We start from the raw sequence: 57671 nt of genomic DNA on the forward strand, positions 1-57671 counted from the left end.
GAGGCCAACTCCGCCGCCATAGTTGCGCACGTCCACTCCGGAGGGCGAGGTGAAGTTCTCGCCCGGCAGGCTCAGCAGATCTACCGAGAAATCCAGCTGCTCTGCCGAAGGCTTGCCGCGAGTGAGGTCCAGGTTGAGCCCCTTGGAGTGCAGCTCTTCATAGGCCTGGCGGACGTCCTCCTTCATGCTGAGGAGGAGCTCTGCGTTTACGTTTTCGATCTTCATGTAAATTCTCTCCCGCTTATGGCGTGCTGGGGGGTTACCCTCGGTGTGACTTACCTTTGCCAGTCTAACGGACTTGCCGGACACCGCCCCCGCCAGAGCGCACCCGGGCAGCTTGTCGCACGCTGACAGGCTATGGTGCATAGAGTTTGCATAGAGTTACCGTGTGTCATATCTCGCCGGATGTAGCTGAAATAGGCGGAAAGGATCCACTATGGCTAAAACCGAATCCAACCGAGTCCGGGTTCCCGTCGAACGCGCCATCCGGGAGTGCCGCCTTTACGTCGAGGGCAAGCAAACCCCCGGGCAGGCGAACTACGCCACGGCGCTGAAGGAAATCGGGGAGCTGGCGACTCCAGCCAGGAACAACTTTGTACTGGTCACCTTGGAGGAACCCTCGGAAGAGCAGATGATGAAGGTGGCGCAGCGCTACGACGTCGACGAGCTCATCGTCGAGGATGCTGTGACCGCCCATCAGCGAGCCAAGCTGGAGCGCTACGAAAACCAGCTATTCACGGTTGTCCGCTCCGTGCAGTACGCGGGAAACAAAGACCTCATTGACCGGCGCGACCTCATCCAAACCGGCGAGGTGCAGATGGTCATCAGCCAGAAGTTCATCATCGTTATTGCCCACGATACGGATCTTCCTGATCCGGAAGCTCACCTACACCAGGCACCAGAGCTGCGCAGCGCCGGCCCGCTGGCCATCGCGTGGGCCATCACGGACTACCTGGTCGACGAGTACACCCGCATCGCTGAAGCTCTGGAAGACCGCGTGGACAACCTGGAGGAAGAGGTCTTCACCCTCCGCGCCGAGACGAACATCGAGAACATCTACACCCTCAAGCGCGAGATCCTGGAGATGCGCCACGCCATCGGCCCGCTGATCCCGGCACTGCGCGCGCTGATCGAAAACCACAAGGATCTGACGACTAAGCAGATCAGGGCGTTTTTCCGTGATGTCTTGGACCACGCCATGCTGGCCAAGGACAAGATCGACTCTTTCGATGAGCGCCTGAGTTCCCTTATTCAGGCCAGCTCGGCGATCATTTCGCTGCGTCAGAACCAGGACATGCGCACGATCTCGTCCATCATCGGCATGGCCGCGCCTCCGACGATGATCGCGGGTTTGTACGGTATGAACTTCGACAACATACCGGAGCTGCACTGGGAGTACGGCTACTACTACTGCCTGCTGTTGAACCTGGCGGTGATTCTGCTGATGTGGTGGTGGTTTAAGCGTAAGAACTGGCTGTAGCCCCGCACACCCCTACCCCGGCCCCGCGTGTTTGGGCATAAAAAAGGGGACCCCGCGCACCCGTCAGAGCTCGTTGACCCTTGCTGCATTCCTGCCCTGGGGGAGTTCACAAGATACACGCCGCGCGGAATCCGTTGCCCATACTAGCCCACGCGCGCTCGTTGTTCCAAAGGCTCGTTCTTTCTTTCTTATTGACGCCCGCTTTCCAACCCCTAGCACCGGATTTGGAATCTAAAGGCGGCGTTGTGTACCCTTTCATGAGTACGTCGAAGCCACGGTTTTCCGTGTGTTTTGCCGTTCGACATGGAGGATTCGACTAGCGGCCTATGTCACACGCCTGGAACGCGTGCGGGAGTCACATCCCTCGTGGGTTCAAATCCCACATCCTCCGCCAAATCTCACATAGTGAGCAACCGGCGCTCGGTGATCTGAAAAGATCCCGGCGCCGGTTTTGCGTTTCCCTAATCTCACCCCACACAGTCCGCCGTGCCTTAGGTTGAAAGGCATGACTGAAAGCAGCACCCCCACCGCGCCCAGCACCTCTACCGCGCCCAGCACCTCCAGTACTCCCGGCACCGACCAGCTCGTCACCACGGAATACTCCGAGTCCATCCCCGGCCTCGTCCACGTCCGTTTGAACCGCCCCCGCAAGCTGAACTCGCTGACGATCGACCTGCTCCAACAGCTGATCTCCACCGCACACACGCTCCGCCGGGACCGCTCCGTCCGCGTGGTCATCCTCTCCGGCGCGGAGGGCAATTTCTCCGCCGGCCTCGACTTCGCAGATACCCTTAAAAGCCCGCCGCGCATGCTTTCGCATTTCATCCCGCGTCCCCTGCGCGGCACAAACACATTCCAAGAGGCGCCGTGGGCGTGGCGTCGCCTCCCCTTCCCGGTGATTGCCGCGGTGGAAGGCTATTGCTTTGGCGGTGGTGTGCAGATCGCTCTGGGTGCGGATTTTAGGTTTACGAGCAATGACGCCCACTGGTCAGTGTTGGAAGCGAAATGGGGACTGGTACCGGACATGTCGGGGATCATGTCCCTGAAGCAGTTGCTGCCGATTGACGAGGTGAAGAGGCTGGCCATGACCGGGGAGATCTTCTCCGGAGAGCGCGCCGCGGAGCTAGGCCTGGCCAGGGCTGCGGAGGATCCGCTGGCTGCGGCAGAAGAGCTGGCGTGGCAGATCATTGAGCGCTCGCCGGATTCGGTGGCGCTGGCAAAGAAGCTGGTGGACGAGACGTGGGAGTCCGGCGAGCGGCGGACTTTCGCCCGCGAGCGCCTGCGCCAGGCTCGCCTGCTGGTGAGCAAGAACGCCGAGATCGCGCGGAAAGCCGCGCAGAAGAAAATCCCGCCGAAGTTCCGCCCGCGCACGGTGCGCTAACGCGCGCTGCTAGTCCGCGAGCGTTCCCGCCTACTTCACGCTTCAGCTTTCCGCGCCGCCTACTTGCCGCGCGAGCTAGTCCGCGGGCGTTCCCGTGGGGCGCCAGATGACGGGCTCGCGGGGCAGTAGTTCGGGCCGGAAGGTTGGCAGCAGCGCGGCGGGCGTGATGCCTCTGGCGCCCGCAGCCTCCGCCGCCGAAGCGTCGACTGCCTCGCCGAGTGATCCCGCGATCCACCGCAGCATCCCTTCCGCCCCGCCGGGGAAGTCCCGCAGCGTGACGGCCCCGTCCCGCTTCGCCAGGCGCTTCCCGTCGGGCCCCAACACCAGAGGAACGTGGACGTACTCCACCGGCGGCAATCCCAGCAGGTGCGCCAGATACGCCTGTCTCGGAGCGGAACTCAGCAGGTCGTCCCCGCGCACAACCTGCCCCACCCCAGCCAGCGCATCGTCGACCACGACGGCCAGGTTATAGGCGTAGTCCCGGTTCACCGGCTCACCCGCCACGTCCGGCGCACCGGTGCCCGCATCTCCGCCTGCGCCCGCCGACGCCTTCGGCGCGTTCCCGCCACGCCGCAGCACCATGTCGTCCACGACCCCGCGGTACACCCCGCCGACACTTCCATCGCTCACGTTTCCGCCGTTCGCTCCCGTTCCATTCGCTCCCACGGCGAACCGCTCGCGCACTTCCCACTCGTCCACCTCCGCGCGCAGCCGCAGCGCCGGCACTCGCCCTCGCGCCGTCAACTCCGCGCGCTTGGCCGCTCGCTCCGTTTCGCCCAGGTCGCGGCATGTTCCCGGATACGCGCCCGGCGCGGCGTGCGGCGCGCGGACTGCCTCGGCGATGTCCTTTCGCGAGCAGTAGCACTCATACACGAGCCCCTTTTCTCGCAGGGCCTCTAGCGCTTTTTCATACTCTGACCAGCACTCTTGTTGACGCCACAGCCTCCCCTCGTACCCTATCCCCATAGTTGCAAGATCCAGTAGTTGCTGTTTTGCACTTTCTTCCGACGAGCGCTGAGCATCAATGTCGTCGATCCGCATCCGGAACTCGCGCCCTTCGTGCTTGGCGAAAAGCCATGCCAGCACGGCGGTCCGGAAGTTCCCCAGGTGCAGGTCTCCCGAGGGGCTGGGCGCGTACCGCCCCGCCCCTCGCTGTCCCCCGCTCGCAGCCTCCACCTCCGCTGCCTCCGCTGCTCGCGCTTCCGACCCCCGCTGTTCCCCGCCCGCGGTCTCCATCTGCCCTGCTGCTCGCACCATGCCGTCGCCTCCTACTTCCGGTCTTCCGCTCTTCCGGTTTCCCTGGCAAGGCTACCCGTGGATCTGCACTACTTTTCTGCAATACTCTTCTGCGATACTTTGAAGCCAAGGGGAAAAGCTCAACGTGTGGGGGAAATGTGAATTCGTTGGCGTGGGGGCGTCAGAAAGAAAAGACAACAACAATGCTGCTCATCGAGGCGAAAGAGCTTCCGAGCGGTGCGCGGCGAGGGCTGGCGCGCGGGCGGCGTCACTATAAGGTTGCGCCGGGGATCTACGCCGAGCGGGTGCACTGGGATGCGCTGCCGCGTGACGAAAAGGTGCGTCTCCATGCGATCGCACACGGCCTGAACTGCACAAACGGCGTGCTGTGCGGGCGTTCTGCGGCGCTGCTGCACGGGCTGCCGATCGCGGGGCGGGCGGACCCGAACGCGGAAATCGGGTACTACCCGCCGGGTGGTACTAACGTGCCGCTCCCCCTCCGAACGTCGAGACCGTTGCATGCGACTGCCGCGCGCCGCCTAGAAATCCTACGAATAGCAACCGGGAATGGGGTGCGCGAAGTACGACTCACCTGCGTAACGGACACAATCATCGACCTTGCCCGGTGGCACAGTGTTGCTGATGCCGTCGTAGCCGCGGAGTTCGCAGCACGAGCCGGTATCGACGACATGGAGATTTCGGAATTCATTACAACTCTGCGCGCTGATGCGGCCAAACTGCGGAGGCTCCGAGGCATCGCGAAAGCGAGGGAGGCTTTGCGATTGATCAACGGCGCCTCCGAGAGCCCGCGGGAATCCGAGTTGAAAGTGAAACTGTGGGAAACTGGGCTGCCTTCTCCCCTGCAGCAGGTGGAGCTGCACTACGAAGGCTACTTCGCAGGTCGCGTGGACTTTTTCTATCCCTGCGGGCTGGTAATCGAGTACGACGGTCAAGGCAAGTACCAGCCCAGCCTGACTGACGCGGGCGCCAGCTTTACACTGGGCACGAGCAGCGTGATCAACGAAGACGTTTTCGCCGCTCGGCAGATCCTTAGCGAGCGCGAACGCGAGCGGAAACTGCAGAACCTGGGCCTGCGCATTTACCGAGTGGATCGCGATAACTTCCGTGACGGAAGCGCCGTGGCGGACATCTGCAGGATCCATCAGCAAATGACACGACAAGGTCTCGAATTCCCCGCCACCAACTACCGGGGAGGTGTTCCGGCGTGGGAATAGCAGCTCTCGGCTGGCGGTAATTGCTTTCCTATGGGGGAAGAATAGCGTCGGCGCGGGAGTAAGTTCGCCGGTAAGGAATACATCGAGTCGGCTTGGAAGATGCCAAACCCGGCAGGGCGATTCTAAGCCCGTTTAAGCGGTTTTCTTCGCGCCGAGAGGGTTCAGGGTGCGCCGATCAGCCTGACGAGCGATTGCCGTTTTGCAAGATTTCCGACACTTCGGGGGCCAAATGTCCCAAATTCCACGTCTTAAAACATAACTATTCTGTTTGCGCAGGTCAGAGTGTTGCAGATTTGCACTTCAGATGTGCTACTTTCGTTAACTCGAAGATTTGGGACATTTGCGTTTTAGCCCACCCCCGAGACCTGGCAACTGCGGGGCTGACGGGACCAGTGGGGCCCATGTGACGGCGCGGCATCCGGGAGTGCGGGAATCGGCGGTGTGGGATGGGGAATCGGCGGCGCGGAAAGGGGCGCCGGCGGAAGAGGAAGATAAAATAGGGCGCCATGGCCGACAATCAGGAAAACACCAGCGCGGACGCGGGCGCGGGCGCCGCAGACCTGTCCTTCGAGGTGCGCACCCGGCTGCGCGATAGCGAAAGTGCAAGCGCGGGAGCAGGCGCGGAAGGAAGCGCAGGCGCAGCTGGAAGCGCGGGAGCAGGCGCGGCCGCGGCTGCAAGCGGGCAAGCGAACGGAGGCGCGGGCGCGCTGGGGCGTACGGGCGTCATAAAGACTCCGCATGGGAACATCCACACCCCAGCTTTCATCCCGGTGGCGACGAAAGCAACGGTCAAGACCCTCACGCCCGAGCAGGTGCGATCGACGGGCGCGCAAGCGATGCTTTCCAACGCGTACCACCTGTACCTTCAGCCGGGCCCGGACATCGTGGACGAGGGCGGCGGACTCGCAGCCTTCGAGAACTGGCACGGGCCGACGTACACGGATTCCGGCGGTTTCCAAGTCATGAGCCTCGGCGTGGGCTACAAGAAAGTCCTGGCCATGGACACGAAAGGCCGCAGCGAGGCGGACATCATCCAGCAGCAGAAGAAGCGCATGGCTGTAGTGGACGAGGACGGCGTGGATTTCCGCAGCGTCATCGACGGCAGCAAGCACCGCTTCACCCCGGAGGTGTCGATGCAGATCCAGCACCAGCTGGGCGCGGACATTATGTTCGCGTTCGACGAGCTCACCACGCTGGTGAACACCCGCTCCTACCAGGAGCAATCCGTCGCGCGCACGCACCGCTGGGCCCGCCGTTGCCTGGCGGAACACCAGCGGCTGACGGACTTGCGCACGCACCGCCCGCTGCAGTCTCTGTGGGGCGTGGTGCAGGGCGCGCAGTACGAGGATCTGCGCAGGCAGGCGGCCCGCGGGTTGGTGCAGCTGTCCGAGGAGGCGGAGGCCCAGGGCAACCGCGGTTTCGGCGGCTTCGGCATCGGCGGCGCGCTGGAGAAGGAGAACCTCGGCACGATCGTCCGCTGGGTCGCCGAAGAACTACCGGAGGATAAGCCCCGCCACCTGCTCGGCATTTCCGAGCCGGATGACCTGTTCACGGCGATTGAGGCTGGCGCGGACACGTTCGATTGCGTCGCGCCGACTCGCCTGGGCCGCCGCGGTGGCGTGTACACGCTGGACGGTCGGCTGAATCTTATGGGTGCGCGGTTTAAGAGGGATTTTTCTCCTATTGACGCCGCTGTAGGCGGTTATGTCTCGGAGAATTATTCGCGCGCTTATATTCACCACTTGTTGAAGGCGAAGGAGTACCTGGCCGGGACGTTGTGCACCCTGCATAATCTGCATTTCATGGTGGGGTTGGTGGACCGGATTCGCGAGTCCATGGAGCAGGGGCGTTTCTATGAGTTCCGGGAGGAGTTCATGGGGCGCTACTACGGCCCGGCATGGCGGGAGCGGCTGGGCTAGCGCTTGCGGGGTTCCGGGGGCTGACGAGGTGGCGGGTGCACAGCTGCGCAGCGTGCGCCAGCTGCCGCCGCTAGTGCGCCGGCTCCGGCTCCAGCGCACGCCCTTCATCGTCGAGGCGCTGGATGGCGCCGGAGCGGAAGTCGCGCTCCAACTGCGAGCCTTCGACGTCGAAGGTCGGCAGTATGCGGTCCAGCCACTTGGGCATGTACCAGGTGGCCTTGCCAAGTAGCACCATCATGGCGGGGATGAAGGTCATGCGCACGAGGAAGGCGTCGAACAGCACGGCGGCGCCCAGCGCGAAGCCGAAGATCTGCACGAACGGCAGCGGCTGGAAGATGAAGCTGGCGAACACGCCAATCATGATCAGCGCCGCCACGGTCACGACCTTCGCACCCATGCCGAAGCCGAAGATCACGGAGTCTTCAACGGGCGTGTACTTGGAGGTCTTCGCGGCCTCGAAGGATTCGTGCTTGAAGCGTTCTCGCATGCGCGACACGATGAACATTTGGTAGTCCATCGCCAGTCCGAAGGTCACGCCGATGAGGAAGATCGGCATGAAGCTGATCAGCGGCCCCGGCGAGTTCCACAGCCCGGCCCAGCCTTCCTGCCAGACCAACACTGTCAGTCCGAAGGCACCGCCGACGGAGAGCAGGAATCCGAGTGCCGCCATGATCGGCACGGTGATGCTGCGGAAGATCATCAGCAGCAGCACGAGCGCCAGCCCGACGACTAGCGCAAGGTATACCGGCATGGCGTTCGATAGTCGGTCGGTGACGTCCTGTTGGATGGGGATCAGGCCGGTGATGCCCATGTCCACGCCGGTTTCCTTCTCGATCACGTTTTGCTGCCCGCGCAGCGCGTGGATGAGCGTGGCGGTTCCCTCTTCGGTCGGCCCGCCTTCGGGCGTGATCAGCAGCTGCGCGGCAAGCCCGTCCTCGCTCTGACCGATGAGCTGCGCGTGCTTGACATGAATGTTGCTGCCAAGGTTTTCCATCGTGTAAATAAATGACGCCTGCGCCGCGGCCTTGGCCTTGTCGCCAGCGCCCTGCGCATCTCCACCCTGAGCAGCCTGCGCGCCGTCAGCTGCCTGAGAGTCTCCCGCGCCCTGGGCGTCCGCCTGGCCCTCAGCGCCCTGCGCATTTCCGCCCTGGTCCGGCGCCGGCTGCTCGCCGTCGCGAGGTGTGTCCGCCTGGCCTTGAATATAGGTAGCAAGCGCCGGGGAGTCGGGGTTTGCGTTCTCTCCGTTGACGACCACCAGGAACGGAGCATTGCGGCCTGGGCCGAAGCCCGCCTCGATCATCTCGGCGGCCTTCCGCTGCGTGGAATCTACGTTCGACGTCTTGTCGTTCGGCAGCGAAAGCTGCAGGTTCAGAGCCGGGAGAGTCAGTGCGGCCAGCACCAACATCACCACTGCGATGGAGATTCCAGGGAAGCTGTAAACCAGCCTGATCCAGCGGCTCGCTAGGCCGTGCTTGCGCTGACGGTCGTCCACGCGCTGATGCTCCCCGCGCGCTACCGCGCGCGCAGCGCTCGCATCGCCGCCGGTTTCCGCACCAGCCCCAACGCCAGCTGCGCCGGCCTCATCCCTGCCAGCCCCGTCATCCCTGCCAACGCGGACCGCACGCCCGCGACCCGCCGGACCGCCCGTGAAATACCCGTGCGCCGCGCCCTCGCCCACGAGGGCGGAGGCGTACTGTGCGCCAAACGTGGCGTCCTTACGAAAGACCCGCGAGCCACACGCCCCCAGCAGCGCGGGCAAGAACGTCAGCGCCACAGCCACCGCGACCATCACGCTGATCGCCGCGAAGTAACCCATGTACGACAGGAACGGGATGTTCGCCAGGCGCAGGCCGACCAGCGCGATCGTCACCGTCAGGCCCGCGAAAACCACCGCGGAACCCGCAGTTCCCGTGGCCAGGCCAATAGCATCGGGGCGCGACCGCCCCTGCCGCAGCTCATCGCGGTAGCGCGACATGATGAACAGCGCGTAGTCGATGCCGACGGCCAGGCCGATCATCAGACCCAGCGTCGGCGTGATGGAGTTCAGCGGCAGCACCGCCGTCGCACCCACCGTCACCAGCGCGCCAATACCCACGCCCACGATCGCTGTGGCCAGCGGCAAACCAGCCGCCAGCAGCGAACCGAACGTGAACGCAAGGATGACCAGCGCAACCACCACGCCGGCGATCTCCGAGATCGGCTCGACCTCAATCGGGTCGCCGAAGCCGGGGCCGCCGACCTCCACGTCCATGCCCGCGTCGCGTGAGATCTGGATCGCGTCGTACACCGCCTGCCGATCCTCGTCGGTGACATCGGCGGGCAGCGGCACGTCGTAGCTGAAGGTCATGGTGCCGTAGCGCCCGTCGGCGGAGTACATCCGCAGGTTCTCCGCGTCGGATTTCGCGGTGGCTTCGGGCATGCCTTGCTTCGTCATCTGATCGACGAGCATCTTGCCCAGCTTGTCGTTGAGCTCTACGGGGTTGCCGAACTGCATGCCCTCTTTGAAGTCGGGCACGTTATTTCTTAATGACGCCACCGTCTCATCCATTGCCGCCATCAGCTCTGGGTCTTCGAGTTTCTTCCCCTCGGGGGCTCCGAAGACGATGTTGACGTCGGTGGATTCGGCGGGGTTTTTGGTGCCTGGGAATTTCTCTTGGAGCATTTCCGTGGCATGTGTGGAGGGCACATCTTTGATTTCGAAGATGTCGTTGAAACCCTTTTGGAACCCCAGCGCGGCGGCCGCAATGCCGACGAGCAGCAGCAGCCAGGCGGCGATCACCCGCTTCTTGTGCAGGTAGGACCATCGTCCGAGGTTAAACAGGATTTTCGCCACTGGTTGACCTTCCGCCGGATTTTTGAGTGTGTGTAGGACCTTATGCTTGCGTTCGCGCAGTCTTGCGTTTGTGCAGTCTTGCGTTCGCGCAGTCTTGCGTTTGTGTTCGTGGTTGCGCTCTGGCAACTCCTGCTGGGTGGGTGCTTCCCGAGAGATGCTTCCACGAGGCGCTTCCCGAGAGATGCTTTCCACAGCGCAGACAGTTCTCGAAATATATATCCTACAGTAGCCAAAAGCCCAGGTGGGTTGTGACAGGTGTGACGTGTGTTGCTAAAGCTTCCGGGCAGACCCTAGCTCCCCGGGTTGAATCTTGCCCCCCGGACAGGCCTTACCTTCCCGGGCACGCTTTCCGGGCAGACTCCAGGTCAACCACAGGCCAACTGCGGGCGACAGCGCGCCCAATCCCAGGGCAAATGTCCCAAATCTTCCACTTTCGGCGAGTAGCAGGTTTGCGGTAAATTTTTGCAACCTTCTGACCTGCAGAAACAGATAGTTGTAAAAACAGAGTGGAAGATTTGGGACATTCCTCGCCATGTCCACAACCGCCCACCACACCTCCCGAGCATCCTTTTCGGAGCATTTCCGAAATACGGAGCGCAATTTCGCACCCTCACTCAGGTATCCCCCAGCTGCTTTCAGGCCGTCTACGGCTCTTACAGCGATGCGCTCCTTTTGTACCCCCTCAAAGAGGCGATTCAATCCCACCAAGAACGCGCTTCAGTTCCACTGAAAACACACTTCGACGGCACCGAAGGTGAATTCCCACCTGCTGCAGCCAGCTCTCAACCGCTGCAGGCAGCTCGCCATCCACCGCAGGCCCCCACCCAGATCCCCAATGTCCCAAATCTTCGAGTTATTGAAAGTAGTACATCTGAAGCCAAAACTTGCGAACCTCTGACCTGCACAAACAGAATAGTTATATTCTAATACGTGGAATTTGGGACATCCCCGCCTCGGCGGCCCTCATTCCCAGCTCTACACGCCCGGCCGACCACCACGCTCACGCGAAACTGAAGCCCCGCGGATGCACTCCCAGCTCCCGCGGACCCGGTCGCCCACCCCGCGCGCCAGAATCCGAGCCCCGTGCACGCAAAAACCGCGCCCCCTCTCCGGTCTTCACCCGGAAACAGTGCGCGGTAAAAAAATTTTGGCGGTGGCGGAGGGATTTGAACCCTCGGTTGCTTTTACACAACACTCGCTTTCGAGGCGAGTACCTTCGGCCGCTCGGACACGCCACCATAGTCAGCGATTGCAGACTCGTACTAGCGTAACACCCCCACTTTTTCGCACCAAAACCCCACCCTGCGCATGCGAGAACCCTCGCACACACACCCCCGCACACATCCCCCGCACGCGCATCCATACACGCCCCGCACACGTCCCACGCACGCACATCCGCACGCATATCCCCGCACGCCCCGCACACGCGAAAGCCCGCCGCGAACCTCAACCAGTTCGCAGCGGGCTTGCAATTCAGCGCATCAGCGCGCCGGAAGTCTCAGAGGACTTAGTTGTCGCCGAAGACCTTGTCCATGCCCTTGTTCAGGCCGTCCTTAGCCTTGTCAGCCTTGTCGCCATCCAGCTTGCTGTCGATGGCCTTCTCGGCGCCGTCCTGAATCTTGTCGCGGTGCTCGCCTGCCATGTCCTTTGCCTTGTTCAGGTCCATTGATATCTCCTTGCTGTCTCTGTCGTCTCTGTTGCTTCTATTGCAGCTAACTTTGCTCTAACTTGTGCGCCCCAGCCGCAGCATTCGCACGACCAGGACGCTCGTTTCCCAACGTAGGTTTGTTCTGGCATCCTCGCCACCGCCGAACCGCCTCCCCAGCATTCAAGCCCCGAATCCGATCGTAAAAGCACTGTTCAGAAGCACTCATTACTTTTCCATAACACTTATTGACGCCCCCTCATCCTCCGCGTCCTCACTCCTTGTTTGGGCCTCGCAACCTGATCCGCCGACAATGCTCGGAGGCCCCAGCAGCGCAGCATTCCAGCTTTCGAGCACCACCGGCCGGCGAAGGCGTGAGCGCGCGAGCGGGCGGGACGGCTAGCGCAGGCGCAAATGGGCTCACGCTCGCGCCCGCCTAGCACAAACGCGCGCGAGCGGGCGGGGCGGCTAGCGCAGACGTGCGAAGAACTGCCGCAGCAGTTCTTCGCACTCCCCGGCCAGCACACCCCCGCGGACTTCCACCCAGTGCAGTGGAGACTCCCGTGGCACGTCCCAGACACTGCCGCACGCTCCGGTGCGGGGCTCGTAGGCTCCGAAAATGATGCTGCCAATTCGCGCTCCGACCAGCGCTCCCGCGCACATGGCGCAAGGTTCCAGAGTGACCACCAACGTGCAGTCTTCCAGCCGCCAGGCATCCCCGAGTTCCTGCACGGCTTCCCGGATGGCGAGGATCTCCGCGTGCGCGGTGGGGTCATTGTCAGCTTCGCGCCGGTTCACACCCCGCCCGAGTTCCCGCCCGTCCGGGCCGAGAATCACCGCTCCGACGGGAACGTCCCCGGCGGGAGTCTCCGCGGCGACATCCAAGGCTCGGCGCATCAGCGCTTCCGCCCGCGCATCCCCGGCGACCTGCGGCAGCCCGCTGCCCACGGACGCCTCAACCTCACCGCGCGCCTCAACCTCACCGGACACCTCAGCCCTGTCGCACGCCTCAGCCTCGCCACGCGCACCCGGCGCGCCCTCCACCCCCACCGGCTAGAACTCCAGCTCCACGCCCACCAGGTCCGCCAGCTCGTCGGCGAATCCCAGCTCGTCCGCCACACGCAGAACCTGCTCCGCCCCGTACAGGTCATCGTCGTAGAAGATGATGGACATTATCTGCTCGCTGGCGCCTAGATCCTCCAGCAGGTCGAAGTCGCCCTCGGGCCACGGATCGTCGGAGGCATCGGCCTCCTCTTCCGAAGGCGCATCAATGTCCAAAGTGTCCAGTACCTCGCTGGCGATGTCGTAGTCCAACGCGGCGGTGGCGTCACTAAGTAAGATCCGCACGCCGCTCGGCACCGGGCGGAGCACAACGGACCAGTCGTCCTCGACGCACAGCAGCCCCACCACTGGGCCTTCCGCGCGCGAGGCCCGCAACTCCGCGATGAGGTCGGGCAGGCTTTCCGTCGCGCGGGTGGGGAGTTCGCGCAGGTGCCACTGGCCGTCGGCGCGGATGGCGGACACGGCGAAGGTCAGGTCGCCGCCGTCGCTGGCGCCAGCGCCATTGCTGCCGCCCCCGTTATCGAAGCTGTCGGTGCTCATGCCTTCCAACGCTAGTCGGCTTTGTGGAACACTGGGTAGCGTGAGCTACGAAATTTCTTCCGACTACCGCCTGAGCACCCTCCCCGAGGACCGCCGTCCCCTGTGCATCCTGGGTCTGGGGCTGATCGGCGGCTCGCTGATGCGCGATGCGCAAGCCGCCGGCTGGCCCGTGTTCGGCTGGAATCGGTCGGAGAAAACCGTCACCCGCGCGCGCCGCGATGGCTACGACGTTTCGGCCGACCTCGAGGCAACGCTCCGCCGCGCCGAGGAGGCCGATGCGCTTTTGGTCCTTGGCGTGCCAATGCCCGCGCTATCTTTTCTTCTTGACGCCATATCTCAGCACGCCCCGACCTGCGGCTTTACGGACGTGACCAGCGTGAAGCAGGAGGTGCACGACCTCGTGGAGGCGAAGGGCATGTCCGATCGCTTCGTGGGTGGGCATCCGATGGCGGGCACCGCGAACTCGGGATGGCAGGCGACAATGCACGGGCTGTTCCGGGGTGCCGTCTGGGTCGTGACGTATGACAACGCTCGGGAGCTCGCGGGGGCTAGCGGCGCGGGCGCGGCCGCAAGCACGGGTTCCAGCGCGGCAGGCGGCGGCGCGACTTCGGGCGCGGCGGGCGCGGCTCCCGGCGCCGACGCCGACGCGATCAGCAAGCGCTGGCTGGATACGTGGGTGCGCGTGGTCGGGCTGGCCGAGGAAGTCGGTGCGTCGGTAATCCCCGCCATCGCGCGCCGGCATGACAGCGCCGTGGGGCGTGTCAGCCACCTGCCACACATCCTCGCCGAGGCACTGGCAGTTGCCGGCGATAGTGGAGGGCCGCTGGCACTGAGCCTGGCGGCGTCCAGTTTCCGCGACGGCACGCGCGTGGCTGGCACGGATCCGGATCTGGTGCGCGCCATGGTGGAGAACAACCGTCCTGCCGTGCTGGAGGCCTTGGACCAGACCATCGAACTGCTGCAGGGCGCGCGGGAGGATATCGCCCACCCGGATCGCTCCCTGAAGACCCTTGCCGAGGATGGCCACGCCGCGCGCGGGCGTTTCGAGGCCCGCGCCGGCCGCAACAAGGGCGATGCTTCCAACCGGCCGATTATCCGCGTGCGGCCGGGGGCGCCGGGCTGGCTGGATCAGCTCCGCTCGGCGGAGTCCATGGGCGCGCAGATCGGCATTTTCTAGCAGTCGTCCTTCGTTTTGGCCGGCGTGGCGCCTTCCAGCACGTCGGGCAGCTTCTTAGCCAGGGCATCCACACCCTTCCACGCAGTCGGTTCAAACCCATCGTTGGGAATCGCCATAATTGCCACGGGCGTCATTTCCCCGTTCGGGCCAGGCACCAACCCCAGCTGCCGGTAGATGAACCGCCCGTCCGGCTCCGGCCCCCAGCCGCCCTTAAACTGCGCGCCGTTGATCTTCGCCAGTCCGTACTTGTGCTCCGGGATGATGTGCTCCATGCGCGTCAGCACCTTGTCGGAGCCATTCATGCACCGGAACCCGTTCATGAACTTCACCTGGTCCGTCAGCTTCCACTTAATCGCGCCGAACCCGATGTAGACCCCATCTTCAAACTGCTTCGCCGCGTTCGTCGGATCGCCTACGCGGTGCATGTAATCGCGCACTTTGTAGGCGGCGGTACGGTCCGAGCCGTCGCCGACATACATCCAGAGCCGAAACGCGGCGTCATTATCCGAATAGTGGATCGCCGCATCCATGTCGGCTTCCATGGCGGCGCGAGGGGCGGGCTGGCCGTGAGCTTCCGCGTGGCGCAGCTTCTCCTCGACCGCGCCTGCGATCGGCACCTTGATCGTCGACCAGGCGCCTTCCTCATTGAGCTTGCCCGCGTGCAGCGGGCCTCCCTGCCCGAGGATTGCCACTCCGACCTGCACGTTGTTCTGCTTTGAGACTTCCGCCGCCAGCTTGTCCAGTTTCGCCTGCTGTTCCTCGTCGGTCGGCTGGGTGGCATTCGCGCCGTCGGTGCCGTCGTTGTTGGCGGCGGCGGTGTTCGTGGCGGGTGCGTGTTCTTCGCCATTCTTATCGACGCCCCCTTCCCCGCCGTTTAGCCCCATCACCAGACCGACCGTGATGGCGAGGACGGCGGCTCCCACTGCGAGGCCCGCGACAAGTCCGCCGCGGGCACCACGGGTGGCGGCACCTTCGCTCCGTGGCTTCCCTTCGGGCTTGTCGTACTGACCGGCGGGCAAGTCGAACTTCCCGGCAGCTTGCGCCCCGGCGGTAACTCCCTGCTGCGCGCCTGCCTGCGATTCCGGCTCGCCCGTGTACATCCCACGCCAGCCCTGAGAGCGGCGTGAGGCACCTTCGGGGCGCTCATTGCTCGCCATTTTCCCTCCTTGACCAGCTGTTTCCTTGAGCTCTTCCGTCTCGGCGGCATTTTCCGCCGCTTGACGATTCCGCCGCGCAGCAGTTCCGCCAAACAGCAGCTCAGGCGCACGGCACTTCCGCCACGCAGCAGCTCCGCCGCGCAGCGTGGCGACTGTGCGACAAATCACCGCCGAGAGCGATCGCGTTCAGTCTAGCCAGGAATCCCCAGGCTCGCGCCCCGCACACTCCCATTACTGAGACTCTTAATCCCCTCCGGCAATACTCTTAACCTCCAGCGACGACACGCTTGCTTCTCCAGTGGCAAAACTCGCCATAGACCTCCCCAGCTTCGCCCCAAGGCCGCCCACACCCTGTCATTTGAGCCCGCATGGGCCTCCTTCAGCCCCGGCGGGAGCACTTGCGAAGGCCCGGATGTCCCAAATCTTCCACTTTCGACGAAAAGCAAACTTGCAGCAAAATTTCGCAAGCCTCTGACCTGCGCAAACAGATAGTTATAAAAACAGAGTGGAAGATTTGGGACATCCCCCCTTCGCGCCAGGCCACCGCAAGACCTGATTTTGGGCAATTCCCGAATAAGGGGCGCAATTTCGCACCCTTACTCAGGTATCCCCTGCCCTCGTTTCGGCCGTCGATGGCGCTTACAGAGCTTCGGCCTGAAACCGTCCCCACCGCATCTGCCTGCAGACCTGCCACCGACGCGCCCACGGACTTGCTACAGGCGCACTGCAGCCACAGCCTCGGGGGAGAAATGTCCCAAATCTTCGAGTTATTGGAAGTAGCGGGTTTGCGACCAAATTTCGCAGACCTCTGACCTGCATAAACAGAATAGTTATATTTTAAGACGTGGAATTTGGGACATCCTGCCCGCAGGGTCAGGCTCGGCACGGCGTCAGGCGCCGGTCAGGCCCGGCGCGAACGCCTCCTACCCGCCAGCTAGGCCGGTCCGCCAGCTAGGCCGGGCACCCCCTGCCCGGCAGCTGGCCCTACTTCGACAACTTCCGTCGGCCAAACCAGCCCAGCGCGAGCGCCAGCACCAACCCGGCAGCAGCCACCGCAAGGTACCGCCCGACGTAATCTCCGCTGGTCTGCGGCGTCTTCGGCGGCGCGGGAGTGGTGTCCGCTGTCAACACGCTGGACGTGTCGCGCCCGCTGGTGACGTCCTCTATCCAGGCTGAGGCGTCCGAAAGCGTGGTGATGGCCGCCGTCGGCGAGGGCAGGTCCGGGTCTCCGTTGGCCGTGCCCGCAGTCGCGAGGCCTGCGAGTTTGCCGCCGACGAAGAACGGCGCTCCCGAGTCGCCGCCCTGCATCGCAGCGCGCGAGAGGGACTCTGCCTCGAGGATGCCGCCGACGATCTTTGGCATGACGCCACCCGCCCCATCCGCAGAAACCTCTCCGCCACCCATGGCGATCTCGGCGGGGACAGACTCCACGCCATCGGGGCTGGGGGCTTCCACGGAAGCGGAAGACTTCGGCGCGCCGGAGTTTCCGGAGGTCTCCGAGGTCGGCGTGTCTGGCTTACCTGACCTGCTCGACTGGCCTGGCGCGGGGGATCCGGGCTTCGGCATGGCGCCATCGCCTCGGAGGATCTGCGGAGCGCCCGCTCCGCCGGAACCGCCGGTTCCGCCGGGCGCGGGGATAGACTCCACGCCGCCCTCAACATGCGGCGCGCCCGGCGCCTGCGAGTCGCTGGGCGCCTCTGAGTGTCCAGGAGTCTGCGCTCCGCCGGCGCCCGGGACCTCACCGCCGTCACTCGGCGCGGCCGGCGCTGGTGAACCGCCCGCGCCCGGCCCAGCGAGAACCTCCCGCACTCGCATCCGCGCCACCGGCAGGTCACCCTTGCGCGCCATCAGCGAGCTGCTGCTCCAGCCGTAGAGATTCCCCTCGTCGCCCACGCCCGGCATGCTATCCGCCAGCTCCGCCGGAGTAACTCCCTCGACGGGCTTGGTGAGGTGCAAGAGCCCGGCGTCCATAACAGGCGACAGCGACCACGAATCCGCGTCGTAGACAGCACCCGCGATGCGCGCCTGCGTGCCCTCGTTGGAGACGGATTCCAGGCAGTGGCGTGCCGTCAGCACCCACTGTGGGGCGACGAGCGTGCCCGTGCAGTCGCCGAAGTTGCCGACGCGCCCGATGCGCAGGGATGCGACCGTCCGCGATTCGGCGTTGTCCGGCGCGTATTCGCCGTATTCCAGTGCGCTGGCCGGGGCCACGCACGCGCCGGACAGGGCTGCTGCGGCCGCGATGGCTGCCGTTCGTAGTGTCAGTTCTTTCATGCTCGTGCTCCTCGTTCTCCCGCGATCAGCCGGACCACCTGCGCGACGCATCGCTCCGCCGGCCCCTGCCCTGCAAACAACTTCCGCGCCGGCCCGGCGGCCAGCTTCTTCCACGCCCACGCGAACACCAGGAACGCCGCGATAAACGCCGCCGCCCACAGGTCCGAGTGCAGCGACACGTGCGTCTGCCACCACAAGGCCGAAAGCACGTGCAGGATGTACACCGTCAGCGCCATCGAACCCAGCGCGACCAGCGGATTCGTAGCCTTTACGCGCCGTCCGACAATCAGGCTCAGGTGCAGCACGATGGCGGCGACGGCGATGGAAAGCACGATCTCACCCAGCACGCCCGTGTGCCCGGTCGCGCGCACCCAACCGGGAAGGTCGGTCTGAAAGCGCAGGTAGATGCCTATTGCTGCGGCGAGGCAGGCGATTGCGGTTGTTATCTTTGTGACGCCACCAGCCCCCGTGCCGTCCTTTCCCACGTACACGTCGAAGAGGATCATCCCGGCTAGGATGTACGCGACCCACGCGAGGTGGGGATACGGGAGCGGAAGTTCCAGCGGGGCGTAGCGCCACGTGGCGGCGGCTGTGGCGATCAGCAGAAGCGCGACTTTCGCGGCTGTTGGCAGTGGAGGCACCCAGGCGGTGGCGAGCATCGTCGCGCCGAGGACGACCAGCACGACCTGGATCTCCCCTCCAGCGGGCAAAAGCGCCAAGCCGATGAGGGTAATTAGCGCCCCGCGGGCTGCAAGCTTCGCGATGGTCTGCGTGGTGTGTGCTTGCGTGGTGGCCTGCGCTTGTGAAGTGGCGCGTGCGCTGGCGTTGGTCCAGATGAGCATCATGGTCACGCCCGCGATCACCGCGAACAGTGCGGCTGGGAGGCCCGACAAGATCACCTTCGTTTGCCATAGCGGATGGCCGAGGTGCAGGTAGATCATCCCGAGAATTGCGAGTCCGCGGGCGATGTCGAGCCCAAGGATGCGCGGGCGCTTGCTTGTGCCGTCGCCTGCCGCTGACATCTCCGCGCGCTCTGCGCCAGCGTTCTGGCTCGCGCCGTCCGCGCGCTCTGCGCTGGCTGGCCCGTCGGCTGCCGTTTCAGCACTGTTTGCGCTGGTGGGGGCTTGGTCTCCGCGGGTTGTCGCGGAGCTCCTAGAGGTAGGTGTTCTTACCACCCGGCTGTCTCCTTTTCAGTTCTCATTCTTAGTGTTCGCGCTCTGTGTTCAAACTCAGTGTTCAAACTCCATGCTCGAACCCAGTGTTCAAGCTCTGTGCTCGAGCTCAGTGCTCGAGCCCAAAGCACGCCCGCTATGCGGAACGATTGTCTTTTTTAATCTCTGTTTCTTGAGATTCCCTGCTGCCCGTTTGCAAGCCCCCTGTAAGTTTCTTCTAAGTTCCCCGCCCCGCCGAGCTGTATTCCGTCCCGGGTTGCGTCCCTTAGTGTGGTGTAACGCTTGCTGATGGTGGATCCCGGAAAGTAGTGGGCGGCCACCGCCAGTTAGCCTTTCAACTCAACTACCACATCTCACCGAAAGGCCTATGACGATGACCGCTGCACCGTATTCTATCGACCCGACAACCTATCTGGATGATTTGCTGGCCCAAGCGTCTCCGGATTTGATGCGCCAGATGCTGCAAGGGTTTATCAACCAGATCCTCTCCGCCCAGGCTGACACCGTCTGCGGCGCCGAATACGGGGTTGTATCCACCGAGCGGGTCAACCACCGCAACGGGTATCGCCACCGCGACCTTGACACCCGTGTCGGCACGATCGACGTGGCGGTGCCGAAACTGCGCCACGGCGCGTTCTTCCCAGACTGGCTGTTAGAGCGCCGCTCACGAGCAGAACGAGCCTTATCGACTGTGATCGCCACGTGCTACCTTAAGGGGGTTTCCACCCGCAGGATGAATGATCTGGTGGCTACACTTGGGATTTCCAGCATGTCGAAATCGCAAGTCTCACGCATGTCAGAAGAACTCGACGACATGGTCGCAGACTTCAAAAACCGCCCACTAGACCCCGGCGGGTACGCCTTTTTATCGTGCGATGCGCTCACGATCAAAGTCCGTGAAGGCGGCCGGGTGGTCAAATGCTCAGTGCTGCTTGCCACCGGAGTCAACGCCGACGGGTATCGCGAAATGCTCGGCATGCACGTCGCCACCGCGGAATCCAACGCGTCGTGGAAAGGCTTCTTCCAGGACTTAAAAGCCCGCGGACTTACTGGGGTATTCCTTATCACCAGTGATGCCCACGAAGGCATCCAGCACGCCATTTCCGAAGTGCTGCCCAATGCGTCGTGGCAGCGGTGCCGCACCCATTTCGCGAAGAACCTCTACGAAAAGGTCCCGAAAACACAATGGCCGATGGTCTCTGCGATGTTCCAGACAATCTTCCAGCAACCTGACGCCACATCCACTTGGGCTCAAGCCCGCGAAGTTGTCGACCTACTGGAGCCGAAATTCCCTCACGTCGCGGCGTATTTGGAGGAATCACTCGATGAAGTACTGGCGTTTACCGCAGTGCCGAAACCAGTCTGGACGAAGGTGTGGTCAAACAACCCCACAGAACGGTTAAACCGAGAGATCCGCCGGCGCACCGACGTCGTCGGCATTTTCCCAAACCGTGAATCCATCATCCGGCTTGTCGGTGCGGTCCTAGCCGAGCAACACGACGATTGGATCCAACAAAAACGCTACATGTCACTGACCGCACTCGAACACACCAAGCACCTCATGCACCACCCAGGAGAACATCGTGACGACCACCACCAGCTAACCGCCTAACCAAGCCCCGAACTTCATATCGAGCCGAAAGCACAAACGGCTACACCACTACACCGGACTTGACCCCGTCCCGCCGAGCCGTGCTCCCACCCTTTCCGGACTAGCCCTCCCGCCATCAAAGCGTCTGCGGAAGCCTAGATGTCCCAAATCTTCGAGTTATTGAAAATAGAGGGTTTGCAGCAGAAAATTGCAACGCTCTGACCTGGGTAAACAGAATAGTTATATTTTAAGACGTGGAATTTGGGACATTCGCCTCCTCGCCAGGCAGCCAAATAGCCAATTTCTAGGCACCTCCCGAATGAGGGGCGCAATTTCGCACCCCTTATCCAGGTATCCCCCGCCCCCGTTTCGGCCGCCTATCGCGCCTACAGAACCTCGACCTTTCGAGCTCGCGCACACAAATTCTCCGGACGCAAGAGCCTGCGAACGCAAAAGCCCCCGTGGCCGGCGGATAACCGCTAGCCACGGGGAAATTTGTGCGCCCGGAGGGATTCGAACCCCCAACCTTCTGATCCGTAGTCAGATGCTCTATCCGTTGAGCTACGGGCGCATCACCGCTACCCCAAAGGGCATCGATTAGGTCTGCAAGGTTGCCCTTGCAACGCAGATTAACTTTACACACCGGGGGCGCAAAACAACAAATCCCCACTTCACCAGCAGAAATGAGACCTCGCCCGCCACGGGAAATAGGTAGTGCCCCAGGACCGTCACGGGAATGAAGTAGCTCGCGTGACCGCCACGGGAACGGGGCAGTTCGCCGCGGGCGAAACGGACAAGATCTGCAGACCTGGCGCGCGAAGCGCGCCAGAGGCCTCTGCGGCCAAAGTGTGCACTGTGCGGTGGCGCTCGCTAACGCGACCGCCACTGTCGCCCCACATCGACTGCGGCGCCCATGCTCCCGCATGCGCGCTGCAGTCGGGGAGCACGGCGCGCCAACCGCGCGCCGTGCAAGCGCCCCGCGTGCACACGCACGCGCGGCACACGTTCCAACTGCATGGCATTCCAGCACAAAGCTACTCCCCCGCAGCCAACCGGGGACTACCGCTGATCATGGGGCAAGGGTCCCGCAAGCAGCGCAAAGCAAAACCCCCGCAGCCGACGGAGTTACCGCCGGCCACAGGGGCAAACCGCCTGGAACCAAAGCCCCAAGCGGGAAAATGGTGCGCCCGGAGGGATTCGAACCCCCAACCTTCTGATCCGTAGTCAGATGCTCTATCCGTTGAGCTACGGGCGCTTGGAAACTTCGACAAAGTGCTTCACGCCGGCACAATCCCAGCGGACCACCACAGGCGCACCACACGCCCCACAACACTGTCCGCAGCTGTTAGCCCCGGAACCTCACCACAAGTAACCGGGCAGCTTTTGTGGGCAGCTCTGGCGCTGACGCACTCTGTCGAAGTTGCGGAGGCGACAGGATTTGAACCTGCGGTCCCCTAAGGGACAACTCCTTAGCAGGGAGCCCCATTCGGCCGCTCTGGCACGCCTCCGAACGTCGTATCGCAGCACTGTTTCCAGATACCACAATCTCGACCGAACTTAGCCTACACAACCTGCCCACCTTCCCCAAATTCCCGCCCACCCTTCCGCCCGCTCCCCAGCCCGCACCTTCTGGACACGTCTCCGCCTGCGCCAGCCACGCCTCCTCGAAGCCCTGTCCCCGGCCCCAACTACACTGTGCAGTATGATTCGCCCCGATCTTTCCTCCCTGCCCGCATACGTCCCCGGCTCCACCCAGCCGGGCGCGCTGAAGTTGGCTTCCAACGAGTCTTCGCTCTCCCCGTTGCCTTCTGTAAGTGCTGTTATTAATGACGCCACCTCGAACCTCAACCGCTACCCCGACATGGCTTCGGGCGCGCTGCGTGGGAAACTCGCGCAGTGGTTGGGCGTGGACCTCGACAACGTCGCCGTAGGTAATGGCAGTTCCGCCCTGTGCCAGCAGCTGGTGCAGGCTACATGCAAGGACGGCGATGAGGTTGTGTACGCCTGGCGGTCGTTCGAGGCATATCCGATCCTGTGCAAGATCGCCGGTGCGGTTGGGGTGGGTGTGCCGCTGAAGAGGGGGCGTCATGACCTTAAGGCAATGAGTGAGGCGATCGGCGAGCGTACACGCTTAGTTTTTGTGTGCAACCCGAATAATCCGACGGGCACGACGGTGAGCCGCGACGAATTCCGCGAGTTCATGGGGCGCGTACCTGCGGATGTGACGGTTGTGCTGGATGAGGCATACGTGGAGTACAACCGGGATGCGGAGTCTCCGGTGGCGTTGGAGGAGCTGCAGCGCTACCCGAACCTGGCGGTCTGCCGGACGTTCTCGAAGGCGTACGGGCTGGCGGGGCTGCGGCTGGGGTACCTGGTCGGGCCGGCGGAGCTGGTGGAGGCCGTGAATAAGGTAGGGATTCCTTTCGGCGTGAACGCGCTGGCGCAGGCGGCGGGTATTGCGAGCGTGGAGGCTCAGGACGAGCTGGCCGCGCGCGTGGATGCGACGGTGGCGGAGCGCGAGCGGGTGGAGGCGTACCTGGCGGGGGTTGCTCCGGCTGGCGCTGGTAGTGCCGGCGCGGCGGGCGGGGCTGCGGACGGTGCGGAGGGCGCCGAGCCGCTGACGTACCCATCGCAGGCGAACTTTGTGTGGCTAAACGTGGGCGAGCGCGCAGAGGCGCTGGACGAGGCGCTGAAGCGCGAGGGTGTCATCGCGCGGTGCTTCGCGGGCGAGGGCGTGCGCGTGACGGTGACGACGGCGGAGGAGACGGATGTGCTGCTCCGCGCGCTGGATCGTGCGCTGCCTGCCGCCGGGCTTGCTAACAACTCGGAAGCCGACCCGGCCTCCGGCAGCGACGCGGCGAATGGCACCGCGCACACGCAGGCCTCCACGCAAGCCGACTAGCACCGTGCATCCGGAGGATCCGACGCGCATCCCTGCCGTGGTAGAGCGTCTGCGCGCGGTGTGGGAGGCTCAGCCTTCGGTGCCGTTTGCGCAGTTGTGGGCTCAGTTGGAGTCGGTGGGCGTGGGTTTCAACGCCACCGATGCGGAGCTGGTGGAGGCGTGTGATGAGTTGTTGCGCCGTCACCCTTATTCTTTCGCCCCGGTCCTACCGGGAGCGCTTTCTGCCGTGCCTAGTGACGCCCCTTCGGCCTCTCCTGCCCCGCGCACTGTGGTGGTGGAGACGGCCGACCCTGGGCCGGTGGTGACGCTTTCCGTGGCCCCGGGGGAGCCTCTGGGGTGGGCGGTTGTGCGTGGCCGGCGAGCGGGGGTTCAGCCGGTGGTGTGGCGTTTTCGAGGGGTGCGGGCGTGCCGGGCGGGTGCTCCTTTGGTGGTGGAGGATGCGGAGGGGTTTGTGCATCGCTTGGGCGTGGTGGAGCGTTTGACGGCTGCGGGGTTTGCGGTGGCGCCGGGGGAGAATGCGGCTGCGTTGGAGGGGTTGCGGCGCGCGGAGTTGGGGGATCGGGTGTTTGTGGTGCGTTTCGCGGATGATTCGTGGGCGTTGGTGGGGCACGCTTTGTGGTGGTTTCGGGTGGGGCGCCGCGCGGTGGATGCGCAGAGGTTGAAATGGGTGGGGTTTGATTCTGGAATGCCAGGAGCCCCGCTCCTGGTGCGTACACCGGGAGCGGGGCTCGAGGAGTTGCCGCTGGTCGCGGAGGTTTTCCGCGCCAGCTAGGCGGGGGAAGCTAGCCCGGGCGGGCTAGCTTTGGGGGCTAACACTGTGGGGTTAGCTCGGTGGGGGTTAGCTCTGGCGGCGGCGCAGTGCCATCAGGGCACCACCCAGAGCCAGGGCGATCACAGACGCACCCAGCGTGATGGCCAGGCCGGACACACCGGTCACGGCCAGGCTGCCACCGCGGGAACCAGCCTGAGTGCTCTGGGAGGCAGCACCAGTGCTGCCCTTACCTGCACCCTGGTTTGCACCCTGGTCACCAGCGTTACCCTTGCCCGGCTTCTCAGCACCCGGCTTGGACTCGCCCGGCTTACCCGGAGTGGAGGAGCCAGCAGGACCGTCGTGGTTACCCAGCAGGGCACCAATCAGGCCGGAGCCAACAATCGTGCCACCGATGATGGCGCCGATCTTGTTCGGATCATCCAACGAACCGAGCGGGCCACGCGGCTTCTCAACCTCAACGACTACGCGGTCGATCTCGTTGCCGTCCTTGTCCTTGACAACCACGACGACTTTCTTACCAGGCTCAGCGTCCTTATCGATGTCGACAACCAGGTTGCCGTTCTCATCGATCTCAGCCTTACCCGGACCCTCGGTCTCAACCGTGGTGCCGTCCGGCACATCGCCACCGGTGTTCGGGATCTTAACCTTGTCGCCCGGCTTACCGGAATCGTCCTTCCAGTCAGGCTGATCAGCCGGAGCATCCGGCTGCTCAACCGTGACGGTCACATCGACAGTGTCGGTGGAACCATCCGGGTAGGTCACAACAACCGGAACAGTGATCTTGTCACCAGGGGTTGCATCCTCAGGAACCTTAACGGTGATCTCACCAGTGTTCGGATCAACCGTCACACCATCCGGAGCGTTGTCACCCGGCTTGAAGGTCGTGTCATCCGGAGCAGTGGTCGGGTTGCCGTCCTTGTCCTTGAACTCAGGAGCAGGAACCTGCACATCCTCGCCCGGCTTACCGGAACCATCCTCGTAACCAGGCGTGAACTCATCAGCCTGCTTGGTGTCCGGAGCCTCACACACTTCGTTCTGCTTGGTCGTGTAGGTCCAAGTCGACTGAGCACCCTCAGGGAAGGTGTAGCCCTTTGCTGGGGTTGCTTCAACCTTGACCGTCTGGCCGTACTCGTAGAAGTACTTGCCGTCTGCGTCCGGGGTCAGCTCCTTACCGTCAACGGTCACCTTGTACTCGACGCCTTCGGTCTTCTTGACGGTGACGTACGGCGGGAGCTCACAGGATGCCGGATCGTCGGCAGATGCGCCCGCAGACGGGTTGTTCTCGGTTGGGGCAACTGGCGTAACCGGGGTGGCATCCTTCTCGGTCACCGTGACGGTGACGTCGACATTGTCCTGAGACCCATCGGGATAGGTTACAACAACCGGGACAGTGATCTTGTCACCAGGCTTCGCATCCTCCGGGATGGTCACAGTGATCTCACCAGTGTTCGGATCAACAGTCACACCATCAGGGGTACCTTCACCCGGAGTGAACGTGGTGCGCTCAGGAGGCGTGGTGACCTTGCCGTCCTTGTCCTTGAACTCAGGAGCAGGGACCGTGACATCGTCGCCCGGCTGGCCGGTGCCGTTGTTGTACTCCGGCTCGAAGGTTGCGGCATCGGTGGGGTTACCCGGCTCGATCGGCGTCAGCGGACGCTCGTTCTTATCCTTCGGGTTGGTGCCCTTCTCGATCTCCTCGGTATCCGGAACACCGTCACCATCATCATCCTCGTCCTCGGTGTCAGGCTTACCGTCACCATCGGTATCCAGCTCAAACTTCGCCGTAGCGTCATCCTTGCTGCCATCCGGGTACTCAACCGTCACCGGAACCTCGAACTCCTCAACAGTGTCCTTGTTCAGCTTCTCCGGATCCGCAGTCACAGTCACAACACCAGTCGACTCATCAATCGTGACGGTGTACCCCTCAGGAGCCTTGAAATCCTCACCAATGGTGAACTTCGAACCCTCAGGCGCGTCGACCTTCTCCTCAGTCGGGTTACCGTCCTCGTCCTCCTTCACAAAGGAAGGAGTCGACTTCGCATCCTGACCCGGAACAACCACCGTGTCCTCGTACTTCGGCTCAACGAGCGTTTTCTGCTTGTCTGCCTCAACGTTGAAGGTAGCGTCGGCGCGGGCAACGATGCGCCCCTGGGTCTGGCCAGGTACCGGATCGCCGTTTTCGTCGAGAACCGGGACCTGCAGAGCCTCATCGCGCATCACGACTGGGAACTTGAAAGTCTTTCCAGCCTGTTCAGCGTTCGGGGTGAAGGTCACGACACCGGTCGCAGGGTCAACCGCGACCTGGTCCTCAGTGACGCCCTCAGGCAGCTTGCCGAGCTCGAACTTTGCCTTTTCCGGCTTCTTTTCCTCAGGCTCGGTTGCCGGGTTGTCGAACTTCGGCTCAGAGGTGGCCTCCTCGCCGCGCTTCGCGTCGACCGGGTCGTACGCGAGGTAGTCGCGAGCGACAGCGAAGGCATCCATCACCAGAACCAGGTCGTTCTTCGGGTCCGGGTTGTTCGGGGTGACCTTCAGGCGAGCGGTGAACGTGTCACCGGTCTGAGCGTCCGCTGGAACCTCGAGCTCACAGCTCGGGATCTTGGTTGCGGAGTCTGGCTTAGCGGTTTCACAGGTCTTGACGACCTTGCCGTCCTTGTCGACCCACTCGATGTAGTAGTTCAGGTTGTCCGCAATCGGCAGACCGGCAGTATCAGTCTGAACCTTGTCACCGAGCGCGGCCCAGTTGTCAGTGGTGTTCTTATCGACAACATCGAATTTCAGGGCCTGCGGAGCAAGCGCGATGTTCCAACCAGTGTAGCCATCAATCTCGTTGCCGATGAGCGCACCGTCACCACCGAAGAGCTGCGCGTTAGCGCCAGCATTCAAGTAAGCACCGAAGCCCGGGCCTGCCCACTGGCCAAGAGCCCACGGGTACAGTGCACCGATGTTGTCAGGCAGCGGCTTGCCATCCTTGCCAAGAATGCTGACGTAGCTCCAGTGCATGTTGACGTGCTTGGAGTTGGCGTTGCCGTTAAGCCATGAACCCTCACCGTGGGAACCTGCGAGCTTGCCGAACTTGTCATCAGACATCGTCAGAGGCTTGGACTTGTGGGAGTTGCCGTAGATACCCTTCCAGCGCAGCTCGAACTTACCGTCAGCGCCGGTGGTGGTGGTCAGGGTTTCTGCGATCCAGGCTTCTGGATCCGCTGCTACCTGCTCGTTAATCCAGCGTTGCAGGCCCTGCTCATCCTCAACAGTCCAGCCCTTGCCACGCAGGGTCTTGCCCGCGAAGTTGGACTTCGCGTACGCCTCAATCTTCTTCACCGCGTCATCGGTGAGATAGGAGCCAACAACCTTCAGACCCGAGGCAGGGATGTCCTTAGGATCAAATTTGCTGACCTGGTTATGGTTCTTAGCACCCTGCAGAACATCGAGGTTCCAGAAAGCCTGACCCGCGTAGGTACCCCCGTTACCACCAGTTCCGGTGCTTTCTGCCCAGTTCTCCTCAGGCAGGTGCTGCGGCAGTTTATCCTTCTGCGCGTACTGGATGGTCATACCGGTGATCTTGTTGCCGCCCCAGACGCCATCACCCTGGGTGGTCGGGGTGGTAGTCGTCAGCGGGAAGATACCAGCTGCCGGCTGGTGCACCAGACGGTACTTATCCGTCATGTCTTCCGGAAGCTCCGTCCAGACGCGGATCTTCTCGCGGTTCTCATCCCGGCTCCAGTCACCACCGTTGGGGGTACCAACGGAGGCGTCTGCACGGAACTCACGGGTCACACCAAGTGCATCGGTGTACGGCGCCATGTTAATGGTGAAGTTACCGTTTTCATCGCTCTCGGTGTAGTACACCGGGGACGAGTGCTGAGTGTTTTCACCCTCATACCACTGGGCGTAGACCTTAACACCCTTCAGCGGCTTACCGGAAGCCTGAACGTCACCAAAACCAACCAGGGCCTCTACGATTTCCTTCACGGAACCGGAGATGGTGCCCTTCTGGCTCGCCTTACCCGGGGAGTAGATGGCCTTGTCAGAACCAGCTGTCGTCCCCTCATTACCCGACTCATCCTGCTGCGCAAGCGCCGCCGGAGCAGTCTGGGTCTGTACTACCACGGTGCCGGTGGTTGCCAGCGCCAGCACAGCACCAGCGGCTGCAATGGACTTCATGCTGTTGTTCTTAAATGCGAGAGCCCTCGCCCCGAAACCAGTACGGATGATACGTCCGCGCAAGTTTGCCATGAGTTAAGTCCTTTCTAAAGACTTCTCTAAGTTTCTTGATGACCCACCCGCACCGGGAAGGTCACACGCCATGACCCGCACCCGTCGCGATCTGCATTTACGCAAGAATTGCATGCGCGCGCAAGTCTCTTTGAAGAACCTTATTCCCCATTCCCCCAGAAGGCGACTGCAACTTTCTTAGATTAAATAAAGGTTCAGTACATACGATCCATGAACCTTATCAATATACCCCTCCAGCAATGAGTAAAAGTAATGCTCTTTGAGCTTCTTTCAGCGCTCTCCCTGCGCATTCGGAAATATAATGGGCGCGAAGATAGGGCTATTTATAACGTGAATCCATGTATGCTTTCTTTATGATTTCTGTCGCATACCCCTCCCCTTTACCCCCCAAGCCCTTAAGTTAACCTTCAGACTTTGCTGAGATCTGTTGCCAACTCCTTCCCGCCTAAACCGGGGTGGCTCCAGCCTCCCCGTCGCAAAAACTACGCCCCCGGGCCAGTTCATGGAAAAACCGACCAGGGGGACGAAACCTGCGGAAGTAGAGGGATTTGAACCCCCGGATGGTTTCCCATCGCTGGTTTTCAAGACCAGTGCATTCGGCCGCTCTGCCATACTTCCAACGCGGCTCAATACCGCTCAGAACATCTTACACCCCACACCACAACACACCCATTCCCAGCCGCACAATGATTCATTAGGGTGGAGACCATGAGCATCACCACAAACGCAATCATCCTGACCGATACCGAAAACCCCAGCTCCCTGGCCTGGCAAACCACCAGCATCGCCGACCCCCAACCCGGCGAAGCCCTGGTGCGCATCCACTACGCGGGCGTCAATAGAGCAGACACCCTACAAGCCCAAGGCCACTATCCCCCTCCCCGCGGCACCACCGACATCATCGGACTCGAAGCCGCAGGCGTAATCGAAGACCCCAACGGAGCCACCCGCCCCGACGGCTCCCCCTGGCACCCGGGCGACGAAGTCGCCGTCCTACTCTCCGGGGGCGGGTACAGCGACTACGCCACCGTGCCCGAAGGCCAACTGCTACCCATCCCCGCCGGGTACAGCCTCGCCGAAGCCGCCAGCGTGGTGGAAGTCGCCTGCACCGTCTGGTCCAACATCATGATGACCGCCCGCCTACGCGAAGGCGATACCATCCTCTTCCACGGCGGAGGCGGAGGCATCGGCATCTTCGGCATCCAACTAGCCAAAGCCCTCGGCGCTACCGTGGCCGTCACCGCCGGCTCCGAGGAAAAGCTGCACGTATGCCGCCGCTACGGCGCGGACATCCTTATTAACTATAGGGAAGAAGACTTCGCCGACGTTCTCGCCGAACACGGCGGGGCAGACGTGATCCTGGACATCATCGGCGCCAAATACCTCGACCGCAATATCAAGGCCCTGGCCCCCGACGGGCACATCGTCATCATCGGCATGCAAGGCGGCGTGAAGGGCGAACTGAACATCGCCAAGCTACTCAGCAAACGCGGAAGCATCAGCGCTACCGGCCTGCGCTACCGCGACAAGCAAGACAAGGCACGCATCGTCGCCGAAACCCTGCGCAACGTCTGGCCGCTGCTGGAAAGTGGGAAGATCACCCACCACATCGACCGGATCATGCCCATCACCGAAGCCGCCGCCGCGCATAAGGCGCTGCTGGCCGGGGAGGTCACCGGCAAGATCGTGCTCGAGCTGCCGCAGAGCTAGGCGCGGCGGGCCGAGCTCGCGGCCCGGCGCCATGCAAGCGATCGCGGCGGCTTAGGCGCGTGGCTTGGTGAGCCGCCTGCTCCCGCGGGCCCCGCGCCGCCGCGGCCACCCGCCCGTCTGCACCAACACCAGCGCCGCCAGCACCAGCAGCAGGCCAACCCACTGCACCAGCGAAAGCCGCTCGCCGACGAACACCACGCCCAGGAACGTCGCCGTCACCGGGCTCAGCACGCCCAGGATCGCCACCTGCACCACGTCCAACTTGGCCAAACCGTGGAACCAAATGCCATACGCAATCAGGGCGCCGAAGATCGTCAGATACGCATAACCCAACACATTCTGGCCGGTCAAGTGGCCCGGCAGCCCCTCCATTACCAGCAGCAGCGGAACCAGGAACAACCCGCCGAAAGTCAGCTGCCAGCCCGTCACCGCCAACTGCGGCACATCGTCCGGCTTACCCCACTTCTTCGCCAGAATCGCACCCAGCCCCATGCAGACACTGGCGCCTAGGCCCGCGAGGATGCCGCCGGCATTCAGGGCTGCGGCGGGCGTCAATACCAAACAAGCCACACCCACCACAGCGACGAGCGCGCCGATCACCTGGTACGGCTGAATGCGCGTGCCCAATAGCGCAGGGCTCAGGGCGATCACCCACAGGGGCGCGGTGTTTGTCACAATCGCCGCCACGCCGCCCGGCAGCAGGTACGCCGCCGCGAACAACAGAGCAAAGAAGCCGCCGATGTTCACAACCCCCAGCACCGCGGACTTCCACCACCACTGCCCGCGCGGTAGCCTGCGGAACCACAGCAGCAGCATCAAACCCGCAGGTAGCGCACGCAGCACACCCGCCAGCAGCGGCCGCCCAGGCGGCAGCAGGTTCGTGGTGACGATGTACGTCGTTCCCCAAATGATCGGTGTAAGCGCAGTAATCAGTCGAAGCACACGGCCACGCTATCTTACGGACGCCACCACCCGCACCAACTGGTCCACATCATGCACGGTGTTGTGCGGGGCGAACCCGACGGAAACTGCACCGGCCTGATCCAGTGCCGAGCCCGTGTTCGAACCCACGCCAGAGTCCGCGCCCTTGCGAACGTGACGGCCACGGGAGTTCGCGCCCGGCTGCTCCTCGAAGACCCCCATGCGCTCCAGCAGCTGCGACTGGCCCGGCGCGACCACTCCCGCGACCACTCCATTGGCCAGCAGGCGCTGCACCACCACGCCCGCGGGCACACCATCCACCAGGAAGCTCACGCGCGGAATACGATCCACGGCGGCGAACTCCTCCAGCACAGGGCCGTCCCCATCCACGCCAATCACGTGGACGGTGCCGAGGCTCTGCAGGCCCTCCACCAGGTGCGTTGCCAGGGAATTTAGGTAGTCCGCGGCGTGCGGCAGGCCGGTCTTCAACCGGTTGCGTCGGGTGCCGCGGGCGGAATCATCCAGGCGGGCCAGGTGGTCCACGGCCTCCGCAACACCACCCAGCAGGCCTTCAGACACACCGCCCACGCCCACGCCATGGCCAGAGCGGAACACGGCCTGACGGGTGGCATCGTCCTTAAACACCAGCGCGCCCACGTTCGGCCCGCCCAGGCTGGCAACATCCAAGGCCAGCACATCCGCGCCCATCTGCTCCACATCCACCACGCGGTACGGGGCGAAGGAATCCACATCCACCACCAGCAACGCCCGGGACTTCGCCCGCACACAATCCGCGATGGCACGCACATCCGTCACCGTGCCCACATAACGATTAGCAGCGGAAACGGCCACCACCGTGGTCTCCGGCTCCACCAAGTTCGTAAACTGCCAGGCCGGCAGCACACCGCTGGAAAGATCCGGCTCCGCCCAGCGCACCCGCGCGCCATACAGATCCGCCGCGTGCTTCCACGGCGCCACGTTCGCCGGATCGTCAATGCGGGAAAGCACGACCTCCTGGCCCAGGCGCAGGCGCCGGTACAGAGCGTGCGCCAGATCATCCAGCAGCGCCTCGCGGGAAGCGCCCAGCACCACATTCTCCGGCCGCGCACCCGTCAGATCCGCGATCGCAGTGCGGGCGGAATCTCCGAAAGACTCACCAATGCGGCGGCCCAGACGCTGCGCGCGGGAATGCGAACCCGTCGCGGACTCCGGCGGCTCCAGCAAAGAAGCCACCCTGAAACTCCGCGCCACCGCCGAAGACACCCTCTCCGGCACCTGCGGGAAATCCTGCGCGTTTAAGTACGTCCAGCCATCCGACAGCGATGCATACAACCCCCGGACCCGTGGTACATCGAACACTGGACTACTCCTTACATTCCTTATATATGAACTGCTTCGGACGATACTTTCCGCACCTCGCACCACCTTTTGGCGGCTCGCGGCGGCGCCCCTCAAAGGGCGATGACCATTCCCCGACCCGGCTGCGAAACGGACCACTGCGCTAGGCAGGGACTCGCTGCGAGGAGCCGGACACGACCCACCGCAAGCGAGCTGGGGGACTAACCTCAACCGATACTAGCGCCCAATCCGGACAGGCAACACCACGCCCGGTCGCAGCAGCTAAAGCGAAAGCGGGACTCGCCGGAAATAGGAGGTGTGGGCGTCACAAAGTAAAATAGACTGCCTCAAAGCAACAGCAACGAAAACGCGAAGCAGTAACAAGAAGCAGGACCACATGTCACAAAAAATGCCAGAGGCCGCGGATCTACAGCGGATCACCGCCGCGGCAGACGGCGACATCCCAGCTAGCAACTCCCAAACCTTCGGCGCCGCGTGGGCGGACCTGAAGAAGGGGCTTGCGCAGCGCGAACTTTGGCTCGCGCTCGGCTGGCAAGACATCAAGCAACGCTACCGGCGCAGTACCCTCGGGCCCCTCTGGATCACCATCGCCACCGGCGTAATGGCCCTGGCCCTCGGCCTGCTGTACAGCCTGCTGTTCCAGCAAGACCTGGCGAGCTTCCTGCCGCACGTCGCCGTCGGCCTGATCCTGTGGGGCTTCATTTCCGGCTGCATCAAGGACGGCTCCGAGGTGTTCATCGCCAACGAAGGGCTGATCAAGCAACTGCCTTCCGCCCTGTCCGTGCACGTATACCGACTGGTGTGGAAACAATTCCTCTTCCTACTGCACAACCTCGTGATCTGGCTCGTGCTGCTGGCCGTGTTCCGCCCATCGCTCGGCTGGGAAGTGCTGCTCGTCGTGCCCGCCATGGCCCTCATGATCGCCAACGGCATCTGGGTGACCATGTTCTTCGGCATCATCGCCACCCGGTTCCGCGACGTAGCCCCGCTGCTGGATTCGCTCGTCCAACTGGCCTTTTATATGACGCCCATCGTCTGGACCACCAAAACCCTGCGCGACCAAGGCGGGGCAGTGGCCGAGCGAGCTCGCATTGCGGAAATTAACCCGCTGTACCACTACCTGGAGATCGTCCGCGGGCCGATGATCGGCGAGCCAGTCCCCGCCTACCACTGGGGCATCGTGGGCGTGCTGACGGTGATCGGGCTTGCGCTGGCTCTGCTGGTGATGCGCCGCTGGCGCTTCCGCGTGAGCTACTGGGTTTAGGAGACGAAAATGGTTTCGATTGACACTTACGACGCTTGCGTAGACTTCCCCATCTTCGATGCGAAGACCCGCTCCATGAAGCAGACATTCCTGGGGGCTGCCGGCGGCGCGATCGGCAGGAACTCGTCGAATACGGTGATGGTGGAGGCGCTTAAGGGCGTCAATCTGCATCTGCAGGACGGTGACCGGATCGGCCTGGTTGGGCACAACGGCGCCGGCAAGTCCACTTTGTTGCGCCTGCTCAGTGGGATTTACGAGCCGACGCGCGGGTCCGCGATTGTGCGCGGGCGCGTGGCACCCGTGTTCGACCTGGGTGTGGGCATGGATCCGGAGATCTCCGGGTACGAAAACATCATGATCCGCGGGCTGTTCCTGGGGCAGACGCGGAAGGCAATGCGGCGGAAGATGGACGACATTGCGGAATTCAGCGAGCTCGGGGAATACCTGGATATGCCGCTGCGAACATACTCGACGGGTATGCGGATTCGCCTGGCCTTGGGGGTTGTGACCAGCATCGACCCGGAGATTCTGCTGCTGGACGAAGGCATCGGCGCCGTGGATGCGGCGTTCATGGCTAAGGCGCGCGGGCGGCTGGTGGAGATGGTTGAGCGGAGCGGCATCCTGGTTTTCGCCTCGCACAGCAACGAATTCCTGGCGCAGCTGTGTGACAGTGCGCTGTGGATCGACCACGGAGAGATCCGGAAGGTCGGGCGCGTGGATGATGTGGTTGAGGCCTACGAGGGGCCGGAGGCTGGCGAGCACGTCCGCCGGGTGCTGAAGGACCTGGGCCGGGGTTAGTGCTGGCTGGGGTGCTGAAGGTTCTGGGCCGGGGTTAGTTTTGCCGTTAGTTTGCTGATGCTCGCGGAGCTGCTGAGGGTTAGCGCTGGCGGGGGTGGGCGCCTGCTGACCTCGCCTGGCGACTGAGGCTCTTGGCGGGCCGGAATGTCGCTAGAACGGGAAAGCACCAGCTAAATCAGGCTCAAGCAACCCCCGCAAGGCCGGAATGTCGCTAGATCGAGAAAACGTCGGCGCCCGCAGAGCCCCGCAAAAATCCACAACGTTCTGACCTGCACTTTTGCCTATTTGCAAACCAGTCCCATTAACCCATTCCCGTTCTAACGACATTCCCGCCCAAAGACACCTCCCGGAGCCCCCTCAGCCGGCCACCAATCCCGATCTAACGACACTCCCGCCCAAAGACACCTCCCGGAGCCCCCTCAGCCGGCCACCATTCCCGATCTAACGACATTCCAGCGGGCCGCAGCCTCCGGAACCCCCCCGCCAACCCAGCCCGCCGCACACCCCAGCGACATAAGTGGAGCTAGGGAGAGGCTGGGGGCGTCAGGAAGAAAGAACATATAGTACCACCTGTGGTACTATCGCCGCATGGGCAACAGTGTCCCCGAGATCCTCGAGAAAATGCGCAGAGCGCCCGCGAGCATCCGCTTTACCGAGCTCACGAAGGTCTGCGACCATTATTTTGAAAGCCGGCAAACAACCAAAACCTCCCACCGAACATACAAAACACCCTGGCGCGGCGACCCGCGCGTGAACATCCAAAACTCCAGCGGGAAAGCGAAGCCCTACCAGGTCCGACAGGTCCTGCGGGCCGTCGACAAGCTGGAATCTAGCCGAAAGAAAGGCGAGCGATAACCATGGACGTGCACAAGTACACCTACCAAACTGCCTGGTCAGACGAAGATCAGGAGTTCGTCGCAACCGTGACTGAGTTCCCGTCGCTTTCATGGCTGGCCCCCGACCGCGCGCAGGCCGAAGCTGGGTTGCTGGACCTGGTGGCCGAAGTCGTTGATGACATGACGCAGGCCGGGGAGACTGTGCCGGAGCCGCTGGGGTTGCGGCGATTCTCGGGGAAGTTCAACGTGCGAACTTCGCCGTCGTTGCATCGGATGCTGGCGATCGAGGCGCAATCGGAGGGCGTTTCGCTGAATACGCTGGTTAATCAGAAGTTGGCGGCGCGGTAGTTGCGGATTTTTATTGACGCCCACTAGCAAGCGGCGGTTGGAGCGGTCGCCTGGCCTGGGAGTTTCGGCGCGACGGAGGCTGCGTGGGGGCTCTTGGCGGGCCGGAATGTCGCTAGAACGGGAAAACGTCGGCGCCCGCAGAGCCCCGCAAAAATCCTCAAAGCCCTGACCTGCGATTTTACCTATTTGCAAACCAATACCATTAACCCATTCCCGATCTAACGACATTCCCACCCAAAGACAACCCCCGGAACCCCTCAGCGAGCCACCCATTCCCGATCTAACGACATTTCCGACTGGGCCATACCCCCAAAGGCCTCGAGCGAACCACCCATTCCCGATCTAACGACATCTGCAGGTTGGTTGTCAGCGTTTGCAGGTGGCCTGTCAACATTTCCACCCAGGAAGCCGCGCGAAATTGCAGCTCCTGTACACCGCCACGGGGAACTTGGCATCAAAAAATTTTTGCGCCTGTGGATAAGTCAGATGCCGTCCACAATTTATCCTCAGTGCACCAGATTCCAAACACACTACTCACGCAAAAGGCGTAGGAATACCTCCCATGACGGGGGACAACACCAACGCAAGCACCAGCACATCCGCCACCAGCAAAAACGCCCAACCCACCAAGCCAGCATCCACCAAACCCAGCGCCTACACGCCAGCCAAGCATCACCAGCCCGTAAAACACCTGGTCGATGTGCGCCGAATCGACCCCTCCCAAGCCCGGAAATGGCAACGCTGGGCCGAGAGAGGCGAAGCCGTCCGCCTCGCCCGCGGGATCTACATACCCGCAGGTCTCTGGCGCGAGATCGGCCAACAACCGAACGCGGCAGAAATCCAAGCGCAGGCCTTCATCGTGGCAGAATACCTGCGCTACTCCCACAAAATCCCGGCCGTCGTGGCGGGCAAATCGGCAGCCTTCCTCCACGGCCTGCCCCTAGAGAAGTTCGGGCCGCCGGAGACGGTGGAGTTGGCGTCACCAAAAAGAAGCCTGATGGGAAGAAACGGCAGGTCAGAGCGCTACCTCGCGGCGCCGGGGCAAGGCCAGCGCGCTGTGCTGATCCCCACAGAGTTCGGCGAGATCTGGAGCAGCGGACTGCTGGATACGTGCCATGACCTGGGGCTTCGTCATTCGCTGGACGATGCCGTCATCGCCACGGAAGCCGCGCTACACACAAGGAGAATCACGTGGCACGAGTGGCGCAAATGGCTTGACTGGCAGAGTGGGCAGCCCATCCGCCACGGCGCCCAACGCGCCCGCACGGCCGCGCGCCTCATCACCCGCCACTCCGAAAGCCCGCGCGAATCGCAGCTGAAAATCCGCTTCTGGGAACACGGCCTTCCCGCGCCGTTTCAGCAGGTCAACATACTCAACGAGGGCGGCTGGACCATCGGGCGCGTGGACATGTTCTTCGACGTCGGCCTCGCCGTCGAATACGACGGCCGCGACAAGTACGGCGACACCGCGCCGGCCATCGAGCGCGCCTTACTCAAGGAACGCCAGCGCGAAAACGACATCCAAGCCCGCGGCATCACGCTGCTGCGCGTCACGGCGGAAACGTACCTCTCCGGCCGCGCAATCGAGCAGGTCAGCAAGCATTTCCGCACCCTCGCCGCGCGCCCGACCCGCCCGCCTTGCACCCTCTGGAGTGGCGGCGCGCTCGCCTGGTCGTAGCCCTTTTTGTTCTTTCTTATTGACGCCCCCTCGCCCCCGTCGCCTTCACCTCCAGCTTCGCGAACCGTCCGCCCCGCCCCGGCGCGTGCGACACGTGCGCGACGGACAAGTGGAGCAGCGCACCCGACACAAACTAGAGATAAAAAGAGAATTAAAGAACCCCGCCAGTTGGAGCGTCCAAAGCGTTAGACTCGGTCACGGACGCGCAGGCGTGACTGACCGCACAGTGCTAGTGCAGGTGCATAGTGCAGGCTCACAATGCAGCCGCATCGTGCACAGTGCAAATAAGCGCAGCCACGCTGAGCAAATACCCTCCCCAGAACACACGCAGAACCAGGTGAAACAGTTGACCAACCCAGCAGGCGACAACGGCGCAGGCACCCCGGCAGGCACCCCCGCCGGCGACGGCGCAACCGCATCCGAGGCCTTCAACTCTAAGGCGTGGCTGCAGCACTACACCCCGTGGACGCAGCACACCATCGACCTCGACGACCCGGCGGAAAACCCCGCAGGCTTCACCATCCCGGAGGTCTTCTGGCACGCGGTGGACACGATCGGCGAACGCAACGCCTTCACCTTCTTCGGCAAGGCCACCACCTACGAGCAGTACGGCCACCAGGTGGCCATCGCCTCCGCAGCCCTGGAGAAGCTCGGCGTGCAGCGCGGAGACCACGTCGCCATCGCGCTGCCGAACTGCCCGCAGGCCCTCATCGCCTTCTACGCAATCCAGAACATCGGCGCAGTCCCCACCCTGCACAACCCTCTATACACTGCCCCCGAACTCCGCCACCCCTTCAACGACCACGGCGCCAAGGTGGCTTTCTTCTGGGACAAGGTCAGCGACGTCGCCGAGGACCTCCGGCTGAACAGCCCCCTCGAAACAGTCATCGCCGTCACCCTCCCTGACGAGATGCCTGCCTCGCTGCGCTACGCCCTGAAGCTGCCGATCCCGAAGATCAAGGCCATGAAGGACAAGCTCACCGGCCCGGCGCCAGCCGCCGTCTCCTGGAAGAGCTTCATGCGCACGGGCGGAAATGGCGAGAAGTGGCTGCGTGGGGGCGTCAATAATAAAAAGATCGACCCGACCGACCCCGCGCTGATCCTCTACACCTCCGGCACCACCGGCAAGCCGAAGGGCGCCGTGCTGACTCACCGCAACCTCATCGCGAACCTGCGCCAGGGCCAAGCGTGGGTGAAGGGGCTGGGCAAGGGGCCGAAGCCGGAGGTGATGCTGGCCGCGCTGCCGATCTTCCACGCATACGGCCTGACCATGAACATCACCCTCGCGCCGATGATCGGCGGCGAGATCCAACTGCTGCCCGCGCCTGAAATGCCGCTGGTCATGCGCGTGATGAAGAAGAACATGCCCTCCTGGATGCCCGGAGTGCCCGCGCTGTATCAGAACATTATGAAGGAAGCTGCGAAGCGCGACATGCCGCTCTCCGGCATCCGCAATTCCTTCAGCGGCGCCAGCGCCCTGCCCGCAGAGACCGTCCGCGAGTGGGAAAGCTGCACCGGCGGCAACATCGTGGAGGGCTACGGCCTGACGGAAACCGCGCCGATCATCGCAGGTAACCCCATGGGCAAGGGCCGCGAGGGCTACATCGGCGTGCCTTTCCCCTCCACCGAAATCCGCATCGCCAACCCGGACAACCCCGCCGAGACCATGCCCGACGGGGAGGCCGGCGAGCTGGTCGTCCGCGGCCCGCAGGTGTTCAAGGGCTACCTCAACCGCCCGGACGCCACCGCCGACGCCTTCTACGAGGACTGGTTCCGCACCGGCGACATGGCCGTCATGGAGTCCGACGGTTACCTGAAGATCGTCTCCCGCATCAAGGAGATGATCATCACCGGCGGCTTCAACGTCTACCCCGCCGAGGTCGAGGAAGTCCTGTGCGAACACCCCTCCATCGAGCAGGCTTCCGTCGTGGGCGTGCAGCGCAAGGATGGGTCCGAGACCGTCGCTGCGGCTGTGGTTCTGGCCAACGGTGCTGTTATTGACGCCGACGACTTCCGCGCCTTCGCCAAAGAACGACTTACTGCGTATAAGGTGCCGAAGGTATTCCATGCATTCCAAGAGCTGCCTGCCGACCAGCTGGGCAAGGTGCGCCGGCGCGAGGTGCAGGAGCTAGTAGCAGAGAAAGAACAGGCCTAAAACATGCCGCTGAGCAGGAAAGACACCGTCGCCGCAGTGATCGTCACGCATAATCGCGTGGAATTGCTGGAAGCCTCGCTGCGCCAGGTTGCAAACCAGGAGGGCGCGGAGGTCGCGCACGTGGTGGTTGTGGATAACGGCAACGACCCGGCGGTGCGCGAGCTGGTGGAATCGGTGTGCGGGTCGCGGGGCCACTACGTGGGGTCCGCGACGAACCTGGGCGGGGCCGGCGGCTTCGCGCTGGGATTCCTGACGGCGCTGTCCCTGGGAGCCGACGCGATCTGGTGCGCTGACGACGACGGGCGCCCCGCCGACGAGCACGTGCTGGCCACACTGCAGGAAGTTGCGGAGCGCGAGGGGCTGGAGGAAATCAGCCCGGTGGTATGCAACATCGAGGATCCGGAGCGGCTGGCCTTTCCGCTGCGCCAGGGGTTGGTGTGGCGGCGGACGCTATCCGAGCTGGAGGGTTCGTTCTTGCCGGGGATTGCCAGCCTGTTCAATGGCGCGCTGATCAGTGCGCGGGCGATGGAAATAATTGGTGTGCCCGATTATCGGCTTTTCATCCGTGGCGACGAAGTGGAGTACCACCGCCGCCTGGTCCGCAGCGGCCTGCCTTTTGGAACGTGCCTGACCTGCGCTTACCTGCACCCCGACGGGTCGGACGAGTTCAAGCCGATTCTCGGCGGGAAGATGCACACGCAGTACCCGGACAACGAGTTCAAGCGCTACTTCACGTACCGCAACCGCGGGTACATCATGAGCCAGCCGGGGATGCGCAAGCTGCTGCCGCAGGAATACGCCCGCTTCGGATGGTTCTTCCTAGTGCAGAAGAAGGATCCGAGGGGGTTCGCCGAATGGCTGCGGCTGCACGCGCTCGGCCGGCGCGAGCAGTTCCGCCGGCCGGGGCGCTAGCGCGGCGGGGCGCGGGGATGGGCTCAGTCGCGGGAGTTCTAAGCAACTTTTTAAGCGCACACACCGGCCAGGATTTTCCCTTTTACCCGGTCACAGGCGTAGTCTTAAGTGACTATCGCGGTGCCCCGAGCAGCACTTGAGCAGCCCTGGAGCAGCCCTCGAGCAGCCCTGGAACCCAGAGCTCCTGAAACCCAGGACGTTGCCCAAGGTCGCCTCCGGTGGCGCCGCCTAACACCACCTAACCGAGGATGAAGTTAGCCGAAGTGACCGTGTCCGAAACCCAGACCACCCCGAGCGCTGAGCCCACCAAGCCCGCTGAAGACGTTGGCGTCAATAAGAAGAACGCCGAAGGCGCAGCAGCCTCCCGCGCGCACCGCCGCCGCAACGTCGCGCGGCAGTTCATCCAATTCGGGATCGTCGGCGCATCGGGGTTTGTGGTCAACCAGGCGATCTTCGTGCTGTCGAAGAAGCTCGCGGAGGCCGGCTGGGATATTCACGTGCAGGATGCGTTCATGAACCTCCTCGGAACCCAGTACCATTTCCGCTGGTACCACGTGTTTTCCGTGGTGGCGTTCCTGCTGGCGAACATCTGGAACTTCTGCCTGAACCGCTACTGGACGTTCCGCCACGAGCCGAAGCGCGCCTGGTGGAAGCAGCTGCCGCAGTTCATGGCCGTGGGCGTGTTCGGACTGCTGATCACGCTGGTGGTCTCGACGGCGCTGGTGAACCCCGAGTCGCCGATCGCTCTGCCGCACGACATTTTCGATAACTCCACGGGGCTGCGCACGCGCGCGTACTGGGGCAACTTCATTGGCGTGATCCTGGCGGTGCCGGCGAACTTCCTGTTCAACAAGCTGTGGACGTTCCGCGCGAAGCCGCGCGAGGCCAGCCGGGTGGTGCGCGTGGTCGAGCCACGGACTGGCGATGCTGGTTCTGGTGCCGGTGCGGGTGATGCGGATGTCTAAGCCTTCTTTTGATGACGCCCCCTCGCCCCAGCTCGGCAGCCGCTCCAATGGGGCCGAGCGCTCCAATGGCGCCGGCGCTGTTTCCGGGGCCGCTGCTGTTTCCGGTGCCGGCGGTACCGATGTCAGCGAGCCCCACGCGGTTTCCGGCGCCGCTGCCGACAATGCCACTGCCGAGCAGGGCGCCCGGGTTGGCGATAACTTTCAGTCTGAGCACACCACCCGGGCGCAGCGCATCATTCAGTCGCAGCTGGTGAAGTTTGTGCTGGTCGGAGGCTTCAGCGCCATCGTGGACTTCGGCTCCACGGCGCTGTTCACCTTTGCGTTTGGCTTGAGCGATGGCGTGGCCAAGGCGTTGGGATTCGTGCTGGGCACCCTGACGGCATACTTCATCAACCGTCGGTGGACTTTCCAGGCGGAGCCGAGTGGGCGCCGATTCGTCATCACCATGGCAACCTACGGGCTGACTTTTGCTGTGCAGTGGGGGCTGTACAAGGTGTCTATCCCGTGGCTGGAAGGCTTCGACCTGAATGCGTTCTGGGTGCGTGCGATCAGTTTTGTGATTGCCCAGGGCACGGCGACGGTGCTGAACTTCCTGATCCAGAAGTTCCTCATCTTCAAGCGCTAGCCGGGCTGCATCTTTAAGCGCTAGCCGGGCTGGCTGGAGGCTTCCGGAAGCCTCACCGGTGCCCATATGTCGTTAGAACGGGAATGCGTTAATGGCATCGGTTTGCAGATTGTCATAACCGCAGGTCAGAGCGTTGTGGATTTTTGCAAGGCACCGCGGGCGCCGACGTATTCCCGATCTAGCGACATTCCAACCCGTTAGGCACCCTGGTGGACCTGCCCTGGCCGACGTATTCCCGATCTAGCGACATCTCCAGCCCACGATTCGAGTACCGGGGGTCATCCTTGGGTGGAAATGTCGTTAGAACGGGAATGCGTTAATGGCATCGGTTTGCAGATTGTCATAACCGCAGGTCAGAGCGTTGTGGATTTTTGCAAGGCACCGCGGGCGCCGACGTATTCCCGATCTAGCGACATTCCAACCCGTTAGGCACCCTGGTGGACCTGCCCTGGCCGACGTATTCCCGATCTAGCGACATCCCCAGCCCACGATTCGAGTACCGGGGGTCATCCTTGGGTGGAAAAGTCGTTAGAACGGGAATGCGTTAATGGCATCGGTTTGCAAGTTTGCATAACCGCAGGTCAGAGCATTGTGAATTTTTGCAAGGCTCCGCGGGCGCCGACGTATTCCCGATCTAGCGACATTCCAACCCGTTCGGCACCCTGGTGGGCCTGCCCTGGCCGACGTATTCCCGATCTAGCGACATTCCAACCCGCCAAGCGCCAGCCCAGCCCGGCGAGCAGCAGCCAAGCTAGGCAAACTACAGCAGCAGCCCCGCCAGCGCAGCAGCAGCCCCGCAAAGCCCGGCCAAGCTACCCAAACTAGCGCTGTAGGACGAAGCGGTACATCTCCAAGCGGTCCAGCAGCGAGCACTGCGGAACCAAAGGAACCGCCTGGTCATCGGGCTGAGGCTCCCACTTGCACGCCCCCACCTGCGCCAAGATGCGCCCGGTCCGCCGCGACAGCCACTTAATCTCGCTGGCGCTGAGGGCGTCAGTACCCAAGGCAGTATCGGTCGGCGGCAGCTTCGCATCCGCGCGCGTGAAGCCGAGTGCCGACATGAAGGCCTCACTGACCTCGTCAACCTCCGAATCCACCAGCGTGGACAGCGCGATGATCCGCGCCCACGCGGCCGCACGCCCGATCTTGCTCTTCTCGATCGGCGCGTCAGCCAGCAGCTCGGCGGCATGCTCGGTGACGTTCGCCGGCCGCTCCAGATCCAGCGCCTGCAGCAGCGGAATGAACTCGTACAGAGCTCGCTCGTGCAGTAGCTCCCGCAGTTCAGGGTCGGTTTCGGCGAGGATCTGCTCGACGGTATCCTCGCCCGCCAGCGCCACGTTCACCTCCGTGACATCCACGCGCGCCGGAATGCCCGCAGGGTGCAGGTGCGCGGCGAGTTCGTCTTCCGGATTCTTATTGACGCCACCCGCCTCAGCCGCATCGCCCTCCGTATCGGCGAGGAAGTCGGCGGCCAGGAGCACTGCTTCGGCATCCGGCTCGCCCGGCGCGTCGAAGGAAGCGTCGAAGGGGGAGCTGGTGGGGACGAGCTCGATTTCCTCGTGGCGGGTGGTGGTGTCTGTGACGTTGACGCTGAAGTCGTAGCGACCTACCTTCAGCACGCCGATGGTCCCGCGGCGGAAAATGTCGCCGAGAGCAGTGCCAATGGAGTTTGCGCCCTTGGCGTAGACGCGCACGCGGCCAGCAGTGCGGGCGCGGAAACTCCAGGTTGGATCGGTGGTGGTGTCGGCGCTGGTAGCAGTGTCAGCCGCGGGCGCGTCGGCGGCGCCAGTGTCAGCGGCAGAGGCCGCGCCGGCGCCGCGCTCCGCCCGCGCGACGTAGCGGGTGGGATGCGCCTCGGGGACCCGATTCACAGATTCGGGCCAGTCGAAACTGGTGAGAATCGCATCAGCGAAGTCCGCCACGCTCATGGCGCCAGAGACGCTGAGCAGGCGGGAGTACCTTCCCACTCCCGGGAAGTGGTGCTCCACCACCACGGTGAAGACTGTGGTGTGAGCTCCAGAGTTCCTGCTGGCCCCCGCCCCCGGTGAGGACATAATCCCCAGGCTTTCCTGCACTTCCGCCCCCTCGGCTGCCCTATCGGCCGCGCTACCGACCGCCCCCTCGGCGTTAGCTTCAGCCCCGTCGGTCCCGTCGCGCCGGGAGGTGCGGATCTTCGACAGGGAAATCACGCTCCCGCCCGCTATTGGCGCCTTTGTGGTCTGCGCCTTTTCCGGCGTATCTGTGGCCTCCGCGCCGCCCTCCCCTTTCACTCGCGCAGCGCCAGGACCGCCGGCGGATTCATAACCCCCGGCGGCTCCATAAAGCGATGAGCGATTCATGGTTCCCAAGCGTAATAGCGCCCGGCTAACCTCGCTGGGCAAGAACTAGCGGCAGCGTCTGAGCTGCCGCAAACTCGCTGATCACGGCGCCAAGTCGGCGGACTCGCAACTTGTCGAAGGCGTTGTACTGCACGATCCAGCCGCGCAGCGCGGCGGCCGCTTGCAGCGCCGTGGCCACGGCCTCGCGCTCGGCTGCGCTGCCATTCCCGTTAGCCACACTATCGCTCCCATCGGCAGCGCCAGCGCTCTCCCCGACGCGGCTTCCGCCGCGCTCACCCGCGCCCTCGCCAGCCCCGCCAGCCTCATCCTCGCGGAAGTCCTCCAGTGTGCGGAAGTTCCCCCACGCCGGCTGCTTCTTCCCCGGGAACTCGGCGTTGAAGTGCTGCTTGGCGGAGGCGAGGGCGTCATTAAGAGCAACCTCCGTTGCCGCCACGTCGACCAGAGCAACGTCGCTGGGCAACACCTTCGCCGCCGCCTCGTCGCCCACAAACAGCACGGGATAGCGCAGCAGGGCGGCAAGCATGGCCGCGCGGTCGTCGGTCCCCTCGATCCAGTCCGCGCTGGCGGCAAAGCCATGGATGCCCGCGCCGTCGATCAGCCAGGCGCCGGAGAAGTCTCCGAGCTGCACGTCGGGGTCGGTTTCCACCTGCCAGATGGCGAAGGTGGGGTCGTTGGCGGGGCCAGCGGCAGCCACGACCATGATCGGGTCGTAGCGGACGGGCTCGGGCGCGCCGGGGGCCGCGGTACTCGCGACGACACCCGACTCGGTGGCAGTGCTTTCAGGGGCAGTTGTGCTCATCGCTATTGGAGGTTACCACCGACTATGATCTTGCCCATGGCTGTTTTTGATAGGTTCCCCGGCGCCGCGAAACTCTTCAAGCGCTCCAAGCTCTCCCCCGCCGAGCAGGAACACAGGAGTGCGCCGGTGCGAGTCGGTGGCGTCGGTAAGGAAAGCAGCTACGAGGCCTCCACCCGCACGAACCTGCCGCTCAACGAGTTCATGACTCGCCTCATGGCCCAGGAACTGCCCATCCTCGACAGCACCAGCCGCCAGCGCGTGCGCGACATCCTGCGCGAATACGACGGCCCCACCATCACCGAGCCCGAGGAGCTGCCGGAGGAAATCCGCCAGATAATGGAGCTCTACTAGCTCTTTTTAGTGACGCCGCCCACACCGCAACTGCGAAAACGCTGGCAACTTGAGCCGCACGCGGCGCCGCGCCCCGGAGTTGTCCCACCCGGGCGCTAGGGTAGAGAACATGGAATTGCACACCAGCACTCGTACCCTCACCGGGTGGGGTCGCACCGCCCCCACGACCGCCGAAGTTCTGTCTACGCAGGATGTCGATCAGATTGCCGCCGCCGTCGCGCGCGTGGCCGACGATAACGCGGATAAGCCTAGCCACCTGCAGCGTGGCGTGATCGCCCGCGGCATGGGCCGTAGCTACGGCGACCCGGCCATGAACGCCGGCGGGCTCGTCATCGACATGCAGCAGCTGAACCGTATCCACAGCATCAACCCCGATACCGCCATCGTGGACGTCGATGCTGGCGTGACGTTGGACCAGCTGATGAAGGCTGCTCTGCCCTACGGCCTGTGGGTGCCGGTGCTGCCCGGTACGCGCCAGGTGACCATCGGCGGCGCTATCGGCCCGGATATCCACGGCAAGAACCACCACTCCGCGGGTTCCTTCGGCAACCACGTCCGCTCCATGGAGCTGCTGGTGGCCGACGGGCGCGTACTGCACCTGACCCCGGAGGGCACCGAGGACGACCCGGAAGGTGAACTGTTCTGGGCCACCGTCGGCGGCATGGGCCTGACCGGCATTATCCTGCGCGCGACCATTGAGATGACGAAGACGGAGACCGCGTACTTCATCGCCGATGGCGATATGACGCACTCCCTGGACGAAACCATCGCCTTCCACTCCGACGGTTCGGAGCACAACTTCACCTACTCCTCCGCCTGGTTCGATGCCATCAGCCCGGAGCCGAAGCTGGGCCGCGCCGCGATCTCCCGCGGCTCCCTGGCCACCCTGGACCAGCTGAAGGAGTACGCGCCGAAACTGGCGAAGGATCCACTGAAGTTCAAGGCCCCGCAGCTGATGACCGTGCCGGATATCTTCCCGAGCTTCACCATGAACAAACTGTCCATGGTGGCCATCGGCGAGCTGTGGTGGCTGAAGTCCGGCGAGTACCGCAACCAGGTGCAGAACCTCACGCAGTTCTACCAGCCGCTGGACCTCATCGGCGAGTGGAACCGCGGCTATGGTTCCAAGGGCTTCCTGCAGTACCAGTTCGTCGTGCCGACGGAGGCCGTGGAGCCATTCAAGGAGATCATCCGCGATATCCAGGCTTCCGGCCACTACTCCGCGCTGAACGTGTTCAAGCTGTTCGGCGAGGGCAACAAGGCGCCGCTGAGCTACCCGATGCCAGGCTGGAATGTCTGCGTGGACTTCCCGATCAAGCCGGGCCTGGGCAACTTCTTGAACGACCTGGACCGCCGCGTGATGGAGTTCGGTGGCCGCCTGTACCTGGCCAAGGAGTCGCGCACCTCCGCCGAGAACTTCCACAAGATGTACCCCGGCCTGCCGGGTTGGCTCGCCACCCGCAAGAACATCGACCCGACGGGTGTGTTCGCCTCCGATATGTCCCGCCGCCTCGAGCTGTAGCCCCTGCCCACAATAGTTGCCCCCCACCCCGAAAGAAGAGTCACAATGATTGATGCCGTTGGCAAACCCCAGTCCATCCTGCTTCTCGGCGGCGCGTCCGACATGGGCCTCGCCGTTGTCGAGGAGTTCCTCTCTCGCGGTTCTGCCCGCGTGATCCTGGCCGCCCGTGCCGGCGAGTCTTTGGATGACGCCACCGCACGCATGAACGCCGCCGGTGCCAGCGAGGTCGTCACCGTTGCCTTCGACGCAGTGGATTTCGATTCCCACCCGCAGGTGTTCGAGGAGATCTTCAGCCATGGCGACGTGGACCTGGCCATTGTTGCGTTCGGAATCCTGGGCGATAACGAGAAGCAGTGGACCAACCAGAAGTTGGCTGTGCAGGCCGCACAGGTGAACTTCACCGGCGCCGTCTCCGTCGGCGTGTTGCTGGCGGACTACATGAAGAAGCAAGGCCACGGCCAGATTGTGGCGTTTTCCACCGTTGCCGGTGAGATGGTTCGCCGCTCCAACTTCGTCTACGGCTCCACAAAGGCTGGCCTGGATGGCTTCTACCGCATGCTCAACGAAGCTCTGCGTGGCTCCGGGGTGCGCGTGCTGACGGTCCGCCCGGGCCAGGTCCGCACCAACATGACCAAGGACCTCGAGGATGCCCCGCTGACCGTGGACAAGGAAGACGTGGCCAAGGCGATTGCCAAGGCCGTGGATAACCGCAAGTCCCTGATCTGGGTGCACCCCCTGTTCCGCCCGATCATGCTGATCCTGAAGCACCTGCCGCTGCCGATCCTGCGCAAGCTGCCGCTGTAGCTCCCCAGAGCCCCCATTCTGGGGTTTGACCGAGCCTCTCAGGCGAGCCCGCCACCACCCCCCTCACCCGCGTAAAAAGCACAAGCGCCGCTCCACACCCTGGGCGGCGCTTTGTCGTTCCCCTTCTAGTTCTTCAGGTGGCCTGGATGGGCGGACTCTTTGGCGTCCAACTTCAGGAACGCCGACAGCACGATCAGCGCCACCGAAACGAAAGCCGCCACCAAGAACGCCACGTGGATGCCCTGGCCCACCACCTGCTGCTCGGCCAGAGCGGGATCCGTCGCTGCCAAGCCAGCCAGCTCCGCCGCGTTGCTCGAGGCATAGCGGGTGGAGGCGAACGTCATCACCGCCACGAAGATTGCCGTACCGGCACCACCGGCAACCTGCTGGAACGTGTTCAAAATTGCCTGCCCGTGGGAAGCCAGAGAATCCGGCACGGCCGCCAGAGCGTTGGACATAAGGGGCGTCATCATCAAAGCAATACCCAGGTTCAATACCACCGTAAGGACCATGAGCTGCACAAACGCCGGCCACGTACCAGAGCCAACCCACCCGAACAGGCTCTCCGTCTGCTCCAGGGCGGCAAATCCCATCATGCCAATCGCGATCAGGATGCTGCCGGGGATGATCAGCGGGCGGGTGCCGCGCGCGTCATAAGCCCGGCCAATGGCAGGGCCGAGCAGCCCCATCACCAGACCGCCGGGCAGGGAAACCATGCCGGTCTTCAGCTCCGACAAGCCCGCAACGTTCTGCGCGTACAGCGGCATCAGAATGATGAAGCCGAAGAGCATAGAGAACGTCAGCAGCAGCAACCCCAGCGACAAGTTGTACTCGCGCACGCGCACCGGCTGCAGGTTCAGCAGCGGGGTGGCCTTCGGCTTATCGCTGCGCTCCAGGGAACGCTGGCGCAGGAAGAAAAGCACCAGGATAACCGCGCCGACAGCCAGGATGAGCAGGCGCTGCACCGGCACCCCATCAGCCAACTCGGACAGACCAGCCAGGCCGTAGACCAGGCCCGCGAAGCCAAATGCGGAAAGAAAGACGGACAGCACATCCAGGGACGGGCGCGTCGGCTCCTCGAAGTTCTTCACCAGGAACAAGCCCGCGACCAGGGTAATCAACACCAGCGGGGCAACCAGGATGAAGATCCAGCGCCAGCCCAGGGCCTCCAGCACCACACCGGAGAACGTCGGCCCCAGCGCCGGAGCCACCGCAATGACCACCGAGACCAGGCCAAAGACCGCGCCACGGCGGTCGATGGGCACCAGGCGGATGATGGTGGTCATCAGCATCGGAATCACCAGCGCCGTGCCGCTGGCCTGCACCACGCGGGCGACCAGCAAAATCGGGAACGTCGGCGCGGCTGCGGCCAGAATCGTACCTATTAGGAAGGCTGTCAGCGCCGCGATGTAGATCGACCGCAACCGGAACCGTTGCATGATGTAGCCGGTCATCGGAATGACGACGGCCATCGTGAGCATGAACGCTGTAGTCAGCCATTGCGCTGCATCAGCGGTGACGCCAAATTCTCCCATCAAGACGGGGAGGGCCACGGCCAAGGTGGTTTCGTTGAGAATCACCACGAACGCTGCGACAACCAGCATGCCGATGAGCAGTTTCGCGCCCACCGCGGGCTCCTCTGGAGGGGTCGGGTGGCCCGCGCGATCGGGGCTGCGGTTTTCGGAAATGCTTTCCGTTGACGCGACCGCGTCGGCTGGAGTGGTGGCGCGGTCGGGATCGGCGGCGTCAGAAAAAGGCTTTTTAGACAAAAGTATCCCTCCGAGACAAGAAAAGACGGGTGCACGAACGCACCCGCGAACCCTGGATACTTTACACCAGGTGTGCTGCGCCTGAAGGGGATAAGCGCTGTGGGCTAGCGCTCCAACTCGCCCTGGGATTCGTCGGTCTCGAGTGCGTTTGTGCCACTGCCCGAGTTCATCTGGGCGCGGATTTCCTCCAGGCGGGAGGCAGCACGCATGTCGTTACCAGCAGATTCGATTTCTGCCATGCGGCCCTGCACGGAGTTTTCTACAAGCTCCTGGCTGCCGAGCGCCTGGGCGTAGCGCTGCTCGATCTTCTCGCGCACACTATCCAGGGTCGGCACATCGTCGTTTTGCACTAGGCCATCCATCTGTTGCATGGAGTTGGCGGTAGCTTCCTGCATCTTCGCCTGATCTACCTGGGCGCGCAGCTGGTTAATCTGTGCCATCTGCTCCTCGAGGCGGGCAGCGGACTGCTGTTGTTGCTGCTGGGCCTGACGGGCGGCCTCCTCCGCACCGGCGTAAAGCTGCTTGGTTTCGTCCAGCTGCTGTTCCACCGAGACCAGCTGGGAGGCGAACAGCTCCGCGGTCTGGTTCAGGTCGTTGGCCTTGGTCTGGTCGCCAGCAGCAGAGGCATTGTCGGCCTGCTGGATGGCGGTGCGAGCATTGTCCGACAACTTCTTCGCGTCCTGCTGAAGGCGGTTCATCTTCATCTCCAGCTGGTTGCGGTTGCCGATCACGCGGGCTGCACTTTCGGAGATCTGCTGGTGCTGCTTGCGGGCAGCCTCCGTGGCCTGCTGGATCTGTACATGGGGATCCGCGTTCTCCTCGATCTTCGTGTCGAGGGACTGCATGAGGTATTTCCAGCCCTTAGAAAATGGATTCGCCATGGGAAAGCTCCTGTATCGGACGTGATGGTGTGGTCAATTTAGCTGCAATGCAGCCTGTTGAATTCCAGCGTACTGGCTTTTGGCGCGGCGCACGGAGCGAATGGGCGGGCGGCGGAATCAGGGATACGTTAGAGAGCCTTCAGGTGGACTACCGGGGCGTTCATATCCCGCCCGGTTAGGTGCAGCAGGTCTAGCTTCACTTGTTTGAGGGAGACGACCTCCATCACCGGGTCTGGGATGGGCGCCTCGCTGGGGACCAAGCCCAGCTGGTGCAAAACGTCCCCCGCACTACCGGAAATATCCACCTTCACCGGGATCGTGGAGATCTCGGCTAGCGCGGGAACGGCCTCCAGGGACGTCGCCTCCACCACGACCGGCCCCTCGACCACATATGTCTCCACCTTTGAGCCGGTCCGCAGCATGCCATCGCCCCACTGGCCCGGCAGCTGGATCTGCAGGTTCTTAATTTGCAGGCGATCCCCGGTGATGCGTATTAGGTCGCGGCGGCCGTGCTCCGTGCCCACGGAATCCACGCTGATGCGCACATTCCCCTTGAAGGTCACGTTGTCGGCGGTGACCTGGCCGACATCGCCCACGCGGGCGGGCTGCGCCGCACTGTACGGGGCGTTCGCGTTCAGGATGCCCACGCCGGTCGCGATACCCACTGCCACCAGCAAGGCCGCTACCGTCGCGGAGTACCCACCGCCGGACTGCGGCGCATCGCCATCCGCGCCATCCCCGCCGTCGCCTACGCTCTCCCCAGTCGACTCAGCCGATTCTGCCGACTCAGCCAACTCTGCCGGCTCTGCAGCAGTGGCCTTAGCTTTCTTCCGCTTGCCGTCCCCCGGCTCCCACGCCAACGCAAACGCGCCACCGAAAATCCCCAACAGCGAGCCCAACAAAAAGCCGCCGATATTCGAGGCCGGCAGCGCCACCAAAGACAGCAGAATGGCGAACACACCCAGGTAAACCGACGTCGAGGGCTTCAGCCAGATCCCCAGCCCGAACATGATCTGCGCTACTCCGAGGAATAGCGTGGATACGCCCGACAGCGTGGAGATCATCACCAGCAGGTCGGAGATGCGCACGGTCAGATACGCGGGCGTCATAATCACAACACCTGACAGCAGCACCAGCAGCCCCGGTACGAACGGCCGACCGCGGCGCCACTCGGCAAAGCGCGCGAGCCTGCCCTTGCCACCGCGCTGCGCACCTACCCCCGAACTCGCGCTGCCTTCGCTAGCAGGCATTCTCGGTCCCTCGCCGCACACTCGCCTCCACTCCAGAAGCATTCAGCTGCTTGGCCCCGACGGACGTGGCGACGATCTTGTCGGCCACCACCTGCACTCTCCTCGAGTGCAGACCCCACGCGTCGTCCGGAGCTTCGGGGTTGACCTGCTTGGCGTCGATACCAAGGTTAGGATCCGCCATCCGCAGGCTGCCCTTGATGTCAGTCGACCCAACAATCAGATCCTTCGCGTCCACGCTGTTCTGGCCAGTCGCGCGCAGCGCCAGGGTCGCCTCGCCGACGGCGGGCAGGTTCGGCACGGTGGTGGAAAGGCACATGTCAGAGGCCTTTGCGTCCTGCAATTTCACGCGTGCGACGGGCAGGTGGTTGTCACCCTTTAAGTCGTTATCCATGAATAACGAGAACTCTTCGCCCGACATATGCGACATCGTGACGGTAAAGAACGTGCCAGACAGCGCCAGGTTCGCAGAGATGCCGCCCTTCGCCACAGCCATGCCGGTGCCGGCAAAGCCGACCATCCCGACGGTCAGCGCGACCGCAGCCTTCCGCGGGTTGATGCGTCCCATCGCGTACCTCCTGGTGCGAATAATCCTAAATATTGCCTCCAGCATTATCCCTGCGGCTGCCCTGTTCCGCGAATCGGTTGTTGACTTGTTCCTTCATGATTCTTGTGGACGCCCCCTAGGCCGCCTGCGCCCGCATCCCAGCCACACAGCACAATTGCGCTCCGGCGTAGCCTGGGGGCATGGACGCGGCTGCGGCGGCTACTCCCCTGCTGTGCGCTGGAATTACTACGTATTCTCCACTGAAGCACTGGGGTGTTGGTGAGGGTTCCCGCGTGGCTGTTGTCGGCATGGGCGGCCTTGGCCATGTGGCCGTGAAGTTGGCTGCGGCGATGGGCGCGGAGGTCACGGTGCTGAGCCACTCGAAGTCTAAGGAGGCCGATGGTCTGGCCTTTGGCGCCAACCGTTACGTAGCCACCAAGGAGGAGGGTTGGCAGGAGCCCTTCGCTGCGCATTTCGACCTGATAATTAATACGGTCAGCGCACCGCTGGATCCGGCCCCGTTTATTTCCACCCTCGCGCGCGGCGGGACGATGGTGATGTTGGGATTGCCCCCGGAGAAAATGCAGATCAGCGCCGATGCGCTGATCGGTAAGCGTCGCTCCGTGGCGGGCAGTGCTATCGGTGGCATCCGGGACACCCAAGAAATGATTGATTTCTGCGCTGCCCACGACATCACCGCGGAAACAGAGGTGATCCCGGCGGAGGATATCAACACGGCCTATCAGCGCGTGTTGGATTCAGATGTGCGCTACCGCTTCGTCATCGACGTCAACACGATGTAGGCGCACTGACCTGACGCAGTAGTACGAGCAGTGCTTACTGCTCGGTGCCTACCACGCAGTCTTTACTGCTCCTTGGCCTGCTCGGCCTCGATCTGCTTGCGCACCTCGTCCATGTCCAGTTCCTCGGCCTTGGCGATGAGCTCGTTCAGCGCCTTCGCCGGGAGCAGGCCGGACTCGCGGGCCAGCAGAACACCATCGCGGAACAGCATCAACGTCGGGATCGACTGGATCTGCAGCGCAGCGGAAAGCTCCTGGTTGGCCTCAGTGTCGACCTTGCCGAACACAGCCTCCGGGTGCTCGTCAGAGACCTGTTCGAAGATGGGCGCGAAGCGCTTACACGGACCGCACCATTCCGCCCAGAAGTCCAGCACGACGATGCCGTCGCCCTGCACGGTGTCCTGGAAGTTAGCTCCGGTGATTTCGATGGTCGCCATTTGTTTCCCTTCGGGTCGATTGTGCTTGTCCAAAAACTTTGTTGTTGGCGCCCCGGTGAAAGGGGGCGAGCATGTTTTCCAACATTACGCAACGGTCGCTTTATTCCACGTTAGAGTTCTCACTATGTCTATTTATGACGCCAACGCGAATCCATCTAGCACTTTCAAAATGTACAAGCAGCTTGCGAACAAACCGTTCGGAAACGGTTTGTTCTCGGCTGCGGCCGGCTTTAAAGCGCCATACTTCCTCACCGTACAGCCTCGTGTACAGGAGCTGCGCCCGGGCTTCTGCAAGGTTCGGTCGAAGAAGTGGTGGCTGCTGAACAACCACATTGGTACCTTCCATGCCATTGCGGCCTGCAATGTCGCGGAGTTTGCAATGGGGATGCTGGCTGAGGCCTCGATTCCCAATACGCACCGGTGGCTGCCACAGGGCATGCGCACTCAGTACTTGAAGAAGACGAAGGGCAGCCTGACGGCCACCGCCACTGCCGAATTGCCGGACTTCGAGAAGATCACTCAGGAGTCTGGCGGACAGACCGTGACGGTGAAAATCCACTTCGCCGATGATGAGGGCAAGGAATCCACCTACGCGGAGATTGACATCTGGGTGACGGCCAAAAAGTAGCGCAGATACCTGGTACGTTTGCGCGGCTCCCGGCGACGTACACGGCGTCGTAGCGTCCGCACCCGCGCGAAGGCTCCTCAGGCGCCAGCAAGTAGCGCCCCGCACCACAGCGCGGGGAGGAACACCGCGCAGCAGACCACTGCCATCCCCACCACGCCTGCAATACGGCGAGCGGGCTGTGGCCGGGTGAAGACTTCCACCATCACCGTGGAGAACGTGGTGAAGCCGCCGGCCAAACCAATGCCAAGCAGGGGATATAAGATGTCCTGCGTCTCGCCTGCACTGGTGGATCCGGCGGCTCCGTCAAGATGCTGCGAGGTGTACCCAAGCACTAAACCCAGCACGACTGTGCCGAGGAGGTTCACCACCGCGAGGCTCCACAAAGGTGCCCAACCGTGCTTGGACTTTAGGTGAGTATCCAGTACGTAGCGGGCCGCCGCTCCCGTCCCGCCTCCGAGGGCGACGGCTAACAGCTCAATGAGGGTTGCTCCGGTGTTCATCGTGCGCCCCCTTTGTGGGGCTCATGGGGATCCTGGGGCTCGTCGGCGCCGTCGGCTGCGCGTCGCAGCCGCGCCAGCTCATTCAGATCCCGCCCGAGGCGCAGCCCCATCGCAGCTGCAATTAGACCAAGCGCCAGCGTAAACACGCCGTAGGTTCCCCCGATGAGGATGGTAGAAGCTGAATCGGTGGTGGCGTCAACAGCCGCAGCAAGCGAGCTAAACGACGTAAAACCGCCGAGCACTCCCGTGCCCCAGAACGTGCGACGTGGGTGGGCAGAATCCGGGATCATCCCGACTAAGAGCCCTAAAAGGAGCGCACCCAGGACGTTGACCACCAGCAATGCGATGTCTCCTAGAGGGATTCCTCCAATGATGTTCAGCGGCGTGGCTGCGCCGAGCACGCGTGTGGGGTCGCCGAGGGCGGGGATCCAGACGGTCAGCGTCCAACGAATAATCGCCCCCAGCGCGCCGCCGAGGAAAACCAGGGCGACGGGCGGGAGGCGATTCATAGGTGCAATATTACCCAGCTGGCAGCGCGACCAGTCAAGTTGGGCGGCCACAACGGCCGATCAGGTTAGCTCTGCTTGACGGCGGAAATGTCGAAGTTCAGCGCGATCTTTTCGGAAACAAGCACGCCGCCACCATCAAGAGCGGTGTTCCACTCCAGGCCAAAGTCACGGCGGTTAATGCTGGTGGAACCCTCGAAGCCGACGCGGGTCTGACCCCATGGATCCTGTACCTCACCGGTGAAATCGAAGTCGATGGTGACGGGCTTTGTCACATCCTTAATGGTCAGGTCGCCGGTAACGCGGAGGGTGGATTCGCCAGCAGCGGTAATGTCCGTGGAGGTGAAGGTGATGTGCGGGTACTTCTCCGTGTCGAAGAAATCACCAGTGGTCAGGTGAGCGTCGCGGTCGGCGTTGCGGGTATCGACGCTGTTGACGTCGATCTTGACCTCGATCTTTGCGCCTTCCAGCTTCTCGCCGGTGGTGGCGGTGCCCTCGAAGTCGGTGAATGCGCCACGAACCTTGGTGACCATGGCGTGGCGGGCGACGAAACCAATCTCGGAGTGCGCTGCGTCGATCTGGAAGTTGCCGGAGTAGTTGTTGACGTTGGTCATGTTGAACCTTTCAGTTGGTGTGTCAGTTGATTACTTCTTTTGATGCGCTGGCCTCAAAGCTACACCCTATTAGTTGATGTATCAACTATTTTGACCGATATGCGATACTGGTGCACATGACACAAGAAGACACCTCTCCCCCGCTACACAACGATGCGAACGAGGGAACAAAGTGGCTGAACAGTCGCGAACAGCAGGTGTGGCGAGCGTGGATCAATGCCCACATCCACATCAATGCCGAACTAGCGCAGCAGCTGTCGGCGGAAACGTCCCTATCTCTGGCGGACTACGAGGTCCTGGTCCACCTTTCGGAAGCACCGGACCACCAGCAGCGAATCGTCGCACTGGCAAACATGATGCAATGGAGCCGTTCGCGCCTTTCGCACCAGATCACGCGCATGTCTAAACGCGGTCTTGTACGCCGTACAACTTGTGACGCCGACGGTCGCGGGGCCTACGTAGTCCTGGAACCCGCAGGCCTCGAGGCGATAGCCACCGCCGCCCCCGGCCACGTGGCAAAGGTGCGGGAGCTGGTCTTCGACCAGCTCAGCGACGCAGAGATTGAGCAGTTCTACGAAATTCTGGCGAAACTAAACGGGAAACCCTAGGCACTAGGCTCCTAGGTTCCTAGGTTCCGGCACTAAGGCATGGGGGAGATATCGCGGGCCATGTCGGAGAACTTAGAGAATTGCAGCTGGTTGGCAACAGTCACGGTGCCGATCGGGCCGCCACGGTGCTTAGCCAAGATAATGTCCGCCTCACCCGCACGCTCATGGTCGGGGTTCTGAGAATCAGGGCGGTTGATCAGCATAACCATGTCGGCATCCTGCTCCAGCGAACCCGATTCACGCAGGTCAGAGACACGCGGGAGAGCATCGTCACCACGCGACTCCACACCACGGTTCAGCTGCGAAATCGCGATCACGGGCACATTAACTTCCTTGGCCAGAAGCTTGAGCTGACGGGAAAACTCCGAGACCTCTTGCTGACGGGACTCCACACGCTTACCGGAGGACATCAGCTGTAGGTAGTCCACCACAATCAACTGCAGATCCACCTGTTGCTTCAAGCGGCGAGCCTTGGAGCGGATCTCCATCATCGTCAGGTTCGGCGAATCGTCGATGTAAATCGGCGCATCTTCAATCTCACCGATGCGCACCGTCAGCCGATCCCAATCATCGTCAGTCAACTTACCGCCGCGCATGGAGGCCAGGCGCACCTCCGCCTCTGCGGAAAAGATGCGCATCATCACCTCCGACTTGCTCATTTCCAAGCTGAATAGCGCCGATGCCTTGCCATGCTCAATGGAGGCAGACCGCATGAAGTCCAGCGCCAGCGTAGATTTACCCACACCGGGACGCGCCGCCACAATCACCATCTGTCCACCGCGCAAGCCATTGGTTAGATCGTCAAGATCCTTAAAGCCGGTGGGGATACCCATTTCGATGCCATCTTGGCTTTCCAGCTGCTCGATCTCCCCCACCGTCGATGCGACCAACTCCGCGAAGACCTCATAGTCCTCCTTCGCGGCATCGTTGGTGATGGCGAACATCTCCTGCTGTGCGCGGTCCACCACGTTGTCTACATCTGCACCCTCGGTGCCCGCATAGCCCAGCTGCACAATCGTGGTACCGGCCTGCACCAGGCGACGCAACGTGGCCTTCTCTCGCACAATCGAGGCGTAGTAGCCCACGTTTGCGGAGGTCGGAGTCTTTTGGATGATGCTATGCAGGTATCCCGCACC

The 57671-nt window shown here is 63.0% G+C and carries 46 protein-coding genes, 6 tRNA genes and 1 other RNA gene (2 of these 53 running past the window's edge); 24 read left to right on the forward strand and 29 right to left on the reverse strand.

The window, feature by feature from the left end:
• Positions 1–225: the start of an aspartate aminotransferase type Ic gene (locus CJEIK_RS10840; RefSeq protein WP_034964081.1), read on the reverse strand. 1059 nt of this gene lie to the left of the window's left edge; the window shows 225 of its 1284 coding nt (coding positions 1–225); the start codon lies at positions 223–225; the stop codon falls past the left edge of the window.
• 211 nt (positions 226–436) lie between these two features.
• Between CJEIK_RS10840 and CJEIK_RS10845 the strand changes: the two genes are divergently transcribed.
• On the forward strand, positions 437–1480 hold the full coding sequence (locus CJEIK_RS10845; RefSeq protein WP_005292362.1) for a magnesium and cobalt transport protein CorA: 1044 nt from the start codon (positions 437–439) through the stop codon (positions 1478–1480).
• A gap of 41 nt (positions 1481–1521) precedes the next feature.
• Here the strand turns inward: CJEIK_RS10845 and ffs are convergent.
• An RNA gene (gene ffs / locus CJEIK_RS10850) (signal recognition particle sRNA small type) lies at positions 1522–1616 on the reverse strand.
• Between the two features lie 169 nt (positions 1617–1785).
• Here ffs and CJEIK_RS10855 point away from each other — a divergent pair.
• Positions 1786–1874, forward strand: a tRNA-Ser gene (locus tag CJEIK_RS10855).
• Positions 1875–1985: 111 nt separating this feature from the next.
• On the forward strand, positions 1986–2861 hold the full coding sequence (locus CJEIK_RS10860) for a crotonase/enoyl-CoA hydratase family protein (protein ID WP_005292364.1): 876 nt from the start codon (positions 1986–1988) through the stop codon (positions 2859–2861).
• 75 nt (positions 2862–2936) lie between these two features.
• Here the strand turns inward: CJEIK_RS10860 and CJEIK_RS10865 are convergent, their stop codons facing one another.
• On the reverse strand, positions 2937–4118 hold the full coding sequence (locus CJEIK_RS10865) for a glutamyl-Q tRNA(Asp) synthetase (RefSeq protein WP_077536156.1): 1182 nt from the start codon (positions 4116–4118) through the stop codon (positions 2937–2939).
• 182 nt (positions 4119–4300) lie between these two features.
• On the opposite strand from CJEIK_RS10865, the gene CJEIK_RS10870 reads away from it, so the two are divergent.
• Entirely contained in the window at positions 4301–5332 is a 1032-nt protein-coding gene (locus CJEIK_RS10870; protein ID WP_005292372.1) for a hypothetical protein, read from the forward strand.
• 506 nt (positions 5333–5838) lie between these two features.
• Positions 5839–7251, forward strand: a complete 1413-nt coding sequence (tgt, locus tag CJEIK_RS10875) for a tRNA guanosine(34) transglycosylase Tgt (protein WP_005292374.1) — start codon at positions 5839–5841, stop codon at positions 7249–7251.
• Positions 7252–7321: 70 nt separating this feature from the next.
• Here tgt and CJEIK_RS10880 read toward each other — a convergent pair whose 3' ends face one another.
• The 5 genes from CJEIK_RS10880 to CJEIK_RS10900 form a co-directional block, all read right to left on the reverse strand.
• Positions 7322–10084, reverse strand: a complete 2763-nt coding sequence (locus tag CJEIK_RS10880) for an MMPL family transporter (protein ID WP_005292376.1) — start codon at positions 10082–10084, stop codon at positions 7322–7324.
• Between the two features lie 1148 nt (positions 10085–11232).
• Positions 11233–11322 (reverse strand) — tRNA-Ser (locus CJEIK_RS10885).
• 269 nt (positions 11323–11591) lie between these two features.
• Positions 11592–11750 (reverse strand): hypothetical protein, encoded by a 159-nt coding sequence (locus CJEIK_RS10890; protein WP_005292379.1) that lies wholly within the window; start codon positions 11748–11750, stop codon positions 11592–11594.
• A gap of 447 nt (positions 11751–12197) precedes the next feature.
• On the reverse strand, positions 12198–12779 hold the full coding sequence (locus CJEIK_RS10895) for a nucleoside deaminase (protein WP_005292381.1): 582 nt from the start codon (positions 12777–12779) through the stop codon (positions 12198–12200).
• A gap of 3 nt (positions 12780–12782) precedes the next feature.
• On the reverse strand, positions 12783–13331 hold the full coding sequence (locus tag CJEIK_RS10900) for a tRNA adenosine deaminase-associated protein (protein ID WP_005292383.1): 549 nt from the start codon (positions 13329–13331) through the stop codon (positions 12783–12785).
• Here CJEIK_RS10900 and CJEIK_RS10905 point away from each other — a divergent pair.
• A complete protein-coding gene (locus CJEIK_RS10905) occupies positions 13330–14508 on the forward strand; it encodes a prephenate dehydrogenase (RefSeq protein WP_231913352.1) in 1179 nt (392 codons plus the stop codon). The genes CJEIK_RS10900 and CJEIK_RS10905 overlap by 2 nt on opposite strands.
• On the opposite strand, the gene CJEIK_RS10910 is transcribed toward CJEIK_RS10905, so the two are convergent.
• The 3 genes from CJEIK_RS10910 to CJEIK_RS10920 all read right to left on the reverse strand — a co-directional run bounded on the left by CJEIK_RS10910 (position 14505) and on the right by CJEIK_RS10920 (position 18961).
• On the reverse strand, positions 14505–15665 hold the full coding sequence (locus CJEIK_RS10910; protein ID WP_034964094.1) for a hypothetical protein: 1161 nt from the start codon (positions 15663–15665) through the stop codon (positions 14505–14507). The two genes, CJEIK_RS10905 and CJEIK_RS10910, sit on opposite strands and share 4 nt — an antisense overlap.
• 984 nt (positions 15666–16649) lie before the next feature.
• Complete coding sequence (locus tag CJEIK_RS10915; RefSeq protein ID WP_077536154.1) at positions 16650–17939, reverse strand: trypsin-like serine protease; 1290 nt, start codon at positions 17937–17939, stop codon at positions 16650–16652.
• A complete protein-coding gene (locus tag CJEIK_RS10920; RefSeq protein WP_005292398.1) occupies positions 17936–18961 on the reverse strand; it encodes a DUF418 domain-containing protein in 1026 nt (341 codons plus the stop codon). The genes CJEIK_RS10915 and CJEIK_RS10920 overlap by 4 nt, the downstream gene beginning before the upstream one ends.
• A 523-nt stretch (positions 18962–19484) precedes the next feature.
• On the opposite strand from CJEIK_RS10920, the gene CJEIK_RS10925 reads away from it, so the two are divergent.
• Positions 19485–20723, forward strand: a complete 1239-nt coding sequence (locus tag CJEIK_RS10925) for an IS256-like element IS3506 family transposase (RefSeq protein ID WP_011113078.1) — start codon at positions 19485–19487, stop codon at positions 20721–20723.
• A 477-nt stretch (positions 20724–21200) separates the two neighbouring features.
• Here CJEIK_RS10925 and CJEIK_RS10930 read toward each other — a convergent pair.
• The 3 genes from CJEIK_RS10930 to CJEIK_RS10940 form a co-directional block, all read right to left on the reverse strand.
• A tRNA-Arg gene (locus tag CJEIK_RS10930) sits at positions 21201–21273 on the reverse strand.
• 608 nt (positions 21274–21881) lie between these two features.
• A tRNA-Arg gene (locus tag CJEIK_RS10935) sits at positions 21882–21957 on the reverse strand.
• Positions 21958–22125: 168 nt separating this feature from the next.
• Positions 22126–22210: transfer RNA gene (locus CJEIK_RS10940), tRNA-Ser, on the reverse strand.
• Between the two features lie 194 nt (positions 22211–22404).
• Here CJEIK_RS10940 and CJEIK_RS10945 point away from each other — a divergent pair.
• A complete protein-coding gene (locus CJEIK_RS10945) occupies positions 22405–23604 on the forward strand; it encodes a pyridoxal phosphate-dependent aminotransferase (protein WP_077536097.1) in 1200 nt (399 codons plus the stop codon).
• Complete coding sequence (locus CJEIK_RS10950; protein ID WP_143336399.1) at positions 23564–24376, forward strand: hypothetical protein; 813 nt, start codon at positions 23564–23566, stop codon at positions 24374–24376. Before CJEIK_RS10945 ends, CJEIK_RS10950 begins: the two co-directional genes overlap by 41 nt.
• Positions 24377–24442: 66 nt before the next feature.
• Here CJEIK_RS10950 and CJEIK_RS10955 read toward each other — a convergent pair whose 3' ends face one another.
• Both CJEIK_RS10955 and CJEIK_RS10960 read right to left on the reverse strand, forming a co-directional pair.
• Entirely contained in the window at positions 24443–28612 is a 4170-nt protein-coding gene (locus CJEIK_RS10955; protein ID WP_273658026.1) for a YPDG domain-containing protein, read from the reverse strand.
• Positions 28613–29145: 533 nt separating this feature from the next.
• Positions 29146–29230 (reverse strand) — tRNA-Ser (locus tag CJEIK_RS10960).
• A 90-nt stretch (positions 29231–29320) separates the two neighbouring features.
• Between CJEIK_RS10960 and CJEIK_RS10965 the strand changes: the two genes are divergently transcribed.
• Positions 29321–30322, forward strand: a complete 1002-nt coding sequence (locus tag CJEIK_RS10965; RefSeq protein ID WP_005292409.1) for an NAD(P)H-quinone oxidoreductase — start codon at positions 29321–29323, stop codon at positions 30320–30322.
• A gap of 51 nt (positions 30323–30373) precedes the next feature.
• Here the strand turns inward: CJEIK_RS10965 and CJEIK_RS10970 are convergent, their stop codons facing one another.
• Both CJEIK_RS10970 and CJEIK_RS10975 read right to left on the reverse strand, forming a co-directional pair.
• Positions 30374–31264: an EamA family transporter gene (locus CJEIK_RS10970; RefSeq protein ID WP_077536103.1), complete on the reverse strand. Its 891-nt coding sequence runs from the start codon at positions 31262–31264 to the stop codon at positions 30374–30376.
• Positions 31265–31273: 9 nt separating this feature from the next.
• Complete coding sequence (locus CJEIK_RS10975; RefSeq protein ID WP_050760799.1) at positions 31274–32602, reverse strand: aminotransferase class V-fold PLP-dependent enzyme; 1329 nt, start codon at positions 32600–32602, stop codon at positions 31274–31276.
• 376 nt (positions 32603–32978) lie between these two features.
• Between CJEIK_RS10975 and wzm the strand changes: the two genes are divergently transcribed.
• From wzm to CJEIK_RS11020, 8 genes are all read left to right on the forward strand, one after another.
• A complete protein-coding gene (wzm, locus tag CJEIK_RS10980; RefSeq protein ID WP_005292415.1) occupies positions 32979–33866 on the forward strand; it encodes a galactan export ABC transporter permease subunit Wzm/RfbD in 888 nt (295 codons plus the stop codon).
• Between the two features lie 9 nt (positions 33867–33875).
• A complete protein-coding gene (wzt, locus tag CJEIK_RS10985; RefSeq protein WP_005292416.1) occupies positions 33876–34664 on the forward strand; it encodes a galactan export ABC transporter ATP-binding subunit Wzt/RfbE in 789 nt (262 codons plus the stop codon).
• 857 nt (positions 34665–35521) lie between these two features.
• Positions 35522–35848, forward strand: coding sequence for a type II toxin-antitoxin system HicB family antitoxin (locus CJEIK_RS10995; protein ID WP_005292420.1), 327 nt, complete (start codon positions 35522–35524; stop codon positions 35846–35848).
• A 562-nt stretch (positions 35849–36410) separates the two neighbouring features.
• Positions 36411–37526 (forward strand): hypothetical protein, encoded by a 1116-nt coding sequence (locus tag CJEIK_RS11000; RefSeq protein WP_005292422.1) that lies wholly within the window; start codon positions 36411–36413, stop codon positions 37524–37526.
• Between the two features lie 346 nt (positions 37527–37872).
• Positions 37873–39681, forward strand: a complete 1809-nt coding sequence (locus CJEIK_RS11005) for a long-chain-fatty-acid--CoA ligase (protein WP_115597311.1) — start codon at positions 37873–37875, stop codon at positions 39679–39681.
• Positions 39682–39684: 3 nt separating this feature from the next.
• The gene (glfT1, locus tag CJEIK_RS11010; RefSeq protein WP_005292425.1) at positions 39685–40593 is read left to right on the forward strand and encodes a galactofuranosyltransferase GlfT1; all 909 of its coding nucleotides are present in this window, start codon (positions 39685–39687) and stop codon (positions 40591–40593) included.
• Between the two features lie 248 nt (positions 40594–40841).
• Complete coding sequence (locus CJEIK_RS11015) at positions 40842–41558, forward strand: GtrA family protein (protein ID WP_005292428.1); 717 nt, start codon at positions 40842–40844, stop codon at positions 41556–41558.
• The gene (locus tag CJEIK_RS11020) at positions 41551–42183 is read left to right on the forward strand and encodes a GtrA family protein (protein WP_115597310.1); all 633 of its coding nucleotides are present in this window, start codon (positions 41551–41553) and stop codon (positions 42181–42183) included. Before CJEIK_RS11015 ends, CJEIK_RS11020 begins: the two co-directional genes overlap by 8 nt.
• Positions 42184–43004: 821 nt before the next feature.
• Here CJEIK_RS11020 and CJEIK_RS11025 read toward each other — a convergent pair.
• Both CJEIK_RS11025 and CJEIK_RS11030 read right to left on the reverse strand, forming a co-directional pair.
• Positions 43005–44522, reverse strand: a complete 1518-nt coding sequence (locus CJEIK_RS11025; RefSeq protein WP_011274316.1) for a hypothetical protein — start codon at positions 44520–44522, stop codon at positions 43005–43007.
• Between the two features lie 25 nt (positions 44523–44547).
• Positions 44548–45321: a hypothetical protein gene (locus tag CJEIK_RS11030; RefSeq protein WP_005292438.1), complete on the reverse strand. Its 774-nt coding sequence runs from the start codon at positions 45319–45321 to the stop codon at positions 44548–44550.
• Between the two features lie 36 nt (positions 45322–45357).
• On the opposite strand from CJEIK_RS11030, the gene CJEIK_RS11035 reads away from it, so the two are divergent.
• The 3 genes from CJEIK_RS11035 to CJEIK_RS11045 all read left to right on the forward strand — a co-directional run bounded on the left by CJEIK_RS11035 (position 45358) and on the right by CJEIK_RS11045 (position 47998).
• Complete coding sequence (locus CJEIK_RS11035; RefSeq protein ID WP_370510487.1) at positions 45358–45672, forward strand: hypothetical protein; 315 nt, start codon at positions 45358–45360, stop codon at positions 45670–45672.
• A 109-nt stretch (positions 45673–45781) separates the two neighbouring features.
• A complete protein-coding gene (locus CJEIK_RS11040; RefSeq protein WP_005292442.1) occupies positions 45782–47194 on the forward strand; it encodes a decaprenylphosphoryl-beta-D-ribose oxidase in 1413 nt (470 codons plus the stop codon).
• Between the two features lie 45 nt (positions 47195–47239).
• Positions 47240–47998: a decaprenylphospho-beta-D-erythro-pentofuranosid-2-ulose 2-reductase gene (locus tag CJEIK_RS11045; protein WP_005292444.1), complete on the forward strand. Its 759-nt coding sequence runs from the start codon at positions 47240–47242 to the stop codon at positions 47996–47998.
• Between the two features lie 125 nt (positions 47999–48123).
• On the opposite strand, the gene CJEIK_RS11050 is transcribed toward CJEIK_RS11045, so the two are convergent.
• The 4 genes from CJEIK_RS11050 to CJEIK_RS11065 form a co-directional block, all read right to left on the reverse strand.
• The gene (locus tag CJEIK_RS11050) at positions 48124–49767 is read right to left on the reverse strand and encodes an MDR family MFS transporter (RefSeq protein WP_005292446.1); all 1644 of its coding nucleotides are present in this window, start codon (positions 49765–49767) and stop codon (positions 48124–48126) included.
• A gap of 104 nt (positions 49768–49871) precedes the next feature.
• Positions 49872–50648 (reverse strand): PspA/IM30 family protein, encoded by a 777-nt coding sequence (locus CJEIK_RS11055; protein WP_005292448.1) that lies wholly within the window; start codon positions 50646–50648, stop codon positions 49872–49874.
• 128 nt (positions 50649–50776) lie between these two features.
• A complete protein-coding gene (locus CJEIK_RS11060) occupies positions 50777–51898 on the reverse strand; it encodes a DUF6114 domain-containing protein (protein ID WP_005292451.1) in 1122 nt (373 codons plus the stop codon).
• On the reverse strand, positions 51888–52463 hold the full coding sequence (locus CJEIK_RS11065; RefSeq protein ID WP_011274318.1) for a DUF6230 family protein: 576 nt from the start codon (positions 52461–52463) through the stop codon (positions 51888–51890). The genes CJEIK_RS11060 and CJEIK_RS11065 overlap by 11 nt, the downstream gene beginning before the upstream one ends.
• Before the next feature lie 179 nt (positions 52464–52642).
• On the opposite strand from CJEIK_RS11065, the gene CJEIK_RS11070 reads away from it, so the two are divergent.
• Positions 52643–53245, forward strand: coding sequence for an NAD(P)-dependent alcohol dehydrogenase (locus tag CJEIK_RS11070; protein WP_005292456.1), 603 nt, complete (start codon positions 52643–52645; stop codon positions 53243–53245).
• A gap of 62 nt (positions 53246–53307) precedes the next feature.
• Here the strand turns inward: CJEIK_RS11070 and trxA are convergent, their stop codons facing one another.
• On the reverse strand, positions 53308–53679 hold the full coding sequence (trxA, locus tag CJEIK_RS11075) for a thioredoxin (RefSeq protein ID WP_005292458.1): 372 nt from the start codon (positions 53677–53679) through the stop codon (positions 53308–53310).
• Here trxA and CJEIK_RS11080 point away from each other — a divergent pair.
• Positions 53669–54307 (forward strand): hotdog fold domain-containing protein, encoded by a 639-nt coding sequence (locus tag CJEIK_RS11080; RefSeq protein WP_005292460.1) that lies wholly within the window; start codon positions 53669–53671, stop codon positions 54305–54307. The two genes, trxA and CJEIK_RS11080, sit on opposite strands and share 11 nt — an antisense overlap.
• Before the next feature lie 77 nt (positions 54308–54384).
• Here the strand turns inward: CJEIK_RS11080 and CJEIK_RS11085 are convergent, their stop codons facing one another.
• From CJEIK_RS11085 to CJEIK_RS11095, 3 genes are all read right to left on the reverse strand, one after another.
• Positions 54385–54807: a fluoride efflux transporter FluC gene (locus tag CJEIK_RS11085; protein WP_005292462.1), complete on the reverse strand. Its 423-nt coding sequence runs from the start codon at positions 54805–54807 to the stop codon at positions 54385–54387.
• On the reverse strand, positions 54804–55316 hold the full coding sequence (locus CJEIK_RS11090) for a fluoride efflux transporter FluC (protein ID WP_005292465.1): 513 nt from the start codon (positions 55314–55316) through the stop codon (positions 54804–54806). Before CJEIK_RS11090 ends, CJEIK_RS11085 begins: the two co-directional genes overlap by 4 nt.
• 65 nt (positions 55317–55381) lie before the next feature.
• The gene (locus CJEIK_RS11095; protein ID WP_005292467.1) at positions 55382–55927 is read right to left on the reverse strand and encodes a YceI family protein; all 546 of its coding nucleotides are present in this window, start codon (positions 55925–55927) and stop codon (positions 55382–55384) included.
• A gap of 116 nt (positions 55928–56043) precedes the next feature.
• On the opposite strand from CJEIK_RS11095, the gene CJEIK_RS11100 reads away from it, so the two are divergent.
• The gene (locus CJEIK_RS11100) at positions 56044–56535 is read left to right on the forward strand and encodes a MarR family winged helix-turn-helix transcriptional regulator (RefSeq protein WP_005292468.1); all 492 of its coding nucleotides are present in this window, start codon (positions 56044–56046) and stop codon (positions 56533–56535) included.
• A gap of 32 nt (positions 56536–56567) precedes the next feature.
• On the opposite strand, the gene dnaB is transcribed toward CJEIK_RS11100, so the two are convergent.
• Positions 56568–57671, reverse strand: the 3' portion of a protein-coding gene (gene dnaB / locus CJEIK_RS11105; protein WP_005292471.1) for a replicative DNA helicase. It continues 387 nt past the right edge of the window; only the last 1104 of its 1491 coding nucleotides appear in the window; its start codon lies off the right edge, out of view; its stop codon occupies positions 56568–56570.

The sequence above is a fragment of the Corynebacterium jeikeium genome (genome assembly GCF_028609885.1).
Classification (GTDB): domain Bacteria; phylum Actinomycetota; class Actinomycetes; order Mycobacteriales; family Mycobacteriaceae; genus Corynebacterium; species Corynebacterium jeikeium.

Coding starts and splice junctions, on each gene's coding strand:
- CJEIK_RS11025 (WP_011274316.1), bottom strand. CDS start 44,522: ATGAATCGCTCATCGCTTTATGGAGCCGCCGGGGGTTATGAATCCGCC.
- CJEIK_RS10905 (WP_231913352.1), top strand. CDS start 13,330: ATGCCTTCCAACGCTAGTCGGCTTTGTGGAACACTGGGTAGCGTGAGC.
- CJEIK_RS11035 (WP_370510487.1), top strand. CDS start 45,358: ATGGCTGTTTTTGATAGGTTCCCCGGCGCCGCGAAACTCTTCAAGCGC.
- CJEIK_RS10910 (WP_034964094.1), bottom strand. CDS start 15,665: ATGGCGAGCAATGAGCGCCCCGAAGGTGCCTCACGCCGCTCTCAGGGC.
- wzt (WP_005292416.1), top strand. CDS start 33,876: ATGGTTTCGATTGACACTTACGACGCTTGCGTAGACTTCCCCATCTTC.
- CJEIK_RS11015 (WP_005292428.1), top strand. CDS start 40,842: ATGAAGTTAGCCGAAGTGACCGTGTCCGAAACCCAGACCACCCCGAGC.
- CJEIK_RS11100 (WP_005292468.1), top strand. CDS start 56,044: ATGACACAAGAAGACACCTCTCCCCCGCTACACAACGATGCGAACGAG.
- CJEIK_RS11020 (WP_115597310.1), top strand. CDS start 41,551: ATGTCTAAGCCTTCTTTTGATGACGCCCCCTCGCCCCAGCTCGGCAGC.
- glfT1 (WP_005292425.1), top strand. CDS start 39,685: ATGCCGCTGAGCAGGAAAGACACCGTCGCCGCAGTGATCGTCACGCAT.
- CJEIK_RS10900 (WP_005292383.1), bottom strand. CDS start 13,331: ATGAGCACCGACAGCTTCGATAACGGGGGCGGCAGCAATGGCGCTGGC.
- CJEIK_RS10890 (WP_005292379.1), bottom strand. CDS start 11,750: ATGGACCTGAACAAGGCAAAGGACATGGCAGGCGAGCACCGCGACAAG.
- CJEIK_RS11030 (WP_005292438.1), bottom strand. CDS start 45,321: ATGAGCACAACTGCCCCTGAAAGCACTGCCACCGAGTCGGGTGTCGTC.
- CJEIK_RS10945 (WP_077536097.1), top strand. CDS start 22,405: ATGATTCGCCCCGATCTTTCCTCCCTGCCCGCATACGTCCCCGGCTCC.
- CJEIK_RS11080 (WP_005292460.1), top strand. CDS start 53,669: ATGGTCGCCATTTGTTTCCCTTCGGGTCGATTGTGCTTGTCCAAAAAC.
- CJEIK_RS11090 (WP_005292465.1), bottom strand. CDS start 55,316: ATGAATCGCCTCCCGCCCGTCGCCCTGGTTTTCCTCGGCGGCGCGCTG.
- CJEIK_RS10925 (WP_011113078.1), top strand. CDS start 19,485: ATGACCGCTGCACCGTATTCTATCGACCCGACAACCTATCTGGATGAT.
- CJEIK_RS11040 (WP_005292442.1), top strand. CDS start 45,782: ATGGAATTGCACACCAGCACTCGTACCCTCACCGGGTGGGGTCGCACC.
- CJEIK_RS11045 (WP_005292444.1), top strand. CDS start 47,240: ATGATTGATGCCGTTGGCAAACCCCAGTCCATCCTGCTTCTCGGCGGC.
- CJEIK_RS10865 (WP_077536156.1), bottom strand. CDS start 4,118: ATGGTGCGAGCAGCAGGGCAGATGGAGACCGCGGGCGGGGAACAGCGG.
- CJEIK_RS10915 (WP_077536154.1), bottom strand. CDS start 17,939: ATGAAAGAACTGACACTACGAACGGCAGCCATCGCGGCCGCAGCAGCC.
- CJEIK_RS11000 (WP_005292422.1), top strand. CDS start 36,411: ATGACGGGGGACAACACCAACGCAAGCACCAGCACATCCGCCACCAGC.
- tgt (WP_005292374.1), top strand. CDS start 5,839: ATGGCCGACAATCAGGAAAACACCAGCGCGGACGCGGGCGCGGGCGCC.
- CJEIK_RS10995 (WP_005292420.1), top strand. CDS start 35,522: ATGGACGTGCACAAGTACACCTACCAAACTGCCTGGTCAGACGAAGAT.
- CJEIK_RS10965 (WP_005292409.1), top strand. CDS start 29,321: ATGAGCATCACCACAAACGCAATCATCCTGACCGATACCGAAAACCCC.
- CJEIK_RS10845 (WP_005292362.1), top strand. CDS start 437: ATGGCTAAAACCGAATCCAACCGAGTCCGGGTTCCCGTCGAACGCGCC.
- CJEIK_RS11065 (WP_011274318.1), bottom strand. CDS start 52,463: ATGGGACGCATCAACCCGCGGAAGGCTGCGGTCGCGCTGACCGTCGGG.
- CJEIK_RS10950 (WP_143336399.1), top strand. CDS start 23,564: ATGGCACCGCGCACACGCAGGCCTCCACGCAAGCCGACTAGCACCGTG.
- wzm (WP_005292415.1), top strand. CDS start 32,979: ATGTCACAAAAAATGCCAGAGGCCGCGGATCTACAGCGGATCACCGCC.
- CJEIK_RS11085 (WP_005292462.1), bottom strand. CDS start 54,807: ATGAACACCGGAGCAACCCTCATTGAGCTGTTAGCCGTCGCCCTCGGA.
- trxA (WP_005292458.1), bottom strand. CDS start 53,679: ATGGCGACCATCGAAATCACCGGAGCTAACTTCCAGGACACCGTGCAG.
- CJEIK_RS11070 (WP_005292456.1), top strand. CDS start 52,643: ATGGACGCGGCTGCGGCGGCTACTCCCCTGCTGTGCGCTGGAATTACT.
- CJEIK_RS11095 (WP_005292467.1), bottom strand. CDS start 55,927: ATGACCAACGTCAACAACTACTCCGGCAACTTCCAGATCGACGCAGCG.
- CJEIK_RS11060 (WP_005292451.1), bottom strand. CDS start 51,898: ATGCCTGCTAGCGAAGGCAGCGCGAGTTCGGGGGTAGGTGCGCAGCGC.
- CJEIK_RS10870 (WP_005292372.1), top strand. CDS start 4,301: ATGCTGCTCATCGAGGCGAAAGAGCTTCCGAGCGGTGCGCGGCGAGGG.
- CJEIK_RS10860 (WP_005292364.1), top strand. CDS start 1,986: ATGACTGAAAGCAGCACCCCCACCGCGCCCAGCACCTCTACCGCGCCC.
- CJEIK_RS10955 (WP_273658026.1), bottom strand. CDS start 28,612: ATGGCAAACTTGCGCGGACGTATCATCCGTACTGGTTTCGGGGCGAGG.
- CJEIK_RS10920 (WP_005292398.1), bottom strand. CDS start 18,961: ATGTCAGCGGCAGGCGACGGCACAAGCAAGCGCCCGCGCATCCTTGGG.
- CJEIK_RS11055 (WP_005292448.1), bottom strand. CDS start 50,648: ATGGCGAATCCATTTTCTAAGGGCTGGAAATACCTCATGCAGTCCCTC.